The organism is Ancylobacter amanitiformis (assembly GCF_030814815.1).
GTDB classification, from domain to species: Bacteria; Pseudomonadota; Alphaproteobacteria; order Rhizobiales; family Xanthobacteraceae; genus Ancylobacter; species Ancylobacter amanitiformis.
Map to the genome: position 1 here is coordinate 629177 of NZ_JAUSVR010000001.1, position 54761 is coordinate 683937.

The following is a 54761-nucleotide window of genomic DNA, read 5'->3' on the forward strand; positions in this document are numbered from 1 at the left end:
GGGTGCTGGCGACCGATGGCGAGGGGCGCCTGCGCATGGGCTGGCTCACGCCAGAGCGCTGAATCCGCTTTCGAACTCCGGCATCGGTCTTGCTTGCTCCTGCTCCCACAGAGGATCCGGCGGACGGGGACGCAGCTGTCCGGGGATTTGAGGGAGAGGCGCATGGCGACGACGGGCACCATCAAATTCTTCAACACGGAAAAGGGTTACGGCTTCATTCGCCCCGATGATGGCGGGCGGGACGTGTTCGTGCACGTCTCCGCGGTCACGCGCTCGGGGCTCGGCACGCTGGCCGAGGGCGAACGCGTGAGCTTCGAGGTGGAACCCGACAAGCGCGGCAAGGGACCGAAGGCAATCGACCTGCAGCGGGCAGACTGATAAGTCCCTCCGCGAAGCTGGAACATTCCGTTCCCGCCGGGATCGACCGCCGGACCGCGTTGTGGCGCGTCTGGCGTGCGCCCATCGCCAGCGATATTTCCGATGCAGCTTCGTTCGTCTCCCGCCTCGCCGTTCGGTCGCAAGGCCAAGATCGCCGCCGTCCTGTGCGGCATCCATCTCGACATCGAGCCCGCCAACACCGTCGACCCCTCCGATTCGGTGCGCCTCCAGAATCCGCTCGGCAAGATCCCCGTGCTCGTACGGGCGGATGGCGCGCCGCTGTTCGATTCGCGGGTGATCGTTGAATATCTCGACGCGCAGGCCGGCGGGGGTTGCCTCATCCCGTCATCCGGCGCGCCGCGCTTCGATGTGCTGGTGGCCCAGGCGCTCGCCGACGGGCTGATGGATGCCGCGCTGCTGCAGGTCTATGAGACGCGCTTCCGGGCCGAGGAGGCGCGCAGCGACGCGTGGATCGACAGCCAGGCGGGAAAGGTGGCGCGGGCCCTGCGGGCCTTCGAAGCCGCCCCGCCGGTGCCCGGGCATGTGAGCGCGGTGGCGAATATCGGCGAGATCGCGCTGGCCTGCGCGCTCGGCTATCTCGACCTGCGCTTCCACGGCGTGTGGCGCGAGGACCATCGGGCGCTGGTGGCCTGGCTGGACGCGTTTGCCGCACGCGTGCCTTCTTTCGAGGCAACCCGACCGACGGCCTGAATCGACGCCCGCGCTTCGGAGCGGGCGCCCGATTTTTCGAGCCGGTAGAAAAGCGAAAGGCCCCGGACGTCGCCGTCCGGGGCCTTTCTGTATCAGACCGATGGCCGTTGCCGGCCGGCGGATCAGAACTTGTAGTTGACGCCGGCGCGAACGATGTTCGCGGTCAGGCCGGCATTGGCGCCGATGCTGTTGTAGTAGTCGTCGCCGAGATCCATGTAGAGATACTCGGCCTTGACGGTCCAGTTGTTGGTGAGGGCGTACTCGACGCCGCCGCCGACGGTCCAGCCGGTGAGGTTCTGGCTGTCCGAGAAGCCCGTGAGCTGATCGGTCAGCTTGCTGTGGCCATAGGCGAAACCACCGGTGAAGTACGGCAGGATGTGGTCGAAGGCATAACCGATACGGCCGCGGACCGTACCGAAATAGTCCATCTTCGACTCGTAGCCCCAACGGGAGGCGCTGACATCGCCACCCTGCAGGTCGGCTTCGATACCGATGACGACGTTGTTGTCGAACTGGTAGTTCACACCAACCTGGCCACCGCCGACGAAGCCGTCGGGATCGAGGCCGAGATTGGAGGCGGCAGCGTTGCCCGAACCCCAGGCGCCGCCGAGATTGCCGCCGATATAGAAGCCGGTCCACGAGAAGACCGGCTCGGCGACCACCATCGGGGCCTTGGTGGGATAGGGCTTCGCCAGGTCGGCGGCGAAGGCAGGCACCGCAACGAGGAGGGCGGCGACGGCAACGCCCGAGCTTATGATCTTCTTCATGGATACTCTCCGAGCAACTGCAAGCGAGAACTCAAGTCAAGTTCGAGAAACGAGATAGGCAGCGAGCTAGGCATGTCGAGGGCTGGATTGAGGCGGAATTCGGCATCGGGGCGGTGCAATCGGCTCTCACTCAATCGTGAGGCGCAGAGGCAAAGCATTGCAACGGTTGATTCACGGGAGGTAATTTCGCTAGCCATAACCTCAGTCAATCCGCAACAGTTCCGCCATATTCAGACTCCGATTGCCGTAGGCTGTTGCTAAATGACAACAAAATCCGGCTTGAACACCCCATCCGCCAGTGTTCGCCCGGATCGCGGGGAAGCCGAGCCCCCATCGCCCTGCCCCGACGGGTCGCCAGATCACTGAGAAAAGCACCGGATCCCGCCGAATCCGCCGGTCAGAAGTGGTAGTTCACGCCGGCCCGCACGATATTGGCCGTCGCGCCCACATCCACCGGGCCGACCACGCTGGTGTAGGTCTGCTTGTTGAGGTCGACATAGAGATATTCGGCCTTCACGCTCCAGTTCGGGGTGATCGCGTATTCGCCGCCGGCACCGATCGTCCAGCCCGTATGGGTCTGGTCGTTGGAGAGATAGGCCAGTTCATAGGTGCCGCCGCCATAGGCCAGGCCGGCCGTGCCATAGAGCAGGAACTGGTCGAGGGCGACGCCGGCGCGAGCGCGCACCGTGCCGAAATAGTCGAGATCGAACGTGCTGCTGCTGATATTGGCGCCCTGAAGATCGGTTTCCAGGCCGAGCACCAGCGAATTGAACTGCCAGTTATAGCCGGCCTGGAAACCACCGGCGAAACCGTTGAGATCCTTCGAGATATTGGCATCGCCCCAGCCATAGCCGGCATTGGCGCCGAGATAGAAGCCTTGCCAGGTGAAGGCGGCCGCCGGGGCGGCATAGGCATAGGTGTTGGGCGCGCGGTAGCTCAGATCCGCCGCGACGGCGGGGGTCGCCAGCAGGGCCACGAGCCCCAGCCCTGCGATGATTTTGCTGCTCATTTTCGTCTCCTGCGTCAGGCGGCGGCACCGCCCGCATGTCGGCCGGCCCCAGCCCGCAATCCGGTAACGGTGACGATCTCATAAATCCATGCGCGGAAACTCCCATCCACTTGAAAGGATGCGTTATGATTAACTATCTGTTTATGGAGCCGTAAGAGACTTTAATACTTATGATTTATTTCGGCTACGCGTCGATCTTCGGAAAAATACGGAACGCTCGCGCACGCAGTCGTGACCATGCTAAATGACGGATCAACACTGCCGGTTGCGCCGGGGAAAATCTCGCGCACACCTGCCGACAGGACGCTCTCTTGCAGGAAGGTCGCATGGATCACCGGCCGGATCCCACCCCCGCTTCCGCCGCCGCCCGCCCGGTGGCTCTCGTCACCGGCGGCGGCATTCGGATCGGCCGGGCGATCTGCCTGTCGCTGGCGTCGGCCGGCTATGACCTGGTCATCCATGCGCGCCATGCCGACGCGCCGGCGCAGGCGTGTTTGCAGGCGGTCCTGCAGGCGGGGCTGCAGGCGGGGCTGGCGGGCGGGGCACGGGCCGCCATTATCACGGGTGACCTCGCGGACAGTGCCGCCGTGGCCGCTCTCCTGCCCGCCGCCACGGCCGCGCTGGGCCCGGTCAGCCTTCTCGTCAACAATGCCTCGGAATTCCATCCGGACGGCGTGGGCGAACTCGACCTCGCCCGCTGGGACCGGCATTTCGCGGTCAATCTGCGCGCGCCGGTATTCCTCGCCGAGGCGTTCGCCGCGCAGCTTCCCGCCGACCGGCCCGGCGCGATCGTCAACCTCATCGACCAGCGGGTGCTGAAGCCGACCCCGGCCTTCCTCTCCTACAGCCTCACCAAGAACGCGCTGTGGGCCGCTACAAGAATGATGGCGCAGGCCCTGGCGCCACGCATCCGCGTCAACGCGGTGGCGCCCGGGCCGACACTGGCCAACCCGCGCCAGAGTCCGGATGATTTCCGCCGGCAGAGCGCCTCCGTCCTGCTCGGGCGCGGCCCGACGCCGGAGGAGATCGCCGAAGCCGTGCTGTTCCTCGCCCGCGCCGAGAGTGTCACCGGTCAGATGATCGCGGTGGACGGAGGACAGCACCTCGCCTGGCAGACGGCGGACGCACTGATTCCGGAATAGCTCCGGATCGGTCGCTCAGGATCGATAGCTCAGCGCCGCCGGCTGTCGCGGATGGTGAACCAGCCGATACTGGCCAGCACCAGCCCCGCGCCCGCCAGTTCGACCATGGAGGCCGCCTCGCCCAGCACCAGAAAGGCCAGCACCATGGTGGCCACCGGGCTCACCGTGCTGATCATCGAATTGGCCTGCGCGGAGATGCGCTTGAGCGCCGCGTTCATCAGGAAGCTCGGCAGCACGGTGGCGCCGATCGCGATCATCAGCCCCAGTACCAGCATGTGCCGCGACACAAGCAGCGAACCGAGCGGGCGCAGCAACGCGAACTGCCCGATGGCGAATACCGAGGCGGAGATCATGGCGATGCAGGTGAACAGCGCCGAGCCGATATGGTTGAGCAGCCGGCGCGCCATCAGCTGATACAGCGCGAAGCTGATCGCGCACACGCTGACGAGACTCGCCCCGCGCGCCACATCCGCGCCGATCGTCATCAGTCCCTCGGCGAAGATCAGCGCGAGGCCGGCATAGGCCACCGCGAAGGTTCCCAGCACCTTGAGCCGGACCGGCTGGCGGAACAGCAGCGCGCCGAACAGCACGACATAGAGCGGGTAGGTGAACAGGATCAGCCGCTCGAACGAGGCGGAGATGTAGTGCAGGCCGAGGAAGTCGACATAGCTGGAGAACCAGTAGCCCAGCGCGCCGACGCCGGCCGACTGCAGTACGACCCGGGTCGTCGGCAGGGCCTCGCCCCGCACCCGCAGCCCGCGCAGCGCGAAGGCGCCGATCACCAGGTAGAATGGCAGCGAGAACGCCATGCGCAGGGCGAGCAGCGTTTCCGCATCGATGCCCTCGCCATAGGCCAGCTTGATGATGATGCCCTTGGAGGCGAACAGGATCGCCCCCGCCGCGCCCAGCGCATAGCCGGTGAGCGGCAGGCGCGCCGCGGGCACGGGAGAAAGGGTTGACCCGGCGGACGATGCCGTGGACGCCGACACGCCGGGGGTGGCCGGCTCGGGAACGCTGGACATGGAGACGTGACCTCGTGGTCGAGGCAGGCAGGCGGCACCCTGGATCGGAAGAACCGGCAGCGCGCATCCCGCGTGCCGGTGGCTGACCGATCGGTCGCGATCAGTCGTCCCGCCGGACGCCAGGGGCGCCGGTAAGCAGAAGGACGAGAGGAAGCTGCGCGCGATCAATCATGATGCGCCCCGCTTAGCACGGGCCACGACGGCGCCGCAACGCTGCCCATGCGTCACCTCTGCGCGGGAGACGCCGCCCTCGCGGCACGGTATCCCGCCCCCTGTTGCTCGCCCCCTGTTGCTCGCGCCCGCGAATCCTTATCTTGCCCGCGTATGAGCCGACATCCCACACAAGCCCCCGATCGCGATCCCGATCTCGACGATGCCGACGACCTCGCCGGCGCGGAGAATGAGGACGACCTGCTGCTCGTTCCCGAAGAGAGCGAGGAGATCGAGCCCGCCGCCGGCACCGTCGCGCTGGGCCGGGCGGCGATCCTGCGCGCGCTCAAGCACGCGCCGAGCGGCCCGGGCGTGTATCGCATGATCGGCTCGGATGGCAGCGTGCTCTATGTCGGCAAGGCCAAGAGCATCAAGCGCCGCATCGTCGCCTATACGCGCCCGACCGGGCTCACCGCGCGCATCATGCGCATGGTCGCCGGCACCGCCGAGATGGAATTCGTTTCCACCGGCACGGAGACCGAGGCGCTTCTGCTGGAAGCCAACCTCATCAAGCAGCTGCGCCCGCGCTTCAACGTGCTGCTGCGCGACGACAAGTCGTTTCCCTATATCCTCATCACCCGCGACCATGACGCGCCGCAGATCACCAAGCATCGCGGCGCGCGCAACCGGCCGGGCGATTATTACGGCCCCTTCGCCTCGGTCTGGGCGGTGAACCGCACCATCAACGCGCTGCAGAAGGCCTTCCTGGTGCGCTCCTGCTCGGACTCGTTCTACGAGGCACGCACCCGCCCCTGCCTGCTGTTCCAGATCAAGCGCTGCGCCGGCCCCTGCACCGGCGAGGTGAACCACACGGACTATGCCGAATATGTCCGCGAGGCGCGCGAGTTCCTGTCCGGCAAGAGCCGGGTGGTGAAGGAACAGCTCGCCCGCGAGATGGAGCAGGCCGCGGAGGAGCTGGAATTCGAGCGCGCCGCCGTGCTGCGCGATCGCCTCGCCGCGCTCTCCGCGGTGCAGGGCACGCAAGGCATCAATCCACGCGGCGTGGAAGAGGCGGACGTGTTCGCCATCCACCAGGAGGGCGGGGCCACCTGCGTGCAGGTATTCTTCTTCCGCACCGGGCAGAACTGGGGCAACCACGCGCTCTACCCGCGCGCCGACCGCTCGCTGGAGCCCGGCGAGGTGCTGGAATCCTTCCTCGCCCAGTTCTACGAGGACAAGCCCTGCCCTCGCCTCGTCCTGCTCAGCCATGACATTGCCGAGCGCGAATTGCTGGAGGAGGCGCTGGCCACCCGCGCCGGGCACCGGGTGGAGATCGCCACGCCCCGGCGCGGCGAGAAGCGCGAACTGGTCGAGCATGCCTTGCAGAACGCCCGCGAGGCGCTCGGCCGCAAGCTGGCCGAGAGCGCCAGCCAGGCCCGGCTGCTGGACGAACTCGCCCGCGCCTTCTCGCTGCCGGCAAGTCCGAAGCGCATCGAGGTCTATGATAACAGCCACATCATGGGCACCAACGCGGTGGGCGGCATGATCGTGGCCGGGCCGGAAGGCTTCGCCAAGAGCCAGTACCGCAAGTTCAACATCAAGTCGGCCGATCTCACCCCCGGCGACGATTACGGCATGATGCGCGAGGTGCTGACGCGCCGCTTCTCCCGCCTGCTGCGGGAAGCGCCGCGGGCGGCCGCCCTCCCGGCTCCCTCTCCCCCCGGGGGAGAGGGTTGGGGTGAGGGGTCTTCGCCGCAAGCGGGGGGCGCCTCACCCCTCACCGACCCGCTGCGCGGGCCACCTCTCCCCGACGGGGAGAGGGAAGAAGGCGACGCCCTTGCCGCCGAAGCCGCCAACACCGCGTGGCCGGACCTCGTGCTGATCGACGGCGGCCCGGGGCAGCTCAAGGCGACGGCGGAGACGCTGGCCGCGCTCGGCATCCGGGACGTGCCGCTGGTCGGCGTCGCCAAGGGCCCGGACCGCGATGCCGGTCGCGAGACCTTCCATGTCGAGGGACGGGAGCCCTTCCGGCTGGAAGCACGCGACCCCGTGCTCTATTTCATCCAGCGCCTGCGCGACGAGGCGCACCGCTTCGCCATCGGCTCGCATCGTGCGCGGCGCAAGAAGGACATCACCCAGGCCGGGCTACAGGAGATTCCCGGCATCGGACCAACCCGCAAGCGCGCCTTGCTGCGCCATTTCGGAACGCTCAAGGCGATCGAGCGCGCCTCGCTGGCCGATCTCGAAGGCGTGCCCGGCGTCAACGCGGCGACGGCGCGGGCGGTTTACGATTTCTTTCACGCGCGGTCGGGATAGTCAGGCTGCGGGCCATGGCCATGCGATGGTCACAGCCCGCGCGCATCATGCATAGTTGAGAGTGACCGGGATAAGATTGCGGCGGACGAGATTGACGCGAACCAGCCGCGTGATTACGTCCGTCGTGTGGGAGACGGACAAGCCATGGCCGATGTCGCGAGCAGCCAGCAGGAGCCAGGCAAGATGAGCCGTGGTCACGCCTTTTCGCTGCCAAATATCCTGACCTATGGCCGCTGCGTCGCGGTGCCGCTGGTGGCCGGCTGCCTGTTCTGGGCCGACATCCTCGAAGGCGGGCTGTGGCTGCGCTGGCTGGCGCTGGTGCTCTACATCGTCGCCGCCATCACGGACTTCTTCGACGGCTATCTCGCCCGCGCCTGGCAGCAGCAATCGGCCATCGGCCGCATGCTGGACCCCATCGCCGACAAGCTGCTGGTCTCGACCTCGCTGCTCATGCTCGCCTCGGATGGCACCATTCGCGGCTGGTCGCTCTGGGCGGCCGTGGTCATTCTCTGCCGCGAGATCCTGGTCTCGGGCCTGCGCGAATTTCTCGCGGAACTGCGCGTCAGCGTGCCGGTGACGCAGCTCGCCAAGTGGAAGACCACCGCGCAGCTGGTGGCGGTGGGCGTGCTGCTGGCCGGTCCGGCGGCGGACAAGCTGGTGCCGGGCATCACGCTGGGCGGCATCGTGCTTTTGTGGATCGCCGCCGTGCTCACCCTCTATACCGGGTGGGACTATTTCCGCGCCGGCGCGCGCCACCTGATCGGGGATAGTCGTTGAAGATTCTCTATTTCGCCTGGGTGCGCGAGCGAATCGGGCTGGAGGCCGAGGAGGTCGATCCGCCGGCTTCCGTGCGCACCGTGGCCGAGCTCGCCGCCTTCCTGAAGGAGCGTGGCGAGGGCTATGCCCACGCCTTCGAGAACCCCGGCGTGGTGCGCGCCGCGCTCGATCGCAAGCACGCCCGGCCGGATACGCCGCTCGGCGCGGCCCGCGAAGTGGCCTTCTTCCCGCCCATGACAGGGGGGTAGAGCCATCCCGGTGAACGCTGCTTCACCGGAATGGCTGCAGGAATTTGTCTCAACGCGTTTTCGCCACGCGAGGCGGTTTCCACGTCGCCCGGAAACGCTCGAACAGGAGGGCGGCATGTTCACCGTCCGCATTCAGGCCGAGACATTCGACGCCGCCGGGGAAATCGCCGCGCTGGTACAGGGGCGTACCGATGTCGGCGCCGTCGTCACTTTCACCGGCCTGTGCCGCGACGACGTGGCGTCCGATGGCGCCCGGCTTGTCGCGCTGACGCTGGAACATTATCCCGGCATGGCGGAGGAGGAGATCGGCCGGCTGGTGGAGGAGGCCCGCACGCGCTGGCCGCTGACCGGCGCCACCGTCATTCACCGCTTCGGCCGGATGACCCCCGGCGACACGATCGTGCTGGTCGTCACCGCCTCCTCGCACCGCACCGCCGCCTTCGAGGCCGCCGAATTCCTGATGGACTGGCTGAAGACCCGCGCGCCGTTCTGGAAACTGGAAGAGCGCGACGAGGCGCACAGCTGGGTCGCCGCCAAGGACACGGACGATACGGCGGCGGAACGGTGGGGGTGAGCCGACAGCACCCGATCATCACGAGGAACGGAAAAATGCCGGCCCGAAGGCCGGCATCTTCATTTCATCGATGCGAAGAGGGGCTCACGCCGCCGCCTTCTTGGGCTGCACCTCGGCCATGTAGTCGTCGAACAGCTGCTTCGTCACCGGGCCGGGCTGGTAGTGCCGGCCGGCGATCTCGGAGACCGGCGTCACCTCGGCGGCGGTGCCGGTGATGAAGCACTCGTCGAAGCTCTCCAGTTCCTCCGGCAGGATCTCCCGCTCATGCACGGCGATGCCACGACGCCGGGCCAGCTCGATCACCGTCTTGCGGGTGATGCCGTTCAGGAAGGCGTCGGCCTCCGGTGTGTGCAGTTCGCCATTCTTCGCGAAGAAGATGTTGGCGCCGGTGCATTCCGCCACGCGGCCGCGCCAGTCCAGCATCAGCGCGTCGGCATAGCCTTCGCGCTCGGCGGCGTGCTTGGAGATGGTGCAGATCATGTACAGGCCCGCCGCCTTCGAGGTCGAGGGCGCGGTCAGCGGATCGGGACGGCGATATTTCGCCTGCCCGATGCGGATGCCCTTCAGTCGCTCGGCAGGATCGAAATAGCTCGGCCATTCCCACGCCGCGATGGCGAGGTGGATCTGGTTGTGCTGCGCCGAGACGCCCATCATGTCCGAGCCGCGCCACGCCACCGGGCGCAGATAGGCATCGGAAAGGTTCTGCCGCGCCAGCAGTTCGCGGCAGGCCGCGTTGATCTCGGCCTCGTCATAGGGAATCTCGAAGTCGAGCAGCCGGGCGCTTTCCTTCAGGCGCGCCGTGTGGTCCTCGAGCTTGAAAATCTCACCGCCATAGGCGCGCTCGCCCTCGAATACGCAGCTGCCATAATGCAGCCCGTGGGTCAGCACGTGGACCTGGGCATCCTGCCACGGCACGAAGGCGCCGTCATACCAGATCCAGCCCGTGCGTTTGTCGAAAGGCTCGCTTGCCATGGGTCAGTCTCCCAAACGGGCCGCCCACGCCCATGGAGACGCCGCGGCCCTCACATCTGTCAGCCTGGTGGCTTCGCTGCCGCTGCGAGAGCGCAATGCTTTGCCTCGCGGCCGAAGTCCCGTTATCGTTCGCCACCCCCGGAAGGGGCCGGCTAATCTATCCCGCTCCGAAGCGGATCGCACGGCTGAACCGAACGATCCTTTCGTTGAACGGGACATCTGGGTAACGATCATAACGAAAAAAGTCAACATGGCTGACATAAATGTCTCGCTGTCACCCCGCCCCACCAAGGGCGATCCCGGCGTCCCCGCCCGTTCCGGCGGCATGGGCGGCGGCATCGGCGGCGGCATGGGCGAAGGTGATCCTCTGGTCGATGTGATCGAGCTTTTCTTCTTTGCCTACAGGAACTTCGTCAGCGATCCGGACGAAATCCTGCAAGGCATCGGCTTTGGCCGCGCGCATCACCGGGTGCTGCATTTCGTCAATCGCCACCCTGGCATGCGCGTGACGGACCTGCTCGATATCCTGCGCATCACCAAGCAGAGCCTGGGCCGCGTGCTGCGCGAACTGGTCGACCAGGGCTTCATCGACAGCCGCGCCGGCGCGTCCGACCGCCGCCAGCGGCTGCTCCATCTCACGCCGAAGGGCGAGGCGCTGGCGCAGCAATTCGTCACCCTGCAGTCGCACCGCATCCGCCGGGCGCTGGAAGAGTGCGGCCCCGACTCGCGCGAGACGGCGCGCCGCTTTCTTGTCGCCATGATCGACCCGGAAGATCGCGGACCGGTGGAAAAGCTCATCGCCCGCGCCGACCAGCAGGCGGAGGCGAAAACCCCGCCCGGCGCATCGGGCAAGGCCGCGCCCCCGGCGGGCGGGAGCAGCGGCGCGACGGGCAACCGGCCCGCGCCCCCCGTGCGGCCGGCTGGCTGAGGAGACCGCGACATGCTGAACGCCGCCCCGGACGAGGTCGCCCGCGCCATGCCGGCCGATGACGCCGTCCACCTGCTGATCGTCGACGACGACCGGCGCATCCGCGATCTGCTCTCGCGTTTTCTCAGCGAGCACGGTTACCGCGTCAGCACCGCCGAATCGGCGGCCGATGCCCGCGCCCGGATCGGCGGCATCGCCTTCGACCTGCTCATCCTCGACGTGATGATGCCGGGCGAAAGCGGCTTTGACCTCGCCCGCGCGGTTCGCGCCGAATCGGGCGTGCCGATCCTCATGCTCACCGCGCGCTCCGACGCCGCGGACCGCATCGAGGGGCTGGAAATCGGCGCCGACGACTATCTCGCCAAACCGTTCGAGCCGCGCGAATTGCTGCTGCGCATCGGCAATATCATCAAGCGCGCCGCCACCCCGACGCAGCAGGTGATCGAGACCCTGCGCTTCGGGCCGTTCACCTTCCATATCGAGCGCGGCGAACTCATCCGCGACGGCGAAGTGGTGCGCCTCACCGATCGCGAGCGCGACATGCTGCGGGTGCTGGGCGAGCGGCCGGGCGACACCGTGCCGCGGCAGGCGCTGGTCGCTCCCGGCGCCGCCGCCGGCGACCGCGCGGTCGACGTGCAGGTCAACCGCCTGCGTCGCAAGATCGAGCGCGACCCGGCCAATCCCGCCTATGTGCAGACCGTGCGGGGCGTCGGCTACCGGCTGGTCGTCGCGCCTTGAGCCTGCTGGACACCCATATGGTGGGCGCCGCCCGGGAGCGGCTGAAGCTGACCCAGGCGCGCATGCGCGAGAACAATGCCCGCTTCGGTGCATGGTTCAACCGCATCATGCCGAAAGGGCTCTATGCCCGCTCGCTCATCATCATCGTGACGCCGATGGTGATCCTGCAGTCGGTGCTCGCCTTCGTCTTCATGGAACGGCATTATAATACCGTGACGCGCCGGCTCTCGGCCGCGGTGTCGCAGGACATCACGGCCATTGCCGATCTGGCCGTCAGCTTCCCCACGCCGGAGGACCAGGAGCGCATCCGGCAGATCGCCCAGACCACGATGGGGCTCACGATCGACTTCCAGCCCGGCGAGCGCCTGCCCCCGCCGGGCACCAAGCCGTTCTTCTCCATCCTCGATTCCGCCTTCACCGGCGAGTTGGGCAAGCGGCTCGGCCGCCCGTTCTGGACCGACACGGTGGGCCGCTCCAACCTCATCGAGGTGCGGGTGCAGCTGGACGGCACGGTGATGCGGGTCTTTGCCCGTCGCAGCCAGGCCTATCTCTCCAACTCGCACATCTTCCTGGTGTGGATGGTGGGCACCTCGCTGGTGCTGCTCGGCGTCGCCATCGTGTTCCTGCGCAACCAGATCAAGCCCATCGAGGCGCTGGCCGACGCGGCGATCGCCTTCGGCAAGGGGCGCGACGTCTCCGGCTTCCGCCCGCGCGGCGCGCGCGAGGTGCGCGGGGCGGCGCTCGCCTTCCTCGAGATGCGCCGGCGCATCGAGCGGCAGATCGAGCAGCGCACCACCATGCTGGCGGGCGTCAGCCACGACATGCGCACCATCCTCACCCGCTTCAAGCTGGAACTGGCGCTGATGGGCGACACGCCCGACACCGACGCGCTGCGCAAGGATGTGGACGAGTTGCAGAGCATGCTCGAAGCCTACCTCGCCTTCGCCCGCGACGACACCGGCGAGGCGCCGGTCGTGGCCGACATCGCCCGCATCATCGACGATACGCGCTTCAACGCCGAGCGCCACGGCGCGAAGGTGACGGCAAGCTTCACCGGCGACCCGATGGTGATGATCCGCGCCGATGCGTTCCGCCGCTGCCTCGCCAATCTCGCCGCCAATGCGTGGCGGCATGGCACGCGGATGGAGATCACCGGCACGCGCGACGACCGCTGGCTCATCGTCACGGTGGATGATGACGGCCCGGGCATTCCGGCCGCCAAGCGCGAGGACGTGTTCCGCCCCTTCGTGCGGCTGGACAATGCCCGCAACCAGGATGCCGGCGGCTCTGGCCTCGGCCTCACCATCGCCCGCGATGCCGCCCGCTCGCACGGCGGCGACGTATCTTTGAGCGACAGCCCGCTGGGCGGGCTCCGGGCCATGGTGCGGATCCCGGTCTGATACCGGGCGCGGCGCATTTTTCCCTCTCCCCCCTCGGGAGAGGGGTGGGGCGAGGGCCGCCAGGCTCCGCGATGGCGAAGCCCCTCACCGCCCCCTTCGCGGGCCGCCTCTCCTCTCGGGGGAGAGGAAGAGCCGGCGCCTCCGCCTCAGAACAGCCGCGCGCCGTTCGGCACGTCGCGGTCCGGCTTGAACAGCACCACCGCGCCGTCCTCGTCGGGAAAGCCGAGGGTGAGCACTTCCGACATCATAGGGCCGATCTGGCGCGGGGGGAAATTCACCACCGCCGCCACCTGCCGGCCGACCAGGTCCTCCGGCGCGTAATGCACCGTGATCTGCGCCGAGCTCTTGCGGCAGCCTATATGCGGGCCGAAATCGATGACCAGCCGGATCGCCGGCTTGCGCGCCTCCGGGAAAGGCTCAGCCTGAATGATCGTGCCGACCCGGATGTCGACTTTCAGGAAATCGGCGAAAGAAATCGACTCCAGCGGTGCCAGGCTCACGGCGGGCTCCTCCCTGATGGTTCAACTCAAGCGGCAGCGGGCGCTTCCGGCTCGGGCGGCGGCGTGTTGGCGCGGCGTCCGCGCCGACCTCCGGTCGCAAGACCCACCGCGCCTTCGAGAAGCCCCAGCGCGCGCTCGCCCTTGGCCAGTTCACGGTCGAGCGCGGCCATGGTGGGGGCAAGGCCCGGATCCTCGTCGCGCAGGAAGGTCTGCAGCACCCAGGCAAAGACCAGCGCCAGCCCCTGCGCGCGCACCGCGCCCTTGAAGCCGGCCGTGTCGATCTTCGCCGCCGCCAGCATCCATTGCTGCGAACGCACCGCCAGCCGGTTCAGCGCCAGCGCGAAGAACGGATTGCGCCGTGCGGATTCCGCCAGCATGCGCAGGGCCGGACGATGTGGGGCCAGCACGTCGAGCCGGCGCATCAGCACATCGAACAGCCGGTCGCGCGCCGGCTGGTCCTGCATGTCATCGGTCGGCCCGGCCAGTACTCTGCGGTCGGTGTCGCGCACGAAGGCTGCCAGCAGGTCGAAGGTCGAGCCGAAGGCGCCGCGCAACTCGACCAGCGAGAGCCCCGCTTCCGCCGCCACATCGCCAAGGGCGATGCGCTCGAACGGTCGATGCGCCAGCACGGCGAGAAAGCCGTTCAGCGCCTTTTCCCGCAGCGCTTCCATCGATGGCGTGGCGGCGGCACCCGAAGAACCCGCCGGCGTTTCGGGCCCGGCCGGGGCCGCCTCGTGCGGCGCAGAGGATTCCGCGGCCGCCTTCGCCGCTTTCGTCGTCGTTCCGGGAGAGCGTGCCATGATGACCTCCTGACCTGAACGTTGCCCGTCCGCTCAATCTAGGGCCGGCGGTGCGTGAGGAGAAGATCATCCCCCTATGCACCGTCCTTGACCCCTCGCAATTGGTCGTGACGGATGGGCCCGATAGTGCCCGCGCTTCAGCCCGCCAGTTCGCGCGAGCGCCGCGCCGCCGCCTGCACGGCCTCGTCGAGCAGCGGGCCGAAGCCCCGGGTCTCGTCCATCAGCACGGCGAGTGCCGCCGCCGTGGTGCCGTTCGGCGAGGTGACGTTGCGCCGCAGCTGCGCCGGCTCGATGCCGGATCGGGCGATCAGTTCGCCGGCGCCCGACACCGTCGCCCGCGCCAGCCGGTCCGCCATGTCGGCCGGAAGGCCGGCCCGGGCGCCCGCCGCCGCCAGCGCCTCCGCCAGCAGGAAAACATAGGCCGGGCCCGACCCCGAAACGGCGGTCGCCACGTCGATCAGCGCCTCGTCGTCGACCCACTCGACGCCCCCGGTCGAGCGCAGCAGGCTGTCGGCGATCGCGAGTTGCTCGGGCGTCACCGCCGCGTTGGGCACCGCCACCGTCACGCCGCGCCCGATCGCCGCCGGCGTGTTGGGAATGGAGCGCACCACCGCCGTGCCGGGCTCGAACGCCGCCTCGATGAAGCCGAGCGTGCGCCCGGCCATGACGGAAACGATCAGCGTCTGCGGCCCGGCCAGCGGCGCGACCCGGGCCAGCACTTCCGGCGCCACCTGCGGCTTCACCGCCAGCAGCATCACCGCCGGCGGGCCGCCATTGAGCGGATTGAGCGCGACACCGCGCGCCTCGATCATCGCCGCGACCTCGGGCGGCGGGCCGGGATCGAGCACCGCCGCGCGCGCGGGATCGAGCCCGAGCGCCAGCCAGCCCTCCAGCATCGCGCCGCCCATCTTGCCGGCGCCGACCAGCAGCACCCGCCCGGGAATGTCAGAAAGTGAAGCCATGACCCGAACCTGAAATCTCGACCCTGCGGAAAAGGACGCGGCAAAACGGCCGCTGCGGCGGGGCATCATACCCGGTCCTGCGCCCTCGCGCCCGGCCTCGCCGGAAGCATCCACCATTTTGGCGGAACGGCATGAGGCACGGGCCGAGACGGCGTCCTGAATCGGCCGGCCTTGCCGCTGCCGTGGAAGCCGATCATGCGGCTGAAGCCGCCATTGCGGCGGTAGAACGGGGGCCCCCGAGGACAGCCCCCGCGCGCCGACGATGCAAGGCACCCGGTCCGTCTCACGCGGCTCGCCCGAGCGGATGGCGGGGAAGGCACGCCCTCCTCAACCCGCCGCCGGGAAACCCGCCCTCACGCCTCGCCGATGGTCTCGAACAGCGTGGCGTCCATCGCCTCGCGGGCGGACTTTCCGGCCCAGACGACGAACTGGAAAGCGGGGAAATAGCGCTCCACCGCCTCGATGGCGCATTCCATCAGGACTTCGCACTGCCGGTCGGTGGCCTCGGCGCCGGCCAGCAGCAGCGCGTGGCGGAACATGATCACGCCCTCCTTCGACCACAGGTCGAAATGGCCGATCCACATCTGCTCGTTGATCAGCGAGAGCAGGCGCAGCACCTCGGTCTTGCGTTTTTCCGGCACCTTGAGATCGAAGGCACAGGCGATATGCAGCGCCTCCACCTCGTCCATCCATTGGAAGGAGACGTGGCAGTCGGTCCAGCGGCCTTCGATCGAAAGGGTGATCTCATCATCCGCCGAACGCTCGAACGACCACTCGTTGAGCGCGGCCATGCGTTCGATGAGATCGAGGGGATTGAGGCGGGTGTCGGCTTCGAAATCGGTATAGGTCATGCAAGACCTCGCGAGGATGGCACGCACGCAGTCGAATGCACGCAGCGCCTAAGGCCAATGCAGCGCGGGCTCGTTGCGAGCGTCACGCCGTGATCGACATTATCGCGCTGGATTCGTACCTCGCTACGACGGCTGGCCGCAGGCTCCGGCACGGAGCCCATGAAGGAAAGTGTCGGGATTCGCCGCGCTGCCGCAAGCACCGATATGCGGCCGCGCGGCCGCGTCCACAGCGGCGGCCTCAACCGAGCGAGTCAGGCGGGTTGAGCCTGGCCTCGAGCGCCGCGATGCGGGCTTCCAACCGTTCGTTTTCCTCGCGCGCGGCGGCGGCGAGTTCCTTGACGGTCTCGAATTCCTCGCGCGTGACCACGTCGAGTTCGCGCAGCACGCGCTCGGCTTGCGCGCGCATGACGTTCTCCGCCTCGCGGCGCACGCCGGTGGCGACGCCGGCCGCGTCGTTCATCAGACGGGCGAAATCATCGAAGATGCGGCTGGTGGTCTGGGTCATGATGGTCTCCCGGCAGGATCGTTCACGCTAGCAAGGCTTTGCGGGCAGAATGGGGCGGCATGGTGCGGTGCGCAAGGGCGCCACCGAGTTTGATACGCCGGCCGCGTGCGCTTTTCCCGCCTTGATCCCGTCACGCGGGACAGGCAAGAGCAGCCGGGACCGCACTTGCGAAACGCTGGCGACGCCGTGCCGCCGCTTTTCGTCCCGCTCCCTCCGACCCGCCATTGCCCGCGCCATGCTGCTCCTCGGCCCGCCACTTCTCGCTCCGCCGCTCTTCGCTCTGACCTTTCCCCAGATCGATCCGATCCTGATCGAACTGGGGCCGTTCGCGATCCGCTGGTATGCGCTGGCCTATGTCACCGGCCTGCTGTTCGGCTGGTGGATGGCCAAGCGGCTCTGTGCGTCGCCCGCGCTGTGGGGCGGCACGTCGCCCATCGCGCCGGAGGAATTCGACGACGCGGTGGTGTGGATCGCCTTCGGCGTCATCCTGGGCGGGCGCATCGGCTATGTGCTGTTCTACAACCTGCCCTATTACGCCGCCCATCCGCTGGAGGCGCTGACCGTCTGGCATGGCGGCATGGCGTTTCATGGCGGGTTCCTCGGCTCCATCCTCGCCATGTACCTGTTTACGCGCCGGCGCGGGCTCTCCTTCATGTCGATGCTCGACATCGCCGCTACCGTGGTGCCGGTCGGCCTGTTCCTCGGCCGGCTGGCCAATTTCATCAACGGCGAATTGTGGGGTCGCCCCTCCGATGTGCCGTGGGCCATGGTGTTCCCCCATGCCGGCCCGCTCGCCCGCCACCCCAGCCAGCTCTATGAGGCGGGGCTTGAGGGATTGACCATCTTCGCGATCCTGATGATCGCGGTGCGCGCGGGCGCGCTGGCCCGGCCGGGCCTCGTGGCCGGAATCTTCGTGTTTCTCTATGGCTGCGCGCGGATCTTCGTCGAGTTCTTCCGCGAGCCGGACGCGCAGCTCGGTTATCTCGCGGGCGGCTTCGTCACCATGGGCATGGTGCTCTCGCTGCCCATGCTCGCCGTGGGCGCCTGGCTGGTGCTGCGCGCCCGCCGCCGGCCCCGGCTGAACGCGACGACGTCGAATGCCGGGCGGCCCGCGTGAGCGCGCTGCGCGCGGAGATCGCCCGCCGCATCGCGCAGGACGGGCCGATCACCGTCGCCGACTACATGGAACTGTGCCTGTTCCACCCGCGCCACGGCTATTACACCACGCGCGAACCGTTCGGCGCCTCCGGCGACTTCGTCACCGCGCCGGAAATCAGCCAGATGTTCGGCGAACTCATCGGGCTGTGGGCGGCCGATAGCTGGATGCGGCTCGGCTCGCCCGCCGCCTTCGTGCTCGCCGAACTTGGTCCCGGGCGCGGCACCATGATGGCGGACATGCTGCGCGCCACGCGCGTGGTCCCCGGCTTTCACGCCGCCGCCCGCATCCATCTGGTGGAAGCCTCGCCGCGCCTGCGGGAGAGGCAGGCCGCGGCGCTGGCGAAGCACCGCGTCGACTGGGCGGGCGCGTTCGAGGATCTGCCGGCCGGCCCGCTGATCCTCATCGCCAACGAATTCGTCGACGCCCTGCCGATCCGCCAGTTCGTGCGCGCGGGCGATGGCATCGCCGAGCGCATGGTGGGGCTCGATGCGCAAGGCGCCCTCGCCTTCGGCCTGCGCCCCGGCGCGCGGCTGGATGAGCGGGCGCGGGCGCGGCTGCGCATGGCACCGCCCGGCGCCCTCCTGGAGATCTGCCCCGCTGGCCTCACCCTGGCCGAACGGCTCGGCGCGCGACTGGCGACGGGCGGCGGCGCCGCGCTGTTGATCGATTACGGGCATCGCGGCGAGCGGGAGGCCGGAGGCGGCTTCGGCGATACGCTGCAGGCCCTGCGCGCCCACGCGAGCGACGATGTGCTGGCCCATCCGGGCGAGGCGGACATCACCGCCCATGTCGATTTCTCGGCTCTCGCCCGCGCCGCCACCGCCACGGGCGCGCGCGCCTTCGGCCCGATCGGCCAGGGCGCGCTGCTGGAGCGGCTCGGCATCGAGGCACGGGCCGCGCGGCTGATGCGCGACGCGGATGAGCCGACCCGAGCCACGATCGAGGCCGCGCGCCGGCGCCTCACCGCGACCGGCGATACGGAAATGGGAACCCTCTTCAAGGCGCTCGCTCTGGTGCATCCTGCGCTCGGCCTCGTCGCCGGATTCGCACCGGGCGAAGCATTCGGGGAATATGCCGCATGAAGGTTGAATCCAACGCGCTCAAGGCCCTGCCGGGCATCCGCCATGCCTTCTTCACCCGCGAAGGCGGCGTGTCCGAGGGCATCTATGCCGGGCTGAACGGGGGCACCGGCTCGCGGGACGATCCCGAACGCGTCGCGCGCAACCGCGCCCGCATGGCCTCGGCGCTCGGCGTGCCCGATGGCCACCTGCTCACCGCCTGGCAGGTTCATTCGCCCGATTGCGTCATCGTCTCCACCCCGTGGGCGGAGCGGCCCAAGGCGGATGCGGTGGCCACGAACACGCCCGGCCTCGCCGCCGGCGTCTCCATCGCCGATTGCGGGCCGGTACTGTTCGCGGATGCGCAGGCGCGCGTGGTCGGCGCCGCGCATGCCGGCTGGAAGGGCGCAGTCGGCGGCATTCTCGACGCCACGCTCACCCGCATGGAGGAATTGGGCGCCCGGCGCGAGAACATCGTCGCCGCCATCGGGCCGCTGATCCGCCAGCCCAGCTATGAGGTCGGCCCCGACTTCATCGACAATCTGCTCCGGCTCGACCCGGCGAACGAGCGTTTCCTCGCCCCCACCGAACGCGCGGAACATGCCCGGTTCGACCTGCCCTTCTACATCAGGACCCGGCTCGCCTCGCTCGGCGTCGGCACCATCGACGATCTCGGCCTCGACACCTATTCGGACGAGGCGCGCTTCTACAGCTATCGCCGCGCCACCCATCGCAATGAACCCGATTATGGCCGGCTGATCGCCGCCATCACCCTGGTCTGACGTCGACAGCGGACGGAGCCCGCCATGGCCCTGCATTTCACCGCCCCGGAATTCGCGCGCCGCAAGCAGCGCCTGCTCGCCGAGCTGGCCGCGCGCCAGCTGGATGGCCTGCTGATGTTCCAGCAGGAATCCATGTACTGGCTCACCGGCTACGACACGTTCGGCTTCTGCTTCTTCCAGTCGCTCTGGCTCGGGGCGGATGGGCGGCTCGCGCTGCTCACCCGCTCGGCAGACCTCCGGCAGGCGCAGCACACCTCGCTGATCGAGGATATCCGCATCTGGACCGACCGGGCCGATGCCACCCCGCAGGAGCAGCTGCGCGCCATGGTGGCGGATCTCGGGGGCAGCGGCGGACGCATCGGCGTCGAATATGAGAGTTACGGCCTCACCGCCGCCAGCGGCAAAAAGCTCGATGCGGCCTTTGACGGCTTTGCCACGCTGGAGGATGCTTCCCGCCTCGTGGATCATCTACGCGTGGTGAAATCGCCGGCCGAGATCCTCTATGTGCGACAGGCCGGCAAGCTGGCGCTGGCCGCGCGCGAGGCCGGCATCGCCACTATTGCCCCCGGCATCGACGAGGGCGACGTGCTCGCCGCCATGCAGGGCGCCGTCTTCAAGGGGGGCGGCGATTATCCCGCCAACGAGTTCATCATCGGCTCAGGCACCGACGCGCTGCTGTGCCGCTACAAGTCCGGCCGCCGCGTGCTGGAGAGCGAGGATCAGATCACGCTCGAATGGGCCGGCACCTATCGCCACTACCATGCGGCGATGATGGAGACCGTGGTGGTCGGCCCGCCGCGCGATCGCCATCTCGAACTGTTCGCCGCCGCGAAACAGGCGATGGAAGCCTGCGCCCACGCGCTGGTGCCCGGCCGGACGGCCGGCGACGTGTTCGCCGCCCATGCCCATGTGATGGACGGGCACGGGCTGGAAAAGCACCGCCTCGCCGCCTGCGGCTATTCGCTGGGCGCCAAGTTCACTCCCTCCTGGATGGACCCGCCAATGTTCTATGCGGACAATCCCTGGGTGCTGGAGCCGGGCATGGTGATGTTCGCCCACATGATTTTGATGGACAGCGAAACCGACACCGCCATGTGCCTGGGCCGCACCTTCCTGATTGGCGTTAACGCTAACGAGTGCTTAACGGACGCCCCTCTGGACCTGATCGTTAATTAGTCTTAACCATTTCCCCGGACCGCCGACCACGGCCGCGAATCACCCGAGGGCCTGCCCAGGGTGAGACAAAGCGGCCGGGCCGGCACGCAGGGGACGGGTTCATGATCGATCGACTCCGCCGGCATCTGGGCCGGCGCCTGCCGACGACCGCGGCGCTCCTCGCCGCACTGGCCCTCGGGGCCTGCCAGACCAACGGCGGCAAACCCGTCGCCTCCGCCGCCATCTCTCCCGCCAGGCAGTCCATCGCCTTCGATTCGATCGATGGTCCGCCGCAGCCGGTGTTCGACAAGCTGGTCGCCACCCTCTCCACCGAGGCGCAGACGCGCCAGATGCCCATCGTCTCGCGCGAGGGCGAGGCCGCCTATCGCGTGCGCGGCTATCTCGCCACCGTGGTGCAGAACGGCAAGGGCGAAGTCGACTGGGTGTGGGACGTGTTCGACGCCGACCGCGAGCGGGTGCTGCGCGTGGCCGGCACCGAGAAGGTCGGCCCCGGCAAGGATGTGTGGAACAAGATCGACGACGAGACGCTCGGCCGCATCGCCGCCCAGAGCCTCGACGAGATTTCCACCCGCCTCGCCGCCAATACCGGCCGGCCCCAGCCCTCCCCCGCCGGCGCCGCGCGGCCGACGCCCGCTCCCGCCGAGGAGCTTGAGGACCCCGCCGCCTCGCCGCCGATCGACCCGACCAACGGCCCGGCCATCGCCCGCTCCTCGACGCCCGAAGCCGCGTCGCCCGAAGCCGAGGAGCCCGGCGCGGCCTTTGCCGAGAGTCCGGCCGCACCCGCCGGCCCCGCGCTCACCTTCGCCGCGCGTCCCTGAGGCCGGGATTTCGTGCGTGCCCGGCGCAACACGTCCGAACAAGCGGGCGTGGCGAAAACGAGTCGCCTTTACAGCGCCGACCGGCCCGCCTATCAGGGCTGCGCGACGGCCATGCGACGGCCGGCGGTGGAAGTACGGCTTGGAGCGCGCCGGAAATGTCGAATAATAACGGGTCGATCAAGCTGGTCGCCGGCAATGCGAACCGGCCGCTGGCGGAAGCGATCTGCACCTATCTGAAGACGCCGCTGACCAAGGCGGTTGTCCGCCGCTTCGCGGACATGGAAATCTTCGTCGAGATTCAGGAAAACGTCCGCGGCAAGGACGTGTTCGTCCTGCAGTCGACCTCCTTCCCGACCAACGACCATCTCATGGAGCTGCTCATCATCACCGATGCGCTGCGCCGCTCCTCCGCCCGGCGCATCACCGCGGTGATCCCCTATTTCGGCTATGCCCGCCAGGATCGCCGCTCCTCCGGCCGCACGCCGATCTCCGCCAAGCTGGTGGCGAACCTCATCACCCATGCCGGCGCCGACCGTGTTCTCACCGTCGACCTGCATGCCGGCCAGATCCAGGGCTTCTTCGACATCCCCACCGACAACCTGTTCTCGGCGCCGGTGATGGTGGCGGATATCAAGGCGCGCTTCGACCTGTCGAACCTCATGGTGGTTTCGCCGGATGTCGGCGGCGTGGTGCGTGCCCGCGCGCTCGCCAAGCGCATCGACGCCCAGCTCGCGATTGTCGACAAGCGTCGCGAGCGGCCGGGCGAGAGCGAGGTGATGAACGTGATCGGCGATGTGAAGGGCAAGCGCTGCATCCTCGTCGACGACATCATCGATTCCGGCGGCACGCTGGTGAATGCGGCCGATGCGCTGCTGGCGCGCGGCGCCACCGAGGTGCATGCCTATATCACCCATGGTGTGCTGTCGGGCGGGGCCGTGGCGCGGGTTACCGCCTCCAACCTCAAGGAACTGGTGATCACCGATTCGATCCAGCCGACCGAAGCGGTCCGCGTGGCGCGCAACATCCGCGTGGTCTCCATCGCCAGCCTGCTCGCCGAGGCGATTGGCCGAACGGCGCATGAAGAGAGCGTTTCCAGCCTGTTCGACTGAGGCGCCGAAGACGGCACGGTTTTACCTAACCGCCGGACATTTAATAATAAGCCGAGATCATGGTGCACTGCGCCATGATCGTTCCACACTTCACCGCCACGGTTCGGGCTCGCGACCCCGAACCGGACGACGACATGACGCGTACCCCCATGCGGCGCGCGGGCTGGGCAAGCCCGCTGATGACGGCGCTCAAAATCGCGCGGTGGCACCCGCTCAAAGTCACCCTGCCCGCGCTGCTGACGCTGGCCCTCGCCGCCCCCGCACAGGCTCAGTCGCTCGGGCGCGCGGCGTCCTCGCCCTCCGCCAATCCCTGGCAGGGAATCGCCATCACCGTCACGCCTCCCGATGATTCGGAGCCAGAACCGAGCACCTCCCCCTATGAGGCTGCCCAGCAGGCAGCCCAGCCTGCCGGGCCTGCCCCCGTAGCCGAGCCTGTCGTGGCGGAGCCCGAGCCGGATGGCGAGGCTCCCTCGCTCTGGCAGGTGCTTAGCCTGGGCCTGGGCGGCGATACGCCGGAGCCCGTCAAGCCGCCGCCGGCGCCGAACCAGCTCCTGCCCGTGCGCAAGCCGGCCGTGATCCGATCGTCCGACCCACTGCCGACCAGCGTCGACCTCAGCCACGGGCCGGCCAGCGTCGCCGTCTCCACCAGCGCGAGCGGCTCGGCGCCGAAATCAGGCCTCGCTGGCGCCAGTGCCGGCGGCGCCTCGGCCGCCGTCACCGGCCGCGTGGGCTATGAGCAGGACAACCTCGCCGTCTACAGCACCGGCACGCTCAGCGCCTCGGCGAGCACCAGCGCGCCCTCGGTCTCGGACAATGTGGCGGTGGGCAGCAAATATACCGTGCCGCTCGCCCCGCTCGGGCTCGGCGACCACAAGCTGGACGCCAGCGTCGAGGTGAACAATTCCCGCACCACGACCACTGGCGTTGAGCTGCGCACGCCGGGGAACGGCTATGAACAGTTCATCTCGGTCGAGCGCACCTCGCCCGCCGATGCCAATGCCAGCGGCGTGGTGAAGGCCGGCGTGCTGGGCAAGTTCTAAGCCCGGCCATTTCTGAGCCGGCCATGTCTAAGCCGGGCCACTCGCGGCGCGCCGGCGGCGCGGGCGTTGCCCTGCAACGGTTTTGCTGGTATTAGCCCGCCCGTCCGCAGCCTTTCCGCACCCCTGGAGGCGCGCTGCAGGCAAAACCTGCCAAGCCTGAAGGACCGGGCCGCGCGAGCGGCCTTCTCCTTTTGCAACCATGTAAGGATCAAGCCATGACCGCCATCAAGGAACTGAAGGCGTCGGCGCGCACGAAGATCGGCAAGGGGGCCGCCCGTGCAGAACGCCGCGCCGGTCGCGTACCCGCCGTCATCTACGGAGCCGGCAAGGCCCCCGTCGGCATCACGCTCGACTATACCGAGATCACCCGCATCATCTATGCCGGCCACTTCCTCACCACGCTGTTCAACATCGACATCGAGGGCGAGAAGCACCGCGTCATTCCGCGCGACTACCAGCTCGATCCGATCAAGGATCTGCCGCTGCATGTCGATTTCCTGCGCGTGGTCGCCGGCGCCAGCCTGACCGTCGACGTGCCGGTGCACTTCCTCAACAACGACACCGCTCCGGCGATCAAGCAGGGCGCCACCCTGAACATCGTCACGCATGCCGTTTCGCTGAACGCGCCGGCCGATGCCATTCCGGAGTCGATCGAAGTCGACGTGGCCCAGTACAGCTTCGGCGATTCGATCCACCTGTCGGCGATCACCCTCCCGGCGGGCGTGACCTGGGCCGGCCATGGCGACGACACGCTGGCGACCATCACCGCGCCGACCGGCCTCAAGGAGGCCGAGGCCGACGAGGCGGCCGCCGCCGCTGCGGAAGCCGCCAAGGGCTGATCCCGCGCGCCGGCGGGCACTCTCGCCTGCCGCCTGACGTCGATGGAGCCGGAAGTTCGCTTCCGGCTCCTGTCGTTTCGAGCGGAGACGGCTTCGTCGGCCGCGCATGCGGGGTGTCCGCGCCGGCTGGGCCGCGCTCTATGGAGATGATCGGTGTTCCTCTTCGCCGGCCTCGGCAATCCGGGCCCGAAATATGCCGGCAACCGGCACAATATCGGCTTCATGGTGGTGGACGCGATTGCCCGCCGCCACCGCTTCTCGCCGTGGCGCCGGCGTTTCCAGGGCGCGGCCTGCGAAGGCGAGATCGAGGGGCAGAAGGTGCTTGCCCTGCTGCCGGAAACTTTCATGAACGAAAGCGGCCGGGCGGTCGCCGAAGCCCAGCGCTTCTACAAGATCGAACTCGGGGACGTGTTCGCCTTCCATGACGAACTCGACCTGCCGCCGGCCAAGGTGCGTGCCAAGATCGGCGGCGGCAATGCCGGGCATAACGGCCTGCGCTCCATCACCGCTCATTGCGGCAATGATTACGGCCGGGTGCGCCTCGGCATCGGCCATCCCGGCGACAAGGCGCTGGTGCACAGCTTCGTGCTGGGCGACTTCGCCAAGGCCGAACAGGCCTGGGTCGAGGCGGTGAGTGACGGCTGCGCCGAACTGGCCGGGCTATTGGTCGCGCGCAGGCTCGACGAATTCCAGAGCCGACTGCATCTCCTCATGGAGGCGCGCGGCTTCGGCGCCGTCGACCTGCCCGGCGCGGGCAAGCGCTAGAGCCTTCGTCCCGGCGCCGGCCCCGACACTCTTCGCCCCTTGCGCGGGCGGCGCCACTTGCCTAACCACGGCGGCAAACATCTCACCGGACAGAGCATCGCATCATGGGCTTCAAATGCGGCATTGTCGGCCTGCCCAACGTCGGCAAGTCGACCCTCTTCAACGCGCTGACGCAGACCGCGGCGGCGCAGGCGGCGAATTACCCGTTCTGCACCATCGAGCCGAATGTCGGCGACGTCGCCGTGCCCGATGCGCGGCTTGAGACGCTGGCGGCAATCGCCGGCTCCGGCCAGATCATCCCCACCCGCCTGACCTTCGTCGACATTGCCGGGCTGGTGCGCGGCGCCTCCAAGGGCGAGGGCCTCGGCAACCAGTTCCTCGCCAATATCCGCGAATGCGACGCGATCGCCCATGTGGTGCGCTGCTTCGAGGATTCGGACGTGACCCATGTCGAGGGCAAGCTCGCGCCGATCAGCGACATCGACACGATCGAGACCGAGCTGATGCTCGCCGATCTCGACAGCCTGGAAAAGCGCGCCGGCGCGCTGGAGAAGAAGGCCAAGGGCGGCGACAAGGATTCCAAGGAACTGCTCGACCTGATGACCCGCGCGCTGGTGCTGCTGCGCGAGGGCAAGCCGGCCCGCCTCGTCGAGGTGAAGCCGGAGGAGGAAAAGGCCTTCCGCATGCTCGGCCTGCTCTCCTCCAAGCCGGTACTGTATGTCTGCAATGTCGAGGAAGCCTCGGCGAAGGCCGGCAACGCGCTTTCGGCGGAGGTCTTCACCCGTGCCGCCGAGGAAGGCGCGAAGGCGGTGGTGGTCTCGGCCAAGATCGAGAGCGAGATCGCCGTGCTGCCGGCCGAGGAGCAGAAGGACTATCTCGAAGCCATCGACCTTGAGGAGCCCGGCCTCAACCGCATCATCCGCACCGGCTATGAGTTGCTGAAGCTCGTCACCTATTTCACCGTCGGCCCGAAGGAAGCCCGCGCCTGGACCATCACCGCCGGCACCAAGGCACCGGCGGCGGCGGGCGTCATCCACTCGGATTTCGAGAAGGGCTTCATCCGCGCCGAGACCATCGCCTATGACGACTACGTCAAGGGCAAGGGCGAGGCCGGCGCGCGCGATGCCGGGCGGCTGCGGCTCGAAGGCAAGGAATATGTCGTCGCCGATGGCGACGTGCTGCATTTCCGCTTCGCCAACTGAACCGACCTGATAGCGATACCAGCACTTGACCCAGGGCGCGCCGTCCCGTGTGATCGCGATCCGACACGGGGCGGAAGCGTGATGCTTCGCCCGCGCCACAGCCTTTGCGGGGAACCCCGGTTCACCGGAAAGGCTCCAGGTTCTTGGTTTGACGCGTTTTTCTCGCGAACCGGCACTCACTTCGCTCGAAAGCGCTTCTGCGGTGAAGGAAGCTAGATGCAGCAATATTGGGAGGACTTCACCGAAGGCCATGTCGCCACGTGCGGTCGCTATGTCGTCGGGCGCGAGGAAATTGTCGCCTTCGCCCGGGAATATGACCCTGCCCCCATCCATCTCGACGATTCCGCCGCCGAAGCGACGCGGCTCGGCGGCATCTCGGCGTCCGGCTGGCACCTGTGCTGCATCTTCATGCGCCTCGCCGCCGATGGATTTCTCACCAATGCCGACTGCCTCGGCTCGCCGGGCCTCGACGAGGTGCGCTTCCTCAGGCCCGTCCATCCCGGCGCCGTGCTCAGCCTCCGGCGGCGGGTGCTGGAGACCCGCTCATCCAAGAGCCGGCCGGAACTCGGGCTGGTCAAGTTCCGCTTCGAACTGATCGACGCGGGCGCGGAGGTGATGGCGGATCTGGTCGGCACCGTCATGTTCGGCCGGCGCAATCCCGGCTTCCGGCTGCTCTGAGGCGGGAGGATCCCATGCTGTTCTTCGAGGATATCGAGATCGGGCAGATCACACGGCTCGGCTCCTACACCTTCCGGGAGGCGGAGATGATCGCCTTCGCCCGGGCCTGGGACCCGCAGGCCTTCCATCTCGACAGCACAGCCGGGGCGCGCACCCATTTCGCCGGGCTGGTCGCCTCCGGCTGGCACACCGCCGCCATCGCCTCGCGCCTGCGGGCGCAGGTCTGCACGCAGCAGCACGAGGCGCTGCGGCGCGAGGGCAAGAAGGTGCCCCGCGTCGGGCCCTCCCCCGGCTTCAAGGACCTCAAATGGCTCCGCCCTGTGCGGGCCGGCGATACGCTGACCTTCACCAGCGAGGTGGTGGCGAAGAAGCCGAGCCAGTCGCGCCCCGAATGGGGCCTCGTCTTCACCCACGACACCGCTGTCGACCAGGAGGGCCGCCTCGCCTTCGAGCTGACGAACTGCGTGTTCGTGGAGCGGCTGGAGGCGTGATGGGAGGGGCCGGGCTCCGCGTTCCGCTCTGGAGCGTCGACAAGCGGCATGCGGGCTCGCCGACGGGTGCCGCCGCCCGCGCCTTCACGCGGCCCAGCCGGCCGATCTCGTCTGCCTGACGGAGGCCTCGCCCGATCTGCTGCCAGAGGGTCACTGGATCGCCAGCCAGCCTTTCACTGCCGCCCGAGTGCATTCCGGCGTGCGCAAGGTTGTCCTGTGGAGCCGCCAGCCCTGGAGCGATGCGGATCCGGCGGGCGATCCCGAGCTTCCCGCCTCCCGGTTCATACAGGCAACGACCGTGACCCGGTTGGGGCCGATCACGGCGACCGGCGTCTGCATCCCCTGGCCTGATGCCGGCCGCCCGAACGGCAGGGCGCGCTGGGAGGAGCATGGCCGTTACCTCAACGCGCTCGACCGACTTCTGCCGAGGCCGTCAGGGGATTTTCGATTGCTGCTGGGCGATTTCAACCAGCACATTCCCCGCATCCGCGCGCCTGTCGCTCTGGCTGCCCGTCTGAGGCAGGTGCTGAATGGGCGTTTCCAGGTGGCCACGGCCGGCGACCTGCCCGCGTCAGACGCGGAGGCGGTATCGCTGCGGGCCATCGACCATCTCGCCCATGGGGCGGCGCTCGCCTGCACCGGCATCGCCGTGCTCGGGCACTATCTGCCGGACGGCAGACGCATGTCCGACCGGCCCGCCCTGATGCTCACCTTGGCCCGTGCTGGGTTTCGCTCTCCGTCAGCCTGACCCACGCCGCCCGACTCAACACGCCACGGCCGGGCTTCGCGGCAATCCCTGCCTTGCGGCGGCGAGCCTGCACCGGGAGCGAGGGAGGCGTGGGCTGCTGGAAAGCCGCGAGGGCTGCTGGAAACCAGAATGTGACGGTTTCGCGATCGGCACCAACGGCACGTGCCCGTACAACAAAAAGGGCCCCATCAGGGGCCCTTCGCTTATCCGTATCCGGGCAGACGCCGCGCCGAACTCAGTGCTCGACGCTCTTCCACACCTTCTTCTTCGTGAAGTAGAGCAGACCGGCGAAGATGATGAGGAAGATCATCACCTGAAAGCCAAGGCGCTTGCGCGCTTCGAGATGCGGCTCGGCGACCCACATCATGAAGGCGGTGACGTCGTGCGAATATTGCTCGACCGTCTCCGGCGACCCGTCGGAATAGGTCACCTGCCCCTCCGAGATCGGCTGCGGCATCTTGATGGCGTGGCCGGGGAAGAACTCGTTATAGTGCGCGCCTTCCGGCAGGCTGAAGCCCTCGGGGGGATCCTTGTAGCCGTTGAGCAGCGCGTGGATGTAATCCGGGCCCTGCTCCTGATACTGCAGCAGGATGTCGATCAGGAAGCCGGGAAAGCCCACCTCATAGGTGCGCGCCTTGGCCAGCGTCGAGAAGTCCGGCGGATAGGCGCCACCATTGGAGGCGCGCGCCGCCTGCTCGTTCGGGAAGGGCGAGGGCCAGCGGTCGGACAGGCGGCCCGGACGATCGAACATGTCGCCCGCGTCGTTGGGTCCGTCCTGCACCTGGTAGCCCTCGGCCACCGCCTTGGCCTGCGCCTCGGAGAATTCCGGCCCGCCCGGCTGGGCAAGGTTGCGGAAGGCGAGAAGATGCGCGGAGTGACAGGAGGCGCAGACCTCCTTGAACACCTGGAAGCCGCGCTGCAGCTGCGCCCGGTCATATTTGCCGAACGGACCGGCGAAGCTCCAGTCCTCGCGCGGCGGATGGGGCGCGCCCTCGGCGGCGAGCGCCGGGGCGAAGCCGATGCCGATGACCAGCGCGCAGGCCGCCAGCGGACGCAGAAGGAAAGAACGGAAGGACATGGTCGTGCTCATGATGATCCCGCTCAACCCTTGGTCTGCGGCGCCGAGACGCCAGCCGAGGCGGGCGCGCCGCCCTTGTTCTTCCCCAGTACCGCCTCGGTGATCGAAGCCGGCACCGCCTTCGGCTTCTCGAACAGGCCGAGCAGCGGCAGGACGATGAGGAAATGCGCGAAGTACCACACGGTGAGGATGCGGCCGGCGATCACGTAGCCGCCTTCGGCCGGCTTGGAGCCGAGCCAGCCCAGACCGATGCAGACCGCGATCCAGATCCAGAAGAACTGCTTGAACAGCGGACGGTAGCGGCCCGAACGCACCTTCGAGGTGTCCAGCCACGGCACGAAGAACAGCACGATGATGGCGCTGAACATGGTGAGCACGCCGCCGAGCTTGGACGGCACCGCGCGCAGCATCGCGTAGAACGGCAGGTAGTACCATTCCGGCACGATGTGGGCCGGCGTCACCAGCGGGTTGGCCGGGATGTAGTTATCGGCATGGCCGAGATAGTTGGGAATGTAGAACAGGAACCACGCGAAGAAGATCAGGAAGCACACCATGCCGAACCCGTCCTTGATGGTCGCGTAGGGCGTGAAGGGCACGGTGTCCTTGTCCGACTTCGGCTCGACGCCGGTCGGGTTGTTCTGGCCCACCACATGCAGCGCCCAGACATGCAGGACGACGACGCCCGCGATCATGAAGGGCAGCAGGTAGTGCAGCGAGAAGAAGCGGTTCAGCGTCGCGTTGTCGACCGAGAAGCCGCCCCACAGCCATTCGACGATGGTCGGCCCCACCACCGGGAAGGCGGAGAACAGGTTGGTGATGACGGTCGCGCCCCAGAAGCTCATCTGGCCCCACGGCAGCACATAGCCCATGAAGGCGGTGGCCATCATCAGGAGGTAGATGATGCAGCCGAGGATCCACAGCACTTCGCGCGGGGCCTTGTAGGACCCGTAATAGAGACCGCGGAACATGTGGATATAGACCGCGATGAAGAACATCGAGGCGCCGTTCGCATGCATGTAGCGCAGCAGCCAGCCATAGCTGACGTCGCGCATGATGTGCTCGACCGAATCGAACGCCATCGACGCATGCGGCGTGTAGTGCATCACCAGCACCACGCCCGTCGCGATCTGGCAGACCAGCATCAGCGAGAGAATGCCGCCGAAGGTCCACCAGTAATTGAGGTTGCGCGGGGTGGGGTAGGAGACGAAGGAGGAATGGAGAAGGCCGACCAGGGGCAGCCGGCTCTCGAACCACTTGAGCGCCGGGTGCTTCGGCTCGAAGGTGGAGTGTCCGCTCATCTGTGAGTATCCCTGAACGCCGGCTCAGCCGATGGAGATCTTCGTGTCGGACACGAACTTGTAGGGCGGAATGGCCAGGTTCTCCGGCGCCGGCCCGCGCCGCACGCGGCCCGCGCTGTCATATTCAGAGCCGTGGCAGGGGCAGAACCAGCCGTCATATTCGCCCGAATGGCCGATCGGCACGCAGCCCAGATGCGTGCAGATGCCGATGACGACCAGCCATTTCTCGCGGCCCGCGCCTTCGGCGGCACGGTTCTCGTCGGTGGCGGGCGCGTCGGGGGCCAGATTGGCGTTGCGCGCCACCGGGTCCATCAGCGCGGAAAGCTCCGTCGCCTTCGCCTTGGCGATATCCTCGGGGGTGCGGTTCCACACGAAGACCGGCTTGCCGCGCCACTTCACGGTGACGATCTGCCCCTCGGCCACCTGCGTCAGGTCGACCTCGGTGGAGGACATCGCCAGCACCGAGGCGTCCGGCTGCAGCTGGGAGATGAAAGGCCACGCCAGAGCCGCGGCGCCAACCGCGCCCATCGCGCCGGTCGCGAGATACAGGAAGTCGCGGCGGGTAGGTTCCGCCGTCCCGGATGTTGCCACGATGGTTCCCTTCCCCTTGTGCCTAATGACCGCGGCGCTCCCCCACGCCGTCGCCTTTGCTCCGAACCATGCCTCGCGTCGTGCGAACACGACAGGAACGGTCCGCGGTCGACCTTACCTTCGAGTGCCTCTAATTGCATCGGAACCGGCCCTTGTCCAGATGAGTGCCGTGCGGCAGTGCGTCCTGCCCCCCGCCCCGATCCTGCCTTGCCTTGCGCCGGATCCGGCGGCAGAGATTCCCCTGCGTCCTCGCGCCGCCCCCGCCGCTTCGCCGACAGATGACGTGATGCCCCTCGCCCTCGCCCTCTACCAACCCGACATTGCCCAGAATGCGGGCACGCTGGCGCGTACCGCGGCCTGCTTCGGCCTGCCGCTGCACATTATCGAGCCGGCCGGCTTTCCCGTCGGCGATGCCGGCTTCCGCCGGGCGGGGATGGACTATCTCGACCGTGTGGCGATCCGCCGCCATGTCAGCTTCACCGCGTTCGACGCCTGGCGGCGCGCGGAGGGGCGGCGGCTGGTGCTGTGCACGACGCGCGGCGCGGTGCCCCATACCGGCTTCGCCTTCGCGCAGAGCGATGTGCTGCTGCTCGGCCGGGAAAGCGCCGGCGTGCCGGAGGAGGTGCACGCGGAGGCCGAGGCGCGAATCATCATCCCGCTCGTTGCGGGCGCGCGCTCGCTCAATGTCGCGATCGCCGGCGCCATCATCCTGGGCGAAGCGCTGCGGCAGACCGGCGGCTTCCCGGGCTGAGCGCGATCCGCCCGTCGCCGCGCGGGCTCAGCTCACGGCCACTTCACCACAGGAGGCATGGAGGAGAGGATCGATTCGATATTGCCGCCGGTCTTGAGCCCGAAGATCGTGCCGCGGTCATACAGCAGGTTGAACTCGACATAGCGCCCACGCCGTACCAGCTGCTCCTCGCGCTCGGCGGCGTTCCACGGGGTAGCAAAATTGGCGCGCACGAGGTGGGGATAGATGTCGAGGAAGGCGAGCCCGACCGCCCGGGTGAAGTGGAAATCGGCCTCCCAGTCGCCGGAATCGAGCCAGTCGTAGAAAATGCCGCCAATGCCGCGCGACTCCTTGCGGTGCGGCAGATGGAAATATTCGTCGCACCACGTCTTGTAGCGTTCATAGTCGATCTGCGGGCGCCCCTCGCACGCCCCGCGCATCGCCGCGTGGAAGGCGATCGTGTCCGGGTCGTCCTGCGTGCGGCGGGCATCGAGCACCGGGGTGAGGTCGGCGCCGCCGCCGAACCAGGCTTTCGAGGTAACCACAAAGCGCGTGTTCATGTGCACCGCCGGCACATGCGGGTTGTGCATGTGGGCGATGAGCGAGATGCCGGTGGCGTGGAAGCGTGGATCCTCCTCCGCGCCGGGAATCTGCTTGCGGAACTCGGGGGCGAATTCCCCGTGCACGGTGGAGCAGTGCACGCCGACCTTCTCGAACAGTCGGCCGTGCATCATTGCCATAACCCCGCCGCCGCCCGCCCCGCCCGCATGGTCGGTGCGCTGCCACGGGGTGCGCTTGAACCGCCCCGCCTCGCCCGGATAGAGGCCGGCGGGCGCCGCGTCCTCCAGTCTCTCGAAGGCGGCGCAGATGCGGTTGCGCAGCTCCTCGAACCAGGCACGGGCAGTCTGCTGGCGGCTCTCGATATCGGCGGTCATGGCAATTCCCCGGATGCGCGTGACGCGCTTCTAGCGCCTCGGGCGAAGTGCTGGAAGGGTGCCGGGCCAAAGGCCGCCGGCCGCGCCTAGACCATCGTTCCCGACACCGCGCCGATCGCGTAGGTGAGCGCCATGGCGAGAGCGCCCCAGAAGGTGACGCGCGTCGCCGCCTTCACCGGATCAGCCCCGCCGGCCTTCGCGCCGGCCACGCCGAGCACGGCGAGGAAGAGGAGCGCGGCCACCGACACGGTGATCGGCAATCCCGAGGTGGGCGCGACCAGCACCGTGAGCAGCGGCAGGAACGCACCGGCCGCGAAGCTTGCGGCCGAGGCGAACGCCGCCTGCACCGGCCGCGCGGTGGTGATCTCGTTGATGCCGAGTTCATCGCGCGCATGGGCTTCCAGCGCATCCCGCGCCGCCAGCTGGCGGGCGACCTGATCGGCCAGTGCCGGATCGAGGCCGCGCCCGATATAGATCGCCGCCAGCTCCGCGTGCTCGGCGGCGGGATCGGCGGCCAGTTCCGCGGTCTCCCGCGCCAGGTCGGCATGCTCGGTATCGGCCTGCGAGGACACCGAGACATATTCGCCCGCCGCCATCGACATGGCGCCGGCGACCATGCCGGCAATGCCGGCCAGCAGCACCGCGCTGGGGTCGGCATTCGCCGCGGCGACGCCGACGATCAGGCTGGCGGTGGAAAGGATGCCGTCATTGGCACCCAGCACAGCGGCGCGCAGCCATCCGGCCCGGTCGACGAAATGGTTCTCGGTATGGCGCGGCCGCATGATGTGTCCCCCGGACCCTTGCTGGAGAGCCTGTCTGCGATCCCTAGCTTACGGCCCGGTGACACCGTGCGGGGAAACGCTCCGCAGGCTCATCCGACACACTGGTGCCGTATCCACGGTTCAGAAGGCGCCCATGTTCACGCGCATCTTTTCCTGGTTCGAGAATCTGGTCGATCCGCTGCGCCCGGTGCCCATCGTGCGGCCGCCGGAAGGGCTGCTGGCGTTCTATTGGCACTTCGTGCGGCAGAGCGGATGGATCTTCGTCGCCGCGCTCGGCGCTGCCTTCCTGGTGGCCATCGTCGAGGTGTCGCTGTTCCGCTATATCGGGCAGATCGTCGACCTGCTGCAATCCTCCAGCCCGGCGACGATCTTCACCGACCATGGCAGCCTGCTGCTGTGGATGGCCTTCGTCGTCGTCATCGCCCGCCCGGCCTCGAACGCGCTGCACGACCTTCTGGTGCGCCAGTCGATAACCGCCAATGTCGGCAGCCTGGTGCGCTGGCAGTCCTATCGCTGGGTGGTGCGCCAGTCGCTGGCCTATTTCCAGAGCGACTTCGCCGGCCGCATCGCCACCCGCGTTCTGCAGGCGGGGCCCGCCGTGCGCGGCTCGGTGGTCGAGGTGATCGACGCGCTGTGGTATGTCACGGTCTATGCCGTGAGCGCGGTGGTGCTGTTCGCCGAGGCCGACCTTCGGCTGGCCATTCCCATCGTGCTGTGGATCGCTCTCTACATCCTCGCCCTCTCGCGCTTCGTGCCGAAGGTGCGCCAGCTCTCCAAGACCACGTCGGAGAGCAATTCGCTGCTCTCCGGGCGCGTGGTCGACAGCTACACCAACATGATGACGGTGAAGCTCTTCGCCCATGGCGACCGCGAGGACGGCTATGTCCGCGAGGCGCTGGAGCGGCACAATGGCGATTTCAAGAACCAGCAGCGCCAGATCACCCGCATGGCGCTCACGGTCAGCATGCTGAACAGCCTGATGCTGGGCGGGGTCGGGGCGCTGGGCATCTGGCTGTGGTCGATCGAGGCGATCAACCTGGGCGCCATCGCGCTCTCCACCGGCCTCGCCATCCGAATCACCAACATGTCCGGCTGGATCATGTGGGTGGTGACCGGCGTGTTCGAGAATGTCGGCACGGTGCAGGAGGCGATCCTTACCATCGCCCGCCCGCACACGGTGGTCGACCCGCCACAGGCGCCGCCGCTGGCCGTGACCCGCGGCGAGATCCGCTTCGAGGACGTCACCTTCCATTATGGCAAGGGGGCGGGCGTCATCGATCACCTGTCGCTGACCATCCGCCCCGGCGAGCGCGTCGGGCTGGTCGGGCCATCGGGCGCAGGCAAGTCGACGCTGATGAGCCTGCTGCTGCGCTTCTACGATGCGGAAGGCGGATGCGTGCGGATCGACGGGCAGGACGTCGCCACCATCGCGCAGGAGACGCTGCGCGCCAGAATCGGCGTGGTGACGCAGGACACCTCGCTGATGCACCGCTCGGTGCGCGACAATATCCGCTACGGCAGGCCCGAGGCGGATGAGGAAGCGATCCGGGAAGCGGCGCGGCGCGCCCATGCCGATGCCTTCATCGACACGCTCTCCGATCCGCACGGCAATACCGGCCTCGACGCGCAGGTCGGCGAGCGCGGGGTCAAGCTCTCCGGCGGCCAGCGCCAGCGCATCGCCATCGCCCGCGTGCTGCTCAAGGACGCGCCGATCCTCGTGCTGGACGAGGCGACATCGGCGCTCGATTCCGAGGTCGAGGCGGCGATCCAGACCAATCTCGACGAACTGATGGCCGGCAAGACGGTGATCGCCATCGCCCATCGCCTGTCCACCATCGCCCGCATGGACCGGCTGGTGGTGATGGAGCACGGCCGCATCGTCGAGAGCGGCACCCATGCCGAGCTGGTGGCCAAGGGCGGGCTCTATGCGCGGCTCTGGCAGCGCCAGTCCGGTGGCTTCCTCGATGCGGACGAAATGGACACGGCGGCGGAATAGGTGGTCGGGTCCGAGGGGCCGTCGATCAGGGCGATGGCGGATTCGCGGTGACCTTGGGCTTCTCGGGCGCATCGGGCTTCTTGGCCGCATCGGGCTTCCTGGGGGCATCGGGCTTCTTGGGGGCATCGAATGTCACCGTCTGTCCGCCGCCTTCATCCGGGCCGTCGAACAGCAGCAGGACCTCGACCTTGCCGCCGTCATCGGTCAGCGGCAGCAGCCCCTCCGGCTTCACCCTGGCGCCATAGGATTTGAGGTTGAGCCGCCTGGTGAGTTGGCCATCGGCATATTGGAACAGCGCATAGTCGCCCATGGCGACGGCATCGCCCGGCGGATCGTTGGCCGGGCCGGCGAGGATGAGAAAGCCGTCGCGGAACGGGGCGAGATCGCGGATGCCACGCGGGCCGCCGCGGCTGTCGGTACCGAGCGCGACGGGAATCAGCGTGCTGTCCAGCGGGCCGGAGCCGAAAAGCGGGCCCGCCGCCACCGAGAGGATGAAGGCCCGGCCGTCGATGACCGGCGTGCGCAGCCCGGCATAGAGCCGCCCGTCGCGCACGGCGAGTCCCTCGATGGACAGGCCCTGCTGCTGCAGCGCGGCGTTGCTCAGCGCCGCAAGTTCGGGCTGCGCGGCGATGGCCTCGTTGAGCCGGCGCGTCGGGCAGAACGACAATGGCCCCATCTTCCGCTGGTCGGATGGCAGAGGCGAGGCGCCGGACGGGCACGCCTCCAGCGCCTTGCCGGTCCATCCGCCGAACAGGTCGACCGCTCCCGGCCCGACGACGATGCGGAACAGACGCCGGCTGGCCTCGGCCTTCGCGTCCTCCTCGGCGGCCTTGTCGGCCGTCTGGCCCGCCTTCTCGTGGCGCGGGCGGCCGTGCGAGCCGATCACATAGAAGGCGCCATCGGCATAGGCCACCGCCTCGCCATCGAAATCGAGCACCTTCTCCTTGCCCTTCGCGTTGCGAAAGATCTGGCTGGGGAACGGGATGAAGCCGCCGGCCTGGCCGCTCTCCTTCTTCACGATCAGAATCTGCGCGCCCTGTGTCTGGTCGTCGACCACGATGCACAAGCGTGGAAAACCGGCATTCCGGGCGCAAGCAATGCCGCTGATATCCTCGGCCCTGGCGTAATCCCCGGCATCGGCTGAACCGATGGGCCGGTCCTTCTTCAGCTCGCCGAACAGCTTGCCCTCAACCGGCCAATCCCGCGCCGACGCCTCGCCCGCGAGTGTGAGCGGAAGCAGCGCCAGAATGACCAGAGCCACCCCGCGCGCCGGTCGACGCCATTCGCCCGCGCTCATGCCGAATCCCCCGCTCGCCGTCCCCATGCCCGGCGTCGCGATTGCGAGCCCGCATTGCGCCGGAAATCAGGCCGCATCAACCTTGACGCGCGAAAAGCGCTGCCACACCCCTTCTGCGCCGGCCTATCGCGCCACCTTCAGGCTGGCCTGCACGATGGTGGCGAGCGCGTCCTCGCCAATGGGAAAGCCGGCCTCGATCCACGCCTCTTCGGCATGCTTGAGCGCGGCACCCAGCGCCGGGCCGGGCAGCAGGCCGCGGGCAAGGAAATCCGCCGCTCGCAGGGGAAATTCAGGCAGCGGCCAGCCGGCAGCGAGCGCGGCGAGCGCGCGCCAGCCGGCATCGTCCAGCGGCGCGCGGGAACGGGCGAAGGCGATCAGCGCCCGATCCTCGAAGGCCTCGCGCCCCATGCGGTAGACAAACGCCTTCTGGCCCTTCTCGCACATGGCCGGCGTCGGCGCCGGGCCGGCCATGGCGGCGAGCCGCGCGGCCTCCGCATTGGACAGCCGTAGTTCCTCGCGCAGCGCCAGCGCGTCCCGCTCGCCGTCCGGGCCCTGGCGCAGGGCGAGCGCCCCGAGCCGGCGCACGGCATCCGGCCCCCGTCCCAGCGCCGTCTCCACCTCGACCAGACGGGCGAAGGTCTCGACCGCGCCGGCCCGGCCCAGCACAAGCTCCAGCAGCCCGGCGCCCTGCATGTCGGCCAGCGTCGGCGCCGCGCGCGGCGCGACCAGCAGCTTCATCAGTTCGGCCCGTACCCGCTCGCGCGAGAGCCGGGCAAGGCCCTCGCGGTTACGGATCGCCGCCGCCAGCGCCGCCGCGTCGAAGGACCCGCGCCCATAGGCGGCGTGGAAACGGAACAGCCGGAGGATGCGCAGATAATCCTCGCGGATGCGCCGGTCCGGGTCGCCGATGAAACGCACCCGCCCCGCCGCCGCGTCCGCCGCGCCGCCGACCAGGTCGATGAGATCGCCCGCCCGCGTGAGGTAGAGCGCGTTCATGGTGAAGTCGCGCCGCGCCGCGTCATGCGCCCAGGAACGGCCGAACACCACGCGCGCGCGCCGCCCGTCGGTCTCCACATCCTCGCGCAGCGTCGTCACCTCATAGGGCTCGCCCTGCGCGACGATGGTCACCGTGCCGTGCTCGATGCCGGTGGGGATCGGCTTCAGCCCGGCGGCACGAGCGCGGCGCATCACCTCGTCGGGCGTCGCCGTGGTGGCGATGTCGATATCCGCGCGCAAACCGCGCCCGATCAGCCAGTCGCGCACCGCGCCGCCGACGATGCGGGCCTCCTCGCCATCGCGATCGAGCGCGTCGAGCACCTGGACCAGACCCGGCCGCCCGTCGAGCAGCGGATTGCGCGGCGGAGAGGTCGTTGGCGCACTCATTCGATATGGCCGGGCGTGAGCACGCCGTCCTTCCAGCTTGGCGGCACATAGGCGCCCGTGGTCGGTCCGCGCCCCGAGGCCTCGATCATATAGAGGCTGGCCGCCACCAGCAGCACCGCGACAAGCGAGCAGATGAGGAAGGCCCGCGTCGACCAGCCGCCGAGCCAGCTATCCACCTGCCGGCCGAAGCGCAGATAGAGCGCGAAGGCGATGAAGGGCAGGAGGAACAGCCCGATCTCCGGGAGAATGCGCAGCATCAGCCATAGATCCTGTCATAGAGGCTGCGCAAAATGCCTCCGGTGATGCCCCAGATGCGCCGTTTCTCATAGGTTATGGCATGGAAGCTGCGCATGAGGCCGAGCCACTCGCGGCTTTCGCGCTGGTGGTTGGCGGGGCTCATGAGGAAATCGAGCGGCACCTCGAACGCCTCGTCCACCTCGCCGGGATTGAGCGTCAGGCCGAAATCGGGTTGCACCAGTCCGACCACCGGCACGATGCGGAAGCCGGTACGCGAGAGATAGGCGTCGAGATAGCCCAGCGGCGCGACGAAGCCGCGCCCGAGCCCCACCTCCTCCTCCGCCTCGCGCAGCGCGGCATCGAGCGGCCCCGTATCCTGCGGATCGATCTTGCCGCCGGGAAAGGCGATCTGCCCGGCATGATCGGGCAGGTGCGAGGAGCGCAGCGTCAGCAGCACGGTCGGCCGCGGGCGCGCGATCACCGGGATCAGCACCGCCGCCGTCCGCGCCGCCAGGGCATCCACCATGCCGCGGAATTCCGGCGTCAGTTCATGGTCGCCGCGCGGCGGCTCGCCGGTGAGGTCGGGCGCCGCGAGCAGGCGCGTTCGGGCGCGGGCGAGGAAGTCGTCCAGTGTCACGAGAATTTCGCTCGCGGGAATTTCCGTCGCGCTGGCGGCAGGATCTGGCACGGCATGCGTCATAGACTGGCCTTCACGGTCTCGGCCGTCGCGAGAGGGAAGAACGCGCCGGCGGAAGCGGCGCCGAAAATGGCGCGCCCCTCGATCTCGCGCTCCTCGACCCGCTCGGCGAGGTCGAGAAACACCGCGCGGGTCAGCCGGGCCCACAGGCCCCGCCGCACATAGATATAGGGTCGCAATTCGTCGCTGCCCGGCTGCGGATCGAAACGCAAGGGGTGATCGGCGTCGCAGCGCACCAGATCGTCGAGATTGGTGCGGAACACGAGCGTCTCGCCGCCGGCCGTTGGCTCTACCGCCATGTCGACGGCGAGAAAGGGCGCGTCCTCGACGCGGATCCCCACCTTCTCGGCCGGCGTCACCAGCACGTAGCGCTCCTGTTCGCGCGTGAGCACCGAGGCGAACAGCTTCACCAGCGCCGGCCGGCGGATCGGCCGTCCCTCGTGAAACCACACGCCGTCGCGGTCGATGCGCATGTCGATTTCGCCGCAATCGGGCGGATTCCAGCGCTCGATCGGCGGCAGGGCGCGCTCCGGCGCATCGCCGACCGCACGCACCAATTCGTCAAATCGCACGGAAGTCTCTGAAATCACGGCCACATTCCTGTCATACGGGCGTAATCGCGCTTTCGTGATGCCCCGCCCGATAGTCGACGCGGTGTGAAGATAGCGTAAGCTTGCATCTGCGAAAGTCCGCGCCGGCTACCCGGGCCGTTGAGATGGTATCGGGCGGGTGCATTGCAATAAGTATTGTTGCGGCGCACCATGACCGACGCGGAACGCAGCAGGGTTCGGAACGAGGATCAGCGCATGACGTCAGCCACCGGCGAGAATTTCGAGTCCCTCGACGACATGATCGTCCGCTCGGCGGAAACGACGGCGGCCAATGTGCGCGCGGCCCGCGCCGGCATCGGCCAGGTCATCTTCGGCCAGGAGGCGGTGGTCGAGCGCACGCTGATCACCATCCTGTCCGGCGGCCATGGCCTGCTGGTGGGCGTGCCGGGCCTCGCCAAGACCAAGCTGGTGGAAACGCTGGGCATCGTGCTCGGGCTCGATGCGCGCCGCGTGCAGTTCACGCCCGACCTGATGCCCTCGGACATTCTCGGCGCGGAAGTGCTGGAAGAGGCAGCGGGCGGCCGGCGCTCCTTCCGCTTCATTCCCGGCCCGGTCTTCGCGCAGCTGCTGATGGCCGACGAGATCAACCGCGCGAGCCCACGCACCCAGTCGGCGCTGCTGCAATCCATGCAGGAAGGCCATGTCACGGTGGCCGGCATGCGCCACGACCTGCCCAAGCCCTTCCACGTGCTGGCCACACAGAATCCGCTGGAGCAGGAGGGCACCTATCCCCTGCCAGAGGCCCAGCTCGACCGCTTCCTCATGCAGGTCGACGTCGACTATCCCGACCGTGACGCCGAGCGGAAGATCCTGTTCGACACCACAAGCGCCGAGGAGACCAAGCCGCGCGCGGTGATGACCGCCGATGAGTTGGCGGCCGCCCAGCGGCTGGTGCGGCGCCTGCCGGTGGGCGAATCGGTGGTGGAGGCGATCCTCTCGCTGGTACGCTCGGCCCGTCCCGGCGCGGATGCCGGCGAGTTCGCCAAATTCATCGCCTGGGGCCCGGGCCCGCGCGCCTCGCAATCGCTGATGCTGGCGGTGCGCGCCCGCGCCCTGCTGGATGGGCGCTACGCGCCCTCCGTGGACGACGTGATCGCGCTTGCCGAACCGGTGCTGAAGCACCGCATGGCACTGACCTTCGCCGCCCGTGCCGATGGCGAGACGGTGTCCGGGCTGATCGCCAAGCTCGCCAGGCGGATCGGCTGAACCGGATCAGAACGGCGGCACGAAAGCCGCCGAACCTTCCCCCGCCGCAATCGCGGGGCATGTGCATCGCCCCTGAGAGGCCGGCCCCGCCGCGCCTGTCGAAGTGACGGAGATCTGATCGGGTGGAGTTCGATGCCGATAGTGCGGTGAGAAGTGCGGCGCAGGATGCAGCCGGCCTCGTCGCGGCCATGCCCCGCCTGGTGCTGGAAGCGCGCCGGATCGCCGCCAGCGTCTATCATGGCCTGCATGGCCGCCGCCGCGCCGGATCGGGCGAGAACTTCTGGCAATATCGCCGCTTCATGGATGGCGAGCCCTCCGCCCGCGTCGACTGGCGCCGCTCGGCGCGCGACGATCACCTCTATGTGCGTGAACGCGAATGGGAGGCCGCCCACACGGTGTGGATCTGGCCGGACCTGTCCAGTTCCATGGTGTTCGCCTCGCCGCTGGTGTGGGAAACCAAGCGCGATCGCGCGCTGGTCATCGCCTTCGCGCTGGCCGAGGTGCTGGTGAAGGGCGGCGAGCGGGTCGGCATTCCCGGCATCCTGCGCCCCACCGCCGCGCGCAACATCGTGGAGAAGATGGCGGAATCGCTGGTGCACGCGCCGAGCCTGCCCGAGAGCCTGCCGCCCGCCTTCTCCCCCTCCCCGCTGGCCGAGGTGGTGGTGCTCTCCGACCTGTGGAGCCCGACGCCCGAGGTGGTGGCGAGCCTTGCCGGCCTCGCCGCCAGCGGCGCGCATGGCCATGTCGTGCAGATCTGCGATCCCGCCGAGGAGACCTTCCCCTTTTCCGGCCGCGTCGAGTTCCGCGAGCCGGAGAGCGGCGTGCAGCTCACCATCGGCCGCGCCGAGACGGTACGCGCCGAATATGTGGCGCGCGTCGCCACGCACCGCGCCATCATTCGCCATGAGGCCGAGCGACGAGGCTGGAGCTTCATCATTCACCGCACCGACCGGCCGGCGAGCGAATTGCTGCTGGCGCTGCATGCGCGCATGAGCGGCGGAAGCTTCGGCGTCACCGCCCATCCCGAAGGCGCGCAGCCGGCCGCGTCGACCGACGACAGGCCGGCGGCCCGCGATGCGGGGCACGCGGCATGAACGGGCTGTTCGGACTTCCCCTCGCCTTTGCCACGCCGCTGGTGCTGACCGCGCTGGTCGGCCTGCCGCTGCTGTGGTTCCTGCTGCGGCTGGTGCCGCCACGCCCGCGCCGCATCGCCTTCGCGCCGACGCGCCTGCTGCTCGACATTCCGCCGAAGGAGGAGACGCCCGCCCGCACGCCCTGGTGGCTCACCGTGCTGCGGCTGCTGCTCGCCGCGCTCATCATCCTCGCCGCCGCCGGCCCCATCTGGAATCCGCCGGTCGCCGGCCCCGCCGCTTCCGGCCCCGTGGTGCTGCTGATCGATTCCGGCTGGCCCGCCGCCGCCAGCTGGGAGGCGCGCCGCGCCAGCGCCCAGGGTGTGGTGGCCGATGCCGACCTGCAGGGTCGCGGTATCATCCTCATTCCCACCGGCGAACCTCCGCTCGACACGCGCGTGCTGCGGCCGACCGAGGCGCGCGAGCGGCTGCGCACGCTCAGCCCGGTTCCCCATGTGCCCGACCGCGCCCCCGCGCTGGCGAGCCTTGCCAAGGCGCTGGAGGCGACACCGGACGCTGCGGTCATCTATCTCTCGGACGGCGTGGCGCTGGAGGGGGGGGACGCCATCCCCGCCGAGATCGCCCGGATCGTCGGGCAGCACCCGCTGACCACGCTCGCCGATGGCGTGCGCGAGCCGCTGGCACTGGCTGGCGCCGACAATGCCATCGATGCGCTCACCGTGAAGGTGCTGCGCGCCGACCGCGACACGCTGCCGCGCGAGGGCGTGGTGCGGGCGCTGGACATGCGCGGCCTCGCGCTCGGGCAGGCCGCGTTCGATTTCGAGCCCGGCGCCCGCGAGACGCAGGCGCGGATCGACCTTCCCGTGGAGATCCGCAACGAGATCGCGCGGCTGGAGATCGTCGACGAGGCCTCGGCCGGCGCGGTGCAATTGCTGGACAAGCGCTGGCGCCGGCGCACGGTCGGGCTCGTTTCGGGCACCGCCGCGGACCAGCGCCAGCCGCTGCTCGCGCCGTCCTATTACCTGACCCGGGCGCTGGCCCCCTTCGCCGATGTGCGCACCGCCGAGGGCGCCGGCACCTCCGAGGCGATCGACCGCTTCATCGACCAGAAACTGCCCGTCATCATCCTTTCCGATGTCGGCACGCTGCCGGACGAAACCCATGCCCGCCTCGCGCGCTGGATCGAGGGCGGCGGCGTGCTGGTTCGCTTCGCCGGCCCGCGCCTCGCCAATGGTTCGGACGACCTCGTGCCGGTGACGCTGCGGCGCGGCGGCCGGGTGCTGGGCGGCTCGCTCTCCTGGGAACAGCCGCAGACGCTGGGCGGCTTCTCCACGGAGGGCCCGTTCCGCGACGTGCCGGTGCCCAATGACGTGACGGTGCAGCGGCAGGTGCTGGCCGAACCCGATGGCCTGCTCGCCGCCCGCACCTGGGCGACGCTGTCCGACGGCACCCCGCTCGTCACCGGCGAGCGCAGGGGGGCGGGAACGCTGGTTCTGTTCCACGTCACCGCCGACACGTCCTGGTCGAACCTGCCGCTGTCCGGCGCCTTCGTCGACATGCTGCGGCGCGTGGTGGCGCTGGGCGGGTCGAGCGCGGCGGAAGCCGACAATGGCGGCACCACCGTCAACGCGACGACGGGCGAGACCGTGGCGCCGAGCCGGCTGCTCGACGGGTTCGGCGCCTTCCGCCCGACCACGCCGACCGCCAAGGCGATCCCGGTCGGCTATGGCGGCCGCGCCAGCGCGGACCATCCGCCCGGCTTCTACGGCCCGCCCGAGGGGCTGGTCGCCGTCAACGCGCTGCTGCCGCGCGACCGGCTGGTGGCGCTGGATCTCACGGGCCTCGGCACGCTGGAACCCTACCGCGCCGGCACGCCGCAGGATCTGCGCACGCCGCTGCTCATCGCCCTCATCGCCCTCCTGCTGGTGGATTCGTTGATCGTCTTCGTGCTCGGCGGCGGCCTGTCGCGCCTCACCACGCGGCGCGCGGCTCCCGCCGCCGCGCTCCTCATCGCCCTCGCGCTCGGCATGTCGGGCGGCACGGTGGCCGGCCTGCCCGGCGGCACCGCCCTCGCCCAGACGGCGCCGCCGGCGGCAGCGGCTCCCGCAGCCAAGCCGATGACGCCGGCCGAGATCGACTTCGCCGTCAAGGCCACCAGTTCCACCCGTCTCGCCTATGTCATGACCGGCGACGCCGAGACCGACGAGGTCAGCCGCTCGGGCCTTGCCGGCCTGACCCGCTTCCTCGGCGAGCGCACCGCGCTGGAAGCCGGCGAACCGATGGGCGTGGATCTGTCGCGCGACGAACTCGCCTTCTTCCCGCTGATCTACTGGCCGATCGTGCCGGGCGCGGCCAAGCCTTCGCCGGAGACGCTGGCACGCGTCGATTCCTTCATGAAACAGGGCGGCACCGTGGTGTTCGACACGCGCGACGCCGAGACTGTGCTGCCCGGCTCCAACGGCGCCGGTTCGCCGGCCAATGACACGCTGCGCACCATTCTCGCCGGGCTGGACATTCCCGAACTGGAGCCGGTGCCGCGCGACCATGTCCTGACCAAGGCGTTCTATCTGCTGCGCGACTTTCCCGGCCGCTTCACGGGCGGCAAGACCTGGGTGGAGGCGCTGCCCGCCGCCGAGGAGGGCGAGGAGCGCCCGGCCCGCGCGGGCGACGGCGTCTCGCCCGTGGTCATCACCTCCAACGATCTCGCCGGCGCCTGGGCGGTGGGGGAAGACGGCCAGCCGCTGCTGCCCATGTCCTCGGCCGGTCCGCGCCAGCGCGAACTCGCCTTCCGCGCCGGCGCCAATCTCGTGATGTATGTGCTCACCGGCAACTACAAGGCCGACCAGGTGCATGTCCCGGCGCTGCTGGAAAGGCTGGGACAATGAACGAATTGCGTGTCACGGCACCGCATGTCGCGCGCCCGTGCCTTGTCCCCGCCCCCCACGGGGAGAGATATGACGTCCCGGCCCGCCTCTTGACTGAAGGAGCCGGCGCATGAATTTCGGCCTCGCCTTCGATCCGCTGGTTCCCCTGCCCTGGCTGATCGGCCTCGCCGTGGTCGCGGCGCTGGTCGCGCTGCTGGTCATCGCCTCGCGCACGCGCGGTGCCGTGCTGCGGGCGCTCGCCCTCGTTCTCGCGCTGCTCGCCCTCGCCAACCCTTCGCTCACCCGCGAGGAGCGCGAACCGCTCTCTACCGTCGTCGCCGTGGTGGTGGACAAGAGCGCCAGTCAGGATTTCGGCGACCGCACGCAGATGACGCAGGCCGCCCGCGCCGAGCTGGAAACGCGCCTCGCGCGGCTGAAGGAACAGGGCGCCGAGATCCGCTTCATCGATGCCGGCGGGGGCGCCGGCGAGGTGGACGGCACGCGCCTGTTCACCGCGCTTTCCGCCGGACTTGCCGACGTGCCGCCCGAGCGGGTGGCCGGTGCCATCTTCCTCACCGACGGGCGGGTGCATGACATCCCCGCCACGGTCGCCGCGCTGGGCTTCCACGCCCCGGTGCACGCCATCGTCTCCGGCCAGCCCAATGAGCGGGACCGCCGCGTCGCGCTCACCTCGACCCCGCGCTTCGGCATTGTCGGGCAGACGCAGACCATCGGCTACCGCGTGGAAGACGAAGGCGCCCCGGCCGGCGCCCGCGTCTCCATCACCGTGCGGCGCGACGGCGAGGTGGTCGGGCGCCCCATCGTCACCGCCGGCCAGCCGGCCAATGTCGATGTCGAGATCACTCATGCGGGCGCCAACATCGTCGAGATCGAAGCCGCCGGCCTTGAGGGCGAACTGACCCCGGTGAACAACCGCGCGGCGGTGTCGATCGACGGCGTGCGCGACAAGCTGCGCGTGCTGCTGGTGTCCGGCGAGCCGCATGTGGGCGAGCGCACCTGGCGCAACCTGCTGAAGTCCGACGCCAATGTGGACCTCGTCCACTTCACCATCCTGCGCCCGCCGGAGAAGCAGGACGGCACGCCGATCAACGAACTCTCGCTGATCGCCTTCCCGACGCGCGAGCTGTTTCAGCAGAAGATCAAGGATTTCGACCTGATCATCTTCGACCGCTACGCCCAGCAGGGCGTGCTGCCGATGATCTATTTCGACAACATCGTGCGCTATGTCGAGGAAGGCGGCGCGCTGCTGGTCGCCGCCGGCACCGATTTCATCTCCGACGGCTCGGTCTACAACACGCCGCTGGAGGCCATCCTTCCCGCCGCGCCCACCGGGCAGATGACGGAGAGCCCGTTCCGCGCCGCGCTCACCGAGGCGGGCCGGCGCCATCCCGTGACCCGCAACCTGCCCGGCTCCGAGACCAGCCCGCCGCGCTGGGCGCCGTTCTTCCGCGTCATCGACACGCAGGGCGCGCGCGGCACCAGCGTGATGGACGGGCCGAACGGCAAGCCGGTGGTGCTGCTCGACCATGTGGGCGAGGGCCGCGTCGCGCTGCTGCTGTCCGATCATTTCTGGCTATGGGCGCGCGGATTCGATGGCGGCGGCCCCTATATCGACCTGCTGCGCCGGCTCTCGCACTGGCTGATGAAGGAGCCGGACCTGGAGGAGGAGCGCCTCAAAATGGTGGCCCATGGCGGCGATATCGTCGTCGAGCGGCAGACCATGGGCGATGCCGCGCCGCCGGTGACGATCACCACGCCCACCGGCACCACCCGCACGCTGAACCTGACCGTCGCCGAGCCCGGCCTGTTCCGCGCCACCTTCCCGGCCGACACGCTCGGCCTGTGGCGGGCGAGTGATGGCAAGCTCACCGCGCTGGTCAATGTCGGCCCGCTCAACCCGCGCGAATTCGCCGAAGTGACCTCCACCACCGACACGCTGCGCCCCATCATCGAGGCCTCGGGCGGGGGCATCTGGCGCATGTCGGCGCTGCCGGACGGCGTGCCCCGCGTCATTCCGGTGCGTTCGGGCGAGCGTTTCGCCGGCGAGGACTGGATGGGATTTGCCATGCGCGACGTTTCCGTCGTGCGCGGGCTCGGCCTGTTCCCGATCTTCGCCGGTTTCTCCGGCCTGCTCATCCTGCTCGCCGGCGTGGCGGCGGCCTGGGCACGCGAGGGGCGCTGACGCGGTCTTGCCGCTGGGGCATGCTCTCCCGCGATTCGAACGGGAGAGCGGCATGACCATCATCCGCGGCTTCATCGCCGCCAGCCTTGACGGCTACATCGCCGACCGCGATGGCGGCATCGGCTGGCTCGCGCCCTTCGACGAGGTCGATTACGGCTATGCCGGCTTCCTCGCCGAGATCGGCACGGTGGTGATGGGCCGCGGCACTTTCGATGTGGTGGCCGGCTTCGAGAGCGGCTGGCCCTATGCCGGCAAGCGCGGCATCGTCGTCACCTCGACGCCGCTGGCAAGCGCCCCCGCCGGCGTCGACACATGGCACAAAGGCGTGCCGGCGCTCATCGCCCATCTGCGCGCCCAGGAGGGGGAGAATGCGGGCGGCGACATCTGGCTGGTCGGCGGTGGCGGGCTGCAGGCGGCGTTCATCGAGGCCGGCGCGCTCGACCGGCTGGACCTGTTCGTCATCCCCGTGCTGCTGGGCGAGGGCGTACCGCTCTTCCCCAAAACGCTCTTCCCCAAAACACACTTCGCTAGGACGCCGGCGCCGCCCCGCGCCCTCACGCTGGAGGCGAGCCTCCGGCTGGACAAGGGCATGGTGCGGCTGACCTACACGCTCCAGCGTCAGTGAGACGGGCGGCCCCTCACGCCACTTCCGCGAAGCCCTTGCGCACCGGGCCGCGCACCGCCTCGACCGCCGTGTCGTCCAGCATGCAGACCAGCACGCGCGCGGGGTCGACCGGGCCCGGCAGCGTCACCTGGCCGTGCGGCACGCGCTTGAAGCCCATCCGCCCGTAATAGGGCTCGTCGCCCACCAGCAGCAGCAGGTTGGCCCCATCCGCCCTGGCGGCGCCGAGCGCGCGCTCCACCAGCCGCCGGCCGATGCCGTGCGAGCGGAAGGGCGGCTCCACCGTGAGCGGGCCGAGCAGCAGCGCGGGCGCCTCGCCGATGAGGATCGGCGTCAACCGCACCGAGCCCACCAGCATAGTGCCGATATAGGCGGTGAAGGACAGGTCGCGCCGGTGCGGATTGCCCTCGCGCAGCCGATACGCGGTGCGGGCGTAACGGCCGGGCCCGAACGTGCGCGCCACCAGCCGCTCGATGGCGGCATCGTCGGCGGGGCGTTCGGTGAGAAGGGTGATCGACAGCTCGGTCATGGGAGTCTCGGCGCTCAAGGCATCTGCAAGCCGCCGCGCCGAGCGGCCGGGAGTCACGGCCGCAGGCGGACGGAGACGAAAAGGCACGCAGGCGCCATCGCGCCGCGGGCACGCTCGTCTCGTCGTCGCTGGGCCGGCATCCGATACATCACTGCACCCCTGAAAGGGCGCCTCGGATAGCACAGGCGCGCCGGCAGGTCGAGGCCGTTTGGAACAGCGCCTTGCCAGTCATCCGCCTGATATCGTATAAGTTACGTATGTCTACTATTCCAGACGATACAAGCTCGCGTCTCGCCCGTCGCATCCGGCTCGAGCGGGAGGCGCGCGGCTGGTCGCTCGCCAATCTCGCCGCGCGGGCGCAGGTGTCGAAGGCCGCCATCAGCAAGATCGAGCGCATGGAAACCAGCCCGAGCGCGGCGACGCTGGTGCGCCTCGCCAGCGCGTTCGATCTCTCCCTCGCCGGCCTGCTGCTGCGCGCCGAGGGCGGCGAGCGCCTCGTTCGCGCTGCCGACCAGCCGCTGTGGCGCGACCCGGCGAGCGGCTATACCCGCCGGCAGATCTTCGCGCGGGCCGACCATCCGGTGGAACTGGTGGAGGTGGAACTGCCGCCCGGCGCGCGGGTCGAACTGCCGGCCGCCTCCTATGCGCGGCTGCGGCAGATCCTGCAGGTGCGCCAGGGCGAGCTGGTGCTGACCGAAGGCAGCCGGCGCCATGAGATGAAGGCCGGCGACTGCCTCGGCTTCGGCGCCCCCGCCGACGTGATCTTCGCCAACGAGGCGGCATCGCCCTGCCGCTACCTCGTCGCCCTCACCCGTCTGTAATCACCCCCGCGAGCCCGCATGACCGCACCGATCATCCGCCCCCTCGCGCCCGATCCGATGATGATCGGCGCCCTCGCCTCGATGCTCGTGGCAACCGTCGCGGGTGGCGGCTCGGTCGGCTTCATGCATCCATTGAGCCTTGAGACCGCCGCCGCCTTCTGCCGGGCCGGGCTTGAGGGCGCGGCACGGGGCGAGCGCATCATCCTCGGCGCCTTTGTCGCGGGCGAACTGGCCGGCACGGTGACGCTGCACCTCGCCTTGCCGGAGAACCAGCCGCACCGGGCGGAAATCGCCAAGATGATGACCCTCCCCGCCTTTCGCGGCCGCGGCATCGCCTCGGCGCTGCTGGTGGAGGCCGAGCGTCTGGCCCGCCTGCGCGGGCGCACGCTGCTGGTGCTGGACACCGCGAGCGAGGGCGGCGCGGCCGGCCTGTACGAGAAGCACGGCTTCCGCCGCGCCGGGGAAATTCCCGACTTCGCGCTGAAGCCACAGGGCGGCCTCACCGGAACGCTGGTCTATTTCAAGCAGATCTGAACCGCAGCGGCACAATCGCCTCTTTGCCTTTCCGCACGACGCGGCGGGGTGCCCTGCGGCCCGTTTCGCTCTAGCTTGATCTCAAACGGGAGGATCGCATGGGATTGCTGGTCGACGGCCAATGGGTCGACAAATGGTACGACACCACGAGCACCGGCGGGCGCTTCGTGCGCACCGTCACGCAGTTTCGCAACTGGGTGACGCCGGACGGCGCGGCAGGTCCTTCCGGCGAGGGCGGCTTTTCCGCCGAGGCGGGGCGCTATCATCTCTATGTCTCGCTCGCCTGCCCCTGGGCTCATCGCACGCTGATCTTCCGCGCGCTGAAGCAGCTGGAAGACGTCATCTCCGTCTCGGTGGTCGATCCGTTCATGGGCGCGGAAGGCTGGGTATTCGCCGACCACGCCGCCCGCCGCACGCCGGGCGCCACGAGTGATTCCGTGCTCGGCGCGCAGCGGCTCTACGAGGTCTATCTCGCCGCCGACCCCGCCTATTCCGGCCGCGTCACCGTGCCCGTGCTGTGGGATCGCAAACGCGGCACCATCGTGAACAACGAATCCGCCGAGATCATCCGCATGCTCAACTCGGCTTTCGGTGCCCTCACCGACGACCGACACGATTATTACCCCGCCGCGCTGGCCGGCGAGATCGACGCGCTCAATGCCCGCATCTATGACACGGTGAATAACGGCGTGTACAAGGCGGGCTTCGCCACCGCGCAGGACGCCTATGAGGAAGCCGTCACGGCGCTGTTCACCCAGCTGGACGAGCTGGAAGCGCGGCTGCAAGGTCGTTCCTGGCTGATGGGCGAGACCCTCACGGAAGCGGATGTGCGCCTGTTCACCACGCTGGTCCGCTTCGATCCGGTCTATGTCGGGCACTTCAAGTGCAATATCCGCCGCATCGTCGACTACCCCAACCTGAAACGCTTCGTGCAGGCCCTGTACGCGCTGCCGGGCGTAGCCGGGACGGTGAACCTCACCCACATCAAGCGGCACTATTACGAGAGCCACACCACGATCAACCCGACCGGGATCGTGCCGGTGGGGCCGGATATGGGGTGGCTGGGGTGAGCTAATCAAAAAAAGAACGGGCTGCCTCAAGAATTATGGCTCTTTCCAACTGATATGACACACTTATAATCCTCCCGATTAAGGGAGGATTTAATGAAGCTTCTCAGAGAGATCGACTTCGGCGAACCCGATGCGAATGCTGAATATTTTAGTTCGCTCCGGGCCAATCGCGCACCCCTTTATATTAGGGCTTGGAGCGAGCCTGAGGTTAGCAACTATGATGCCTTTAGCTCGGGACAGAAGTTCATCTTGACGGGACAAAAGGGCACAGGAAAAACAGCCATTTTGCGTCACATGGAGAGCGTTTCAAAGGAAAAAGGATACCTTACCGAGTTCATCGTATTCAAGAATGAAATAATGAGAGAAGCTGAATTACTAAAATTCGACAATAAAAGCATAACGGGATCAATTATATCCGAAGAAGAACTAAAGAATAATAAATTTTATTACCATTCAATAAAGAGGATAATGACATCTATAATAATATCAAAATTAAAAATAGATCGAAAATCTAATGAAAGTGAAGGACAAGAAAAATTCATTGATAAATTTATCGGCAAGAGCGGAAAGGAAGCTATTCGGCTTGCATTTGATTCAATTGTTAACATTATTGAATCTGCCGAAATAGATTTCAATAAATTAAAAAATATACCCGTAAAAATAGATCCAGGTCAGCTTGTAAAAAAAGCAAACGACGACTTTTTAAATTCAGCTGTTCGTATTGCGAAAGAAACGAGCGCCAAAGTTCGGATTTTCTTCGACGAAATGCATTTCGCATTTAGAGACAAAGACTCACTTAAATCAGATGCCGCGTTGGTACGAGATACTGTTCTCGCCGCACAGGCCCTCAATGAAAGATTTGCTGAAGAACGAATTGATATTGTTATATTGATTTCATTGCGGAGAGAATTTTTGGAGCAACCGGAGATCGCGCAGGCCGACATTGTGCACGTAGTGGAATCGTATGGCGAAACAATAACATGGGAAAACCATCCAGCCACCGAAAGACATCCAATATTTGAATTTATAACTTTAAGATTCAAAGAAGCACTTGGGAAAAAATTCAATCGAAATGAATTATTGCAAACGTATTTGAAAGAAATTGATCCAGTTGATTTTCTCGAGTATACTTGGTCAAAGCCACGAGATATTGTTCGATTTTTCAAAATAGCTCAATCTATTGATGGAAATACGATATCCATAAATCCTCAAAAATACAAAATAATACTAAGGAGATACTGCACACAGGCGTGGCAAGAGGCTAAATCAGCCTTGGCGGCATTCATTCCCATTGATGCCATCCCGTTGTTAGAAGCTGGATTAAAAGAAATTGCGCCAGGACAATTTGATGGAAGCATTCGGATCGACAAATCATCCTTTCAGAAAGTTATGAAAACTGCATACGAAAGCTCCAAAGAGGCCGGAGTGAGGTACTCGATCGATGATTTTTGTGGAATACTTTACATGATAGGAATTTTTTACTACACATATACAGACGCCAACGGAAAGCAGATATACCAACAATATCACCGAGGGAATACTAACCCGACCCAATCTGGTGAGATTCGTATTCACTCGGCTATCGCCAAAGCGCTATCCTAGCCCTTTAAGCCCTCACCCCGCCAGCGCCACGCTCTCGCTCGCCGCGGCAATCTCCGCCTGCGTGCGCTTGCGGAAGCGCACCAGCGTGTACATGCCGAGCGCCACGTCGCGCTTGATCGGCAGATCCACGGTGCCGTTCTGCACCGCCCAGTTGCGCAGGCGCGCGAACTGGAATTCCGGACGCCAGCCGAGCTTGCGCGCCTTGCGGGCGAACCATTTCTCGAACGCCGCGCGCGGGCCGTCCTCGGCGCCGAGATGGTTGACCAGAATGATCTCGCCGCCGGGCTTGAGCACGCGGGCCATCTCGTCCAGCGTCTCCTCGGGCTGCGGCACCACGGTGATGACGAACTGGGCCATGACCACGTCGAACGAATTGTCGGCAAAGCCCATATGCGCGCCGTCCATCAGGACGAGGCCCTCGACATGGGGCAGCCCCTCCTTCTTCACCCGCTCGCGCGCCTTTTGCAGCATGGGCTCGGAAATATCGACGCCGACGAAGCGGTTGCTGCGCTTGTAATTGGGCAGGGCGATGCCGGTGCCCACGCCGAATTCGAGAATGCGGCCGCCGATCTTTTCCGCCGCCTTCGTCGCCGCCTTGCGACCGGCCTCGAAAACCGCGCCGAACACCACATCATAGACCGGCGCCCAGCGGGCGTAGGCTTCCTCGACGGTGGCACGGTCCAGATCGGTCGTCATGACGTTTACCCCTGCTGCTGCCCGGGCCGATCGCCCGGCCCGTCCGGCCCGTTCGACTCACGCCGATCGCGCCATCATCTCCGCGTCGCGTGTCAGCGCCGTAACGGGTGCCCGTGAACGGCGGATGACGCCGCCGCCGAGCAGGCGCGCGCCCGCGCCGGCGTCTTCGTAGAAAACGCAGGCCTGGCCCGGCGCCACGCCCTCTTCGGCCGCGCTCAGATGCACCTCCAGCGCCCCATCCGCCGCCAGCGCGAGGCGGCCGGGCGCGGGCGCACGGGCCGAGCGCACCTTCACGTGAAGGTCGCGGCCGGCAGCGGCGGCCGTCTCCAATGGCTCGTCGCCGATCCAGTTGACCTCGTCGACACGAATGACCGTGACGCCGAGCGCCGAGCGCGGGCCCACCAGCACGCGCCGCTTGCCCGCATCGATGCCCACCACGTAGAGCGGCTCGGACGAGGCGATGCCGAGCCCCTTGCGCTGGCCGATCGTGTAGCGCATCACGCCGGCATGCCGGCCGAGCACGCGCCCGTCCAGATGCACGATCTCGCCGGGCTCCGCCGCCTCGGGCCGCAGTTTCTCGACGATGGCTGTGTAGTGGCCGTTCGGCACGAAGCAGATATCCTGACTGTCCGGCTTGTCGGCCACCTTGAGGCCGAAGCCCTCCGCCAGCGCGCGCACCTCGGGCTTGGTAGTCTCGCCGAGCGGGAAGCGGAGCATGTCGATCTGCTGCTGCGTCGTCGCGTAGAGGAAATAGCTCTGGTCGCGGTTCTCGTCGAGCGGACGAAACAGCGCGCGCCGCCCGTCGGCCAGCGGGCGGCTGGTCACGTAATGGCCGGTGGCGAGAATGTCGGCGCCGAGATCGCGCGCGGTTTCCAGCAGGTCGCGGAATTTCACCGTGCGATTGCAGTCGACGCAGGGGATCGGCGTTTCCCCGGCGGCATAGGCGTCGGCGAAACGCTCGATCACCGCGTGGCGGAAGCGGCTCTCGTAATCCAGCACGTAATGGGGGATGCCGAGCTTCTCGGCGACCGTGCGCGCGTCATAAATATCCTGCCCCGCGCAGCAGGCGCCGGGGCGGTGATGCATGGCCTCGCCATGGTCATAGAGCTGCAGCGTGACGCCCAGCACGTCATAGCCCGCCTGCGCATACAGCGCGGCGACGACGGAGGAGTCCACGCCGCCCGACATCGCCACCACCACGCGGGTCTGGCTCGGGGAGCGGGAAGTGTCGTCGAGACGGATCATGGCCAAGCGGGATTGGAGAATGCGACGG

The 54761-nt window shown here is 67.9% G+C and carries 57 protein-coding genes (1 of these 57 cut by a window edge); 35 read left to right on the forward strand and 22 right to left on the reverse strand.

Annotation, left to right across the window (positions count from 1 at the left end):
• The 3 genes from QOZ99_RS02725 to QOZ99_RS02735 all read left to right on the forward strand — a co-directional run.
• On the forward strand, positions 1 to 62 hold the end of the coding sequence (locus tag QOZ99_RS02725; RefSeq protein ID WP_306888345.1) for a 23S rRNA (adenine(2030)-N(6))-methyltransferase RlmJ. It extends 814 nt beyond the left edge of the window; the window shows 62 of its 876 coding nt (coding positions 815–876); the start codon falls outside the window, past its left edge; its stop codon occupies positions 60 to 62.
• 100 nt (positions 63 to 162) lie between these two features.
• The gene (locus QOZ99_RS02730; protein ID WP_306888346.1) at positions 163 to 378 is read left to right on the forward strand and encodes a cold-shock protein; all 216 of its coding nucleotides are present in this window, start codon (positions 163 to 165) and stop codon (positions 376 to 378) included.
• A 102-nt stretch (positions 379 to 480) separates the two neighbouring features.
• The gene (locus QOZ99_RS02735; protein WP_306888348.1) at positions 481 to 1089 is read left to right on the forward strand and encodes a glutathione S-transferase family protein; all 609 of its coding nucleotides are present in this window, start codon (positions 481 to 483) and stop codon (positions 1087 to 1089) included.
• A gap of 122 nt (positions 1090 to 1211) precedes the next feature.
• Here the strand turns inward: QOZ99_RS02735 and QOZ99_RS02740 are convergent, their stop codons facing one another.
• Together QOZ99_RS02740 and QOZ99_RS02745 are read right to left on the reverse strand one after the other, a co-directional pair.
• Positions 1212 to 1856: an outer membrane protein gene (locus QOZ99_RS02740; RefSeq protein WP_183190050.1), complete on the reverse strand. Its 645-nt coding sequence runs from the start codon at positions 1854 to 1856 to the stop codon at positions 1212 to 1214.
• 397 nt (positions 1857 to 2253) lie between these two features.
• The gene (locus QOZ99_RS02745; RefSeq protein ID WP_306888349.1) at positions 2254 to 2865 is read right to left on the reverse strand and encodes an outer membrane protein; all 612 of its coding nucleotides are present in this window, start codon (positions 2863 to 2865) and stop codon (positions 2254 to 2256) included.
• Positions 2866 to 3191: 326 nt separating this feature from the next.
• Between QOZ99_RS02745 and QOZ99_RS02750 the strand changes: the two genes are divergently transcribed.
• Positions 3192 to 4007: an SDR family oxidoreductase gene (locus QOZ99_RS02750; RefSeq protein ID WP_306888350.1), complete on the forward strand. Its 816-nt coding sequence runs from the start codon at positions 3192 to 3194 to the stop codon at positions 4005 to 4007.
• A gap of 29 nt (positions 4008 to 4036) precedes the next feature.
• On the opposite strand, the gene QOZ99_RS02755 is transcribed toward QOZ99_RS02750, so the two are convergent.
• Positions 4037 to 5029, reverse strand: a complete 993-nt coding sequence (locus tag QOZ99_RS02755) for a DMT family transporter (protein ID WP_306888351.1) — start codon at positions 5027 to 5029, stop codon at positions 4037 to 4039.
• Positions 5030 to 5248: 219 nt separating this feature from the next.
• Between QOZ99_RS02755 and uvrC the strand changes: the two genes are divergently transcribed.
• From uvrC to QOZ99_RS02775, 4 genes are all read left to right on the forward strand, one after another.
• Positions 5249 to 7495, forward strand: a complete 2247-nt coding sequence (gene uvrC / locus QOZ99_RS02760) for an excinuclease ABC subunit UvrC (protein WP_370876778.1) — start codon at positions 5249 to 5251, stop codon at positions 7493 to 7495.
• 183 nt (positions 7496 to 7678) lie between these two features.
• Positions 7679 to 8272: a CDP-diacylglycerol--glycerol-3-phosphate 3-phosphatidyltransferase gene (gene pgsA, locus QOZ99_RS02765; protein ID WP_306888354.1), complete on the forward strand. Its 594-nt coding sequence runs from the start codon at positions 7679 to 7681 to the stop codon at positions 8270 to 8272.
• The gene (gene moaD / locus QOZ99_RS02770) at positions 8269 to 8520 is read left to right on the forward strand and encodes a molybdopterin converting factor subunit 1 (protein WP_306888355.1); all 252 of its coding nucleotides are present in this window, start codon (positions 8269 to 8271) and stop codon (positions 8518 to 8520) included. Before pgsA ends, moaD begins: the two co-directional genes overlap by 4 nt.
• 115 nt (positions 8521 to 8635) lie before the next feature.
• Positions 8636 to 9094 carry a molybdenum cofactor biosynthesis protein MoaE gene (locus QOZ99_RS02775; RefSeq protein ID WP_306888356.1) on the forward strand — a complete coding sequence of 153 codons (459 nt, stop codon included), beginning with the start codon at positions 8636 to 8638 and terminating at the stop codon, positions 9092 to 9094.
• A gap of 84 nt (positions 9095 to 9178) precedes the next feature.
• Here the strand turns inward: QOZ99_RS02775 and QOZ99_RS02780 are convergent, their stop codons facing one another.
• Positions 9179 to 10066 carry a branched-chain amino acid aminotransferase gene (locus QOZ99_RS02780; RefSeq protein WP_306888357.1) on the reverse strand — a complete coding sequence of 296 codons (888 nt, stop codon included), beginning with the start codon at positions 10064 to 10066 and terminating at the stop codon, positions 9179 to 9181.
• Positions 10067 to 10316: 250 nt separating this feature from the next.
• Between QOZ99_RS02780 and QOZ99_RS02785 the strand changes: the two genes are divergently transcribed.
• Genes QOZ99_RS02785 through QOZ99_RS02795 form a run of 3 tightly spaced genes read left to right on the forward strand, consistent with a single transcriptional unit; the run spans position 10317 to position 13132 of the window.
• Positions 10317 to 10994, forward strand: a complete 678-nt coding sequence (locus tag QOZ99_RS02785) for a MarR family winged helix-turn-helix transcriptional regulator (protein WP_306888441.1) — start codon at positions 10317 to 10319, stop codon at positions 10992 to 10994.
• A 12-nt stretch (positions 10995 to 11006) separates the two neighbouring features.
• The gene (locus QOZ99_RS02790; RefSeq protein ID WP_306888358.1) at positions 11007 to 11732 is read left to right on the forward strand and encodes a response regulator; all 726 of its coding nucleotides are present in this window, start codon (positions 11007 to 11009) and stop codon (positions 11730 to 11732) included.
• Complete coding sequence (locus tag QOZ99_RS02795; RefSeq protein WP_370876779.1) at positions 11729 to 13132, forward strand: ATP-binding protein; 1404 nt, start codon at positions 11729 to 11731, stop codon at positions 13130 to 13132. Before QOZ99_RS02790 ends, QOZ99_RS02795 begins: the two co-directional genes overlap by 4 nt.
• A 146-nt stretch (positions 13133 to 13278) precedes the next feature.
• On the opposite strand, the gene QOZ99_RS02800 is transcribed toward QOZ99_RS02795, so the two are convergent.
• The 5 genes from QOZ99_RS02800 to QOZ99_RS02820 all read right to left on the reverse strand — a co-directional run bounded on the left by QOZ99_RS02800 (position 13279) and on the right by QOZ99_RS02820 (position 16750).
• Positions 13279 to 13632 (reverse strand): tRNA-binding protein, encoded by a 354-nt coding sequence (locus QOZ99_RS02800; protein ID WP_306888359.1) that lies wholly within the window; start codon positions 13630 to 13632, stop codon positions 13279 to 13281.
• A 26-nt stretch (positions 13633 to 13658) separates the two neighbouring features.
• Entirely contained in the window at positions 13659 to 14432 is a 774-nt protein-coding gene (locus QOZ99_RS02805; RefSeq protein WP_306888360.1) for a TetR/AcrR family transcriptional regulator, read from the reverse strand.
• 137 nt (positions 14433 to 14569) lie between these two features.
• Complete coding sequence (proC, locus tag QOZ99_RS02810) at positions 14570 to 15394, reverse strand: pyrroline-5-carboxylate reductase (RefSeq protein ID WP_306888361.1); 825 nt, start codon at positions 15392 to 15394, stop codon at positions 14570 to 14572.
• 353 nt (positions 15395 to 15747) lie between these two features.
• Positions 15748 to 16245: a type III secretion system chaperone family protein gene (locus tag QOZ99_RS02815; RefSeq protein WP_306888362.1), complete on the reverse strand. Its 498-nt coding sequence runs from the start codon at positions 16243 to 16245 to the stop codon at positions 15748 to 15750.
• 238 nt (positions 16246 to 16483) lie between these two features.
• Positions 16484 to 16750: an accessory factor UbiK family protein gene (locus tag QOZ99_RS02820; RefSeq protein ID WP_306888363.1), complete on the reverse strand. Its 267-nt coding sequence runs from the start codon at positions 16748 to 16750 to the stop codon at positions 16484 to 16486.
• A gap of 235 nt (positions 16751 to 16985) precedes the next feature.
• Here QOZ99_RS02820 and lgt point away from each other — a divergent pair, with 235 nt between their 5' ends.
• From lgt to QOZ99_RS02885, 13 genes are all read left to right on the forward strand, one after another.
• A complete protein-coding gene (lgt, locus tag QOZ99_RS02825; RefSeq protein ID WP_306888365.1) occupies positions 16986 to 17867 on the forward strand; it encodes a prolipoprotein diacylglyceryl transferase in 882 nt (293 codons plus the stop codon).
• The gene (locus QOZ99_RS02830) at positions 17864 to 18991 is read left to right on the forward strand and encodes a class I SAM-dependent methyltransferase (RefSeq protein ID WP_306888367.1); all 1128 of its coding nucleotides are present in this window, start codon (positions 17864 to 17866) and stop codon (positions 18989 to 18991) included. Before lgt ends, QOZ99_RS02830 begins: the two co-directional genes overlap by 4 nt.
• Entirely contained in the window at positions 18988 to 19749 is a 762-nt protein-coding gene (gene pgeF / locus QOZ99_RS02835; RefSeq protein WP_306888368.1) for a peptidoglycan editing factor PgeF, read from the forward strand. Before QOZ99_RS02830 ends, pgeF begins: the two co-directional genes overlap by 4 nt.
• 24 nt (positions 19750 to 19773) lie before the next feature.
• The gene (locus tag QOZ99_RS02840; RefSeq protein ID WP_306888369.1) at positions 19774 to 20925 is read left to right on the forward strand and encodes a M24 family metallopeptidase; all 1152 of its coding nucleotides are present in this window, start codon (positions 19774 to 19776) and stop codon (positions 20923 to 20925) included.
• Positions 20926 to 21026: 101 nt separating this feature from the next.
• Complete coding sequence (locus QOZ99_RS02845; RefSeq protein ID WP_306888370.1) at positions 21027 to 21743, forward strand: hypothetical protein; 717 nt, start codon at positions 21027 to 21029, stop codon at positions 21741 to 21743.
• Between the two features lie 155 nt (positions 21744 to 21898).
• Positions 21899 to 22852 carry a ribose-phosphate pyrophosphokinase gene (locus tag QOZ99_RS02850; RefSeq protein ID WP_183190031.1) on the forward strand — a complete coding sequence of 318 codons (954 nt, stop codon included), beginning with the start codon at positions 21899 to 21901 and terminating at the stop codon, positions 22850 to 22852.
• Positions 22853 to 22986: 134 nt separating this feature from the next.
• Entirely contained in the window at positions 22987 to 23892 is a 906-nt protein-coding gene (locus QOZ99_RS02855; protein WP_306888371.1) for a hypothetical protein, read from the forward strand.
• A gap of 215 nt (positions 23893 to 24107) precedes the next feature.
• A complete protein-coding gene (locus QOZ99_RS02860; RefSeq protein ID WP_306888372.1) occupies positions 24108 to 24731 on the forward strand; it encodes a 50S ribosomal protein L25/general stress protein Ctc in 624 nt (207 codons plus the stop codon).
• A gap of 153 nt (positions 24732 to 24884) precedes the next feature.
• Positions 24885 to 25496: an aminoacyl-tRNA hydrolase gene (gene pth, locus QOZ99_RS02865; protein ID WP_306888373.1), complete on the forward strand. Its 612-nt coding sequence runs from the start codon at positions 24885 to 24887 to the stop codon at positions 25494 to 25496.
• Between the two features lie 104 nt (positions 25497 to 25600).
• Positions 25601 to 26698 (forward strand): redox-regulated ATPase YchF, encoded by a 1098-nt coding sequence (gene ychF / locus QOZ99_RS02870; protein ID WP_306888374.1) that lies wholly within the window; start codon positions 25601 to 25603, stop codon positions 26696 to 26698.
• A 216-nt stretch (positions 26699 to 26914) separates the two neighbouring features.
• The gene (locus QOZ99_RS02875) at positions 26915 to 27376 is read left to right on the forward strand and encodes a MaoC family dehydratase (protein WP_306888375.1); all 462 of its coding nucleotides are present in this window, start codon (positions 26915 to 26917) and stop codon (positions 27374 to 27376) included.
• Between the two features lie 14 nt (positions 27377 to 27390).
• Entirely contained in the window at positions 27391 to 27867 is a 477-nt protein-coding gene (locus tag QOZ99_RS02880; RefSeq protein WP_306888376.1) for a MaoC family dehydratase, read from the forward strand.
• Between the two features lie 199 nt (positions 27868 to 28066).
• The gene (locus tag QOZ99_RS02885; protein ID WP_306888378.1) at positions 28067 to 28615 is read left to right on the forward strand and encodes a hypothetical protein; all 549 of its coding nucleotides are present in this window, start codon (positions 28067 to 28069) and stop codon (positions 28613 to 28615) included.
• Between the two features lie 235 nt (positions 28616 to 28850).
• Here the strand turns inward: QOZ99_RS02885 and QOZ99_RS02890 are convergent, their stop codons facing one another.
• From QOZ99_RS02890 to petA, 3 genes are read right to left on the reverse strand one after another with little or no spacing between them, the layout of a single operon-like run.
• Positions 28851 to 29693: a cytochrome c1 gene (locus QOZ99_RS02890; protein WP_306888379.1), complete on the reverse strand. Its 843-nt coding sequence runs from the start codon at positions 29691 to 29693 to the stop codon at positions 28851 to 28853.
• A 23-nt stretch (positions 29694 to 29716) separates the two neighbouring features.
• Positions 29717 to 30991 (reverse strand): cytochrome b, encoded by a 1275-nt coding sequence (locus QOZ99_RS02895; RefSeq protein ID WP_306888380.1) that lies wholly within the window; start codon positions 30989 to 30991, stop codon positions 29717 to 29719.
• Between the two features lie 24 nt (positions 30992 to 31015).
• Positions 31016 to 31582 carry a ubiquinol-cytochrome c reductase iron-sulfur subunit gene (petA, locus tag QOZ99_RS02900; RefSeq protein WP_306888381.1) on the reverse strand — a complete coding sequence of 189 codons (567 nt, stop codon included), beginning with the start codon at positions 31580 to 31582 and terminating at the stop codon, positions 31016 to 31018.
• A 286-nt stretch (positions 31583 to 31868) separates the two neighbouring features.
• Here petA and QOZ99_RS02905 point away from each other — a divergent pair, with 286 nt between their 5' ends.
• Positions 31869 to 32333, forward strand: coding sequence for a tRNA (cytidine(34)-2'-O)-methyltransferase (locus tag QOZ99_RS02905; protein ID WP_306888382.1), 465 nt, complete (start codon positions 31869 to 31871; stop codon positions 32331 to 32333).
• Positions 32334 to 32365: 32 nt separating this feature from the next.
• Here the strand turns inward: QOZ99_RS02905 and hemF are convergent, their stop codons facing one another.
• Positions 32366 to 33247, reverse strand: coding sequence for an oxygen-dependent coproporphyrinogen oxidase (gene hemF / locus QOZ99_RS02910; protein WP_306888383.1), 882 nt, complete (start codon positions 33245 to 33247; stop codon positions 32366 to 32368).
• Between the two features lie 86 nt (positions 33248 to 33333).
• A complete protein-coding gene (locus QOZ99_RS02915; protein WP_306888384.1) occupies positions 33334 to 34029 on the reverse strand; it encodes a VIT1/CCC1 transporter family protein in 696 nt (231 codons plus the stop codon).
• Positions 34030 to 34162: 133 nt separating this feature from the next.
• Between QOZ99_RS02915 and QOZ99_RS02920 the strand changes: the two genes are divergently transcribed.
• On the forward strand, positions 34163 to 36025 hold the full coding sequence (locus QOZ99_RS02920) for an ABC transporter ATP-binding protein (protein ID WP_306888385.1): 1863 nt from the start codon (positions 34163 to 34165) through the stop codon (positions 36023 to 36025).
• Positions 36026 to 36050: 25 nt separating this feature from the next.
• Here QOZ99_RS02920 and QOZ99_RS02925 read toward each other — a convergent pair whose 3' ends face one another.
• The 5 genes from QOZ99_RS02925 to QOZ99_RS02945 all read right to left on the reverse strand — a co-directional run bounded on the left by QOZ99_RS02925 (position 36051) and on the right by QOZ99_RS02945 (position 40229).
• Positions 36051 to 37322, reverse strand: a complete 1272-nt coding sequence (locus tag QOZ99_RS02925) for a DUF3616 domain-containing protein (protein WP_306888386.1) — start codon at positions 37320 to 37322, stop codon at positions 36051 to 36053.
• 123 nt (positions 37323 to 37445) lie between these two features.
• Positions 37446 to 38705, reverse strand: a complete 1260-nt coding sequence (locus QOZ99_RS02930; protein WP_306888387.1) for a CCA tRNA nucleotidyltransferase — start codon at positions 38703 to 38705, stop codon at positions 37446 to 37448.
• A complete protein-coding gene (locus QOZ99_RS02935) occupies positions 38702 to 38962 on the reverse strand; it encodes a DUF6111 family protein (RefSeq protein ID WP_306888388.1) in 261 nt (86 codons plus the stop codon). The genes QOZ99_RS02930 and QOZ99_RS02935 overlap by 4 nt, the downstream gene beginning before the upstream one ends.
• Complete coding sequence (locus QOZ99_RS02940) at positions 38962 to 39642, reverse strand: CoA pyrophosphatase (protein ID WP_306888389.1); 681 nt, start codon at positions 39640 to 39642, stop codon at positions 38962 to 38964. Before QOZ99_RS02940 ends, QOZ99_RS02935 begins: the two co-directional genes overlap by 1 nt.
• Entirely contained in the window at positions 39639 to 40229 is a 591-nt protein-coding gene (locus tag QOZ99_RS02945) for a DUF1285 domain-containing protein (protein ID WP_306888390.1), read from the reverse strand. The genes QOZ99_RS02940 and QOZ99_RS02945 overlap by 4 nt, the downstream gene beginning before the upstream one ends.
• A 216-nt stretch (positions 40230 to 40445) precedes the next feature.
• Here QOZ99_RS02945 and QOZ99_RS02950 point away from each other — a divergent pair, with 216 nt between their 5' ends.
• The 5 genes from QOZ99_RS02950 to QOZ99_RS02970 all read left to right on the forward strand — a co-directional run bounded on the left by QOZ99_RS02950 (position 40446) and on the right by QOZ99_RS02970 (position 48239).
• On the forward strand, positions 40446 to 41456 hold the full coding sequence (locus QOZ99_RS02950) for an AAA family ATPase (RefSeq protein ID WP_306888391.1): 1011 nt from the start codon (positions 40446 to 40448) through the stop codon (positions 41454 to 41456).
• Between the two features lie 122 nt (positions 41457 to 41578).
• Entirely contained in the window at positions 41579 to 42550 is a 972-nt protein-coding gene (locus QOZ99_RS02955) for a DUF58 domain-containing protein (RefSeq protein WP_306888392.1), read from the forward strand.
• A gap of 5 nt (positions 42551 to 42555) precedes the next feature.
• Positions 42556 to 45432: a DUF4159 domain-containing protein gene (locus QOZ99_RS02960; protein WP_370876784.1), complete on the forward strand. Its 2877-nt coding sequence runs from the start codon at positions 42556 to 42558 to the stop codon at positions 45430 to 45432.
• 109 nt (positions 45433 to 45541) lie between these two features.
• Entirely contained in the window at positions 45542 to 47614 is a 2073-nt protein-coding gene (locus QOZ99_RS02965) for a hypothetical protein (protein ID WP_306888394.1), read from the forward strand.
• 52 nt (positions 47615 to 47666) lie between these two features.
• On the forward strand, positions 47667 to 48239 hold the full coding sequence (locus QOZ99_RS02970) for a dihydrofolate reductase family protein (RefSeq protein ID WP_306888395.1): 573 nt from the start codon (positions 47667 to 47669) through the stop codon (positions 48237 to 48239).
• A 13-nt stretch (positions 48240 to 48252) separates the two neighbouring features.
• Here the strand turns inward: QOZ99_RS02970 and QOZ99_RS02975 are convergent, their stop codons facing one another.
• Entirely contained in the window at positions 48253 to 48765 is a 513-nt protein-coding gene (locus QOZ99_RS02975) for a GNAT family N-acetyltransferase (RefSeq protein ID WP_306888396.1), read from the reverse strand.
• Positions 48766 to 49022: 257 nt separating this feature from the next.
• Here QOZ99_RS02975 and QOZ99_RS02980 point away from each other — a divergent pair, with 257 nt between their 5' ends.
• The 4 genes from QOZ99_RS02980 (at position 49023) to QOZ99_RS02995 (ending at position 52792) form a co-directional block, all read left to right on the forward strand.
• Entirely contained in the window at positions 49023 to 49586 is a 564-nt protein-coding gene (locus QOZ99_RS02980) for a helix-turn-helix domain-containing protein (protein ID WP_306888397.1), read from the forward strand.
• 18 nt (positions 49587 to 49604) lie between these two features.
• Complete coding sequence (locus tag QOZ99_RS02985; RefSeq protein ID WP_306888398.1) at positions 49605 to 50120, forward strand: GNAT family N-acetyltransferase; 516 nt, start codon at positions 49605 to 49607, stop codon at positions 50118 to 50120.
• A 98-nt stretch (positions 50121 to 50218) separates the two neighbouring features.
• Positions 50219 to 51190, forward strand: coding sequence for a glutathione S-transferase family protein (locus QOZ99_RS02990; protein ID WP_306888400.1), 972 nt, complete (start codon positions 50219 to 50221; stop codon positions 51188 to 51190).
• Between the two features lie 93 nt (positions 51191 to 51283).
• On the forward strand, positions 51284 to 52792 hold the full coding sequence (locus tag QOZ99_RS02995; protein ID WP_306888401.1) for a P-loop ATPase, Sll1717 family: 1509 nt from the start codon (positions 51284 to 51286) through the stop codon (positions 52790 to 52792).
• 12 nt (positions 52793 to 52804) lie between these two features.
• On the opposite strand, the gene QOZ99_RS03000 is transcribed toward QOZ99_RS02995, so the two are convergent.
• Together QOZ99_RS03000 and mnmA are read right to left on the reverse strand one after the other, a co-directional pair.
• Positions 52805 to 53488, reverse strand: coding sequence for a class I SAM-dependent methyltransferase (locus tag QOZ99_RS03000; protein ID WP_306888402.1), 684 nt, complete (start codon positions 53486 to 53488; stop codon positions 52805 to 52807).
• Positions 53489 to 53545: 57 nt separating this feature from the next.
• Entirely contained in the window at positions 53546 to 54733 is a 1188-nt protein-coding gene (mnmA, locus tag QOZ99_RS03005) for a tRNA 2-thiouridine(34) synthase MnmA (protein WP_306888403.1), read from the reverse strand.
• Positions 54734 to 54761: the final 28 nt, after the last annotated feature.

What these genes read in the sequence shown, in the direction of transcription:
- QOZ99_RS02920 (WP_306888385.1), top strand. Translation starts at nt 34,163, where the DNA reads ATGTTCACGCGCATCTTTTCCTGGTTCGAGAATCTGGTCGATCCGCTG.
- QOZ99_RS02815 (WP_306888362.1), bottom strand. Translation starts at nt 16,245, where the DNA reads ATGACCTATACCGATTTCGAAGCCGACACCCGCCTCAATCCCCTCGAT.
- QOZ99_RS02860 (WP_306888372.1), top strand. Translation starts at nt 24,108, where the DNA reads ATGACCGCCATCAAGGAACTGAAGGCGTCGGCGCGCACGAAGATCGGC.
- QOZ99_RS02995 (WP_306888401.1), top strand. Translation starts at nt 51,284, where the DNA reads ATGAAGCTTCTCAGAGAGATCGACTTCGGCGAACCCGATGCGAATGCT.
- QOZ99_RS02905 (WP_306888382.1), top strand. Translation starts at nt 31,869, where the DNA reads ATGCCCCTCGCCCTCGCCCTCTACCAACCCGACATTGCCCAGAATGCG.
- QOZ99_RS02925 (WP_306888386.1), bottom strand. Translation starts at nt 37,322, where the DNA reads ATGAGCGCGGGCGAATGGCGTCGACCGGCGCGCGGGGTGGCTCTGGTC.
- QOZ99_RS02875 (WP_306888375.1), top strand. Translation starts at nt 26,915, where the DNA reads ATGCAGCAATATTGGGAGGACTTCACCGAAGGCCATGTCGCCACGTGC.
- lgt (WP_306888365.1), top strand. Translation starts at nt 16,986, where the DNA reads ATGCTGCTCCTCGGCCCGCCACTTCTCGCTCCGCCGCTCTTCGCTCTG.
- pgeF (WP_306888368.1), top strand. Translation starts at nt 18,988, where the DNA reads ATGAAGGTTGAATCCAACGCGCTCAAGGCCCTGCCGGGCATCCGCCAT.
- uvrC (WP_370876778.1), top strand. Translation starts at nt 5,249, where the DNA reads ATGCGTCACCTCTGCGCGGGAGACGCCGCCCTCGCGGCACGGTATCCC.
- QOZ99_RS02785 (WP_306888441.1), top strand. Translation starts at nt 10,317, where the DNA reads ATGGCTGACATAAATGTCTCGCTGTCACCCCGCCCCACCAAGGGCGAT.
- QOZ99_RS02890 (WP_306888379.1), bottom strand. Translation starts at nt 29,693, where the DNA reads ATGTCCTTCCGTTCTTTCCTTCTGCGTCCGCTGGCGGCCTGCGCGCTG.
- QOZ99_RS02850 (WP_183190031.1), top strand. Translation starts at nt 21,899, where the DNA reads ATGTCGAATAATAACGGGTCGATCAAGCTGGTCGCCGGCAATGCGAAC.
- QOZ99_RS02980 (WP_306888397.1), top strand. Translation starts at nt 49,023, where the DNA reads ATGTCTACTATTCCAGACGATACAAGCTCGCGTCTCGCCCGTCGCATC.
- QOZ99_RS02985 (WP_306888398.1), top strand. Translation starts at nt 49,605, where the DNA reads ATGACCGCACCGATCATCCGCCCCCTCGCGCCCGATCCGATGATGATC.
- QOZ99_RS02990 (WP_306888400.1), top strand. Translation starts at nt 50,219, where the DNA reads ATGGGATTGCTGGTCGACGGCCAATGGGTCGACAAATGGTACGACACC.
- proC (WP_306888361.1), bottom strand. Translation starts at nt 15,394, where the DNA reads ATGGCTTCACTTTCTGACATTCCCGGGCGGGTGCTGCTGGTCGGCGCC.
- QOZ99_RS02845 (WP_306888370.1), top strand. Translation starts at nt 21,027, where the DNA reads ATGATCGATCGACTCCGCCGGCATCTGGGCCGGCGCCTGCCGACGACC.
- QOZ99_RS02820 (WP_306888363.1), bottom strand. Translation starts at nt 16,750, where the DNA reads ATGACCCAGACCACCAGCCGCATCTTCGATGATTTCGCCCGTCTGATG.
- pgsA (WP_306888354.1), top strand. Translation starts at nt 7,679, where the DNA reads ATGAGCCGTGGTCACGCCTTTTCGCTGCCAAATATCCTGACCTATGGC.
- QOZ99_RS02740 (WP_183190050.1), bottom strand. Translation starts at nt 1,856, where the DNA reads ATGAAGAAGATCATAAGCTCGGGCGTTGCCGTCGCCGCCCTCCTCGTT.
- QOZ99_RS03000 (WP_306888402.1), bottom strand. Translation starts at nt 53,488, where the DNA reads ATGACGACCGATCTGGACCGTGCCACCGTCGAGGAAGCCTACGCCCGC.
- QOZ99_RS02780 (WP_306888357.1), bottom strand. Translation starts at nt 10,066, where the DNA reads ATGGCAAGCGAGCCTTTCGACAAACGCACGGGCTGGATCTGGTATGAC.
- QOZ99_RS02950 (WP_306888391.1), top strand. Translation starts at nt 40,446, where the DNA reads ATGACGTCAGCCACCGGCGAGAATTTCGAGTCCCTCGACGACATGATC.
- QOZ99_RS02840 (WP_306888369.1), top strand. Translation starts at nt 19,774, where the DNA reads ATGGCCCTGCATTTCACCGCCCCGGAATTCGCGCGCCGCAAGCAGCGC.
- QOZ99_RS02965 (WP_306888394.1), top strand. Translation starts at nt 45,542, where the DNA reads ATGAATTTCGGCCTCGCCTTCGATCCGCTGGTTCCCCTGCCCTGGCTG.
- hemF (WP_306888383.1), bottom strand. Translation starts at nt 33,247, where the DNA reads ATGACCGCCGATATCGAGAGCCGCCAGCAGACTGCCCGTGCCTGGTTC.
- QOZ99_RS02855 (WP_306888371.1), top strand. Translation starts at nt 22,987, where the DNA reads ATGACGCGTACCCCCATGCGGCGCGCGGGCTGGGCAAGCCCGCTGATG.
- ychF (WP_306888374.1), top strand. Translation starts at nt 25,601, where the DNA reads ATGGGCTTCAAATGCGGCATTGTCGGCCTGCCCAACGTCGGCAAGTCG.
- QOZ99_RS02930 (WP_306888387.1), bottom strand. Translation starts at nt 38,705, where the DNA reads ATGAGTGCGCCAACGACCTCTCCGCCGCGCAATCCGCTGCTCGACGGG.
- QOZ99_RS02790 (WP_306888358.1), top strand. Translation starts at nt 11,007, where the DNA reads ATGCTGAACGCCGCCCCGGACGAGGTCGCCCGCGCCATGCCGGCCGAT.
- QOZ99_RS02915 (WP_306888384.1), bottom strand. Translation starts at nt 34,029, where the DNA reads ATGCGGCCGCGCCATACCGAGAACCATTTCGTCGACCGGGCCGGATGG.
- QOZ99_RS02755 (WP_306888351.1), bottom strand. Translation starts at nt 5,029, where the DNA reads ATGTCCAGCGTTCCCGAGCCGGCCACCCCCGGCGTGTCGGCGTCCACG.
- QOZ99_RS02805 (WP_306888360.1), bottom strand. Translation starts at nt 14,432, where the DNA reads ATGGCACGCTCTCCCGGAACGACGACGAAAGCGGCGAAGGCGGCCGCG.
- QOZ99_RS02975 (WP_306888396.1), bottom strand. Translation starts at nt 48,765, where the DNA reads ATGACCGAGCTGTCGATCACCCTTCTCACCGAACGCCCCGCCGACGAT.
- QOZ99_RS02880 (WP_306888376.1), top strand. Translation starts at nt 27,391, where the DNA reads ATGCTGTTCTTCGAGGATATCGAGATCGGGCAGATCACACGGCTCGGC.
- QOZ99_RS02895 (WP_306888380.1), bottom strand. Translation starts at nt 30,991, where the DNA reads ATGAGCGGACACTCCACCTTCGAGCCGAAGCACCCGGCGCTCAAGTGG.
- QOZ99_RS02745 (WP_306888349.1), bottom strand. Translation starts at nt 2,865, where the DNA reads ATGAGCAGCAAAATCATCGCAGGGCTGGGGCTCGTGGCCCTGCTGGCG.
- QOZ99_RS02935 (WP_306888388.1), bottom strand. Translation starts at nt 38,962, where the DNA reads ATGCTGCGCATTCTCCCGGAGATCGGGCTGTTCCTCCTGCCCTTCATC.
- QOZ99_RS02970 (WP_306888395.1), top strand. Translation starts at nt 47,667, where the DNA reads ATGACCATCATCCGCGGCTTCATCGCCGCCAGCCTTGACGGCTACATC.
- QOZ99_RS02940 (WP_306888389.1), bottom strand. Translation starts at nt 39,642, where the DNA reads ATGACGCATGCCGTGCCAGATCCTGCCGCCAGCGCGACGGAAATTCCC.
- QOZ99_RS02735 (WP_306888348.1), top strand. Translation starts at nt 481, where the DNA reads ATGCAGCTTCGTTCGTCTCCCGCCTCGCCGTTCGGTCGCAAGGCCAAG.
- mnmA (WP_306888403.1), bottom strand. Translation starts at nt 54,733, where the DNA reads ATGATCCGTCTCGACGACACTTCCCGCTCCCCGAGCCAGACCCGCGTG.
- QOZ99_RS02750 (WP_306888350.1), top strand. Translation starts at nt 3,192, where the DNA reads ATGGATCACCGGCCGGATCCCACCCCCGCTTCCGCCGCCGCCCGCCCG.
- QOZ99_RS02730 (WP_306888346.1), top strand. Translation starts at nt 163, where the DNA reads ATGGCGACGACGGGCACCATCAAATTCTTCAACACGGAAAAGGGTTAC.
- QOZ99_RS02775 (WP_306888356.1), top strand. Translation starts at nt 8,636, where the DNA reads ATGTTCACCGTCCGCATTCAGGCCGAGACATTCGACGCCGCCGGGGAA.